We start from the raw sequence: 51,436 nt of genomic DNA, 5'->3' as shown, positions 1-51,436 counted from the left end.
CTCCTTGGAAGTAGAGGCATCTGACAGGCGCTATGAAAATGGAACTCCGTTGAAAAGAAAGGGCGTTGCACATCTTTTGTCGCAAATGTCGTAATTTCTGCACCTTCCAGAATTTTTGCAAAAACAGGTTTCATGCGTTTGGTTATTTTAATTAAGAGTAAGCAATATAGCTTATTTTGACCTAAAAATCAAAGAATACACGCAAAGCTGTTAATATAGTGGGAGAAATGGGCAATCTAGCAGTAGTCATAAAGCTGTTCTGAGCGTAATTTAGCATAACTAAATAAGAACGCTTAGAACTTATGTCTCCTAAATTATATCCCTATATCTTCACGATTGTTTTCGTCGTAATGTGTGCGACAGCCTTTCGATCGGTAGAAAAAAATCCGCGGGTAACTCGCTATGCATCTATAACAGGATTAAAAGCTGAGAAAGTAGCTTATTATAAAAATCTTCATGCAGAAGCTTGGCCTGCGGTACTTCGCAAAATTAAAGCATGCCATATTCGCAATTATTCAATTTTTTTGAAAGAGGTAGACGGTAAATTTTTTCTTTTCAGCTATTTCGAATATGTAGGTCGGGATTTTAAACTTGATATGCAAAAGATGGCCGATGATCCGGAAACACAGCGCTGGTGGAAAGAGACCGATCCTTGTCAGCTGCCCCTGCCAGACGCTCAGGAAAAAGGAGAGATATGGTCGGCTATGGACGAGGTATTTCATGTGGACTAGTGTAAGCGAATGAATTCTGTCATTAACAAAACAATATAACCATGAATAAAAAACTATTGTTCAGTTTGGTGCTTGCTGCATGGGGAACAACACTCCGTGCCCAGATAAAGACTATTGTGCCGGTTCCATCCAAGGAACCTAATGCCTATCAGCGGAAACAAATCAACCGAAAATATGGTATGTTCGTTCATTTTGGCATGAATACATTTCATGATCAGGAGTGGACTGATGGGTCTAAACCCGCTAGCTCATACGCACCATCTTCCATTGATGTTAAACAATGGGTATCGACGGCAAAGGCTGCGGGGATGAAGTATATGATCTTGGTAACGAAACATCATGAAGGTTTTTGTTTATGGGATAGTAAGTATACTAATTACGATGTGGCAAGTTCGTCAAACACGACAAATGTCGTGCAAGAGCTGGCTAAAGAATGTGCCAAACAGGGGATTCGTCTTGGTTTGTATTATTCCTTATGGGACCGAAAGCAGAACCCCAAGGTAAAAGACAAGTCTGAAGATGCAGCATATAATCAATATATGTTGAACCAACTCAATGAGCTGGTGGATATCACCAAGAAGTATACAGACATCGTCGAACTTTGGCTGGATGGCGGCTGGGAAAAAGAAAATTACAGATGGCCGGTGCAGGAGATCTACAGTTTAATCAAGAAAAAGGTTCCTGGATGTCAAGTGGGTATAAACTGGAGTATTGGAGCTCCTGAGAATACAGACAAACATATTGTCCTGCCAAAGGACCAGCAAAACTATTTTCCAATACGCTATTTTCCGAGCGATTTTAGGCTGGGCGATCCTTATCTTCCGGCAGATCCCGACCCTAAACTTTTCATGGCGCAAGGAAATAGCTATTACATGCCTTTTGAGACAACGGTAGTGCTCGGAGAGCGCTGGTTTTATAATACCACGGATAAGAAATATAAAACGCTGGAAGAACTGGAGGCGATCTATCAAACCGCAACAGCACAGGACAATATTCTGATCTTAAACGTCGGTCCCAATCGGATGGGACGCATAAAAGATTCGGATGTTGACATGTTGCTCAAATTAAAGGAAAAATTAAAGTTATAGTTCAAAATAAAGTAACCTAAACATTAAAAATAAGTACGTTAAGATTTATGATAAAGACGTTTGATATTCAGGATCGGAGATTTCCTTTGGCTAAAGGTGCGGGCAGCGATGCAATACACAAGGACCCGGTCTATTCTTATGCTGTAACACGATTGGTAGATGATAAGGGGCGCGTAGGCACAGGTCTGGCTTTTACGCTGGGTGCAGGAAATGAATTGGTCTGTCGCGCCGCAGCTTTTTATGCCGAGCGGTTGAAAGGTATTCCAATTGAGGATCTGATGGCAGATTTTGGTAATTTGTTTAATAAGTTGAGTAACGAACAGCAATTTCGTTGGCTGGGTCCCCACAAAGGAATTGTTCATTTGGCCTTAGCTTCGGTAACAAATGCGTGTTTTGATCTTTGGGCTAAAACGAGAGGGGTTCCGCTGTGGAAGCTGTTGACAGATCTCAGCGCCGAAGAGATTGTCAATACGCTGGATCTTTCCTATTTGGAAGATGAGTTTACAAAGGCAGAGGCCATCAGCTTGCTGGAGTCAAATATCTCAACGTCTTCTGAAAGAATTGGGGTTATTGAAAGGGGATATGCTGGCTACGATACGTCGGTAGGCTGGTTTAACTATTCAGATGAAAAAGTGCGGGACAATTGTAGGCGTGCTATCGACAATGGTTTTTCCGCAATGAAACTCAAAGTGGGTAGCGAAGATCCATTGCGCGATATCCGTCGCGCACATATCGTACGGGAGGTTGCCGGCGATGAAGCTAAAGTGATGCTGGATGCAAATCAACAATGGACCCTTCCGCAGGCGCTTTCCATCTGTCAAGAGCTGAAAGAGATGAACCCTTTTTGGGTAGAGGAGCCGACACATCCAGACGACATTGTTGGCCATAAGATATTGGCCGAGCGCATTGCGCCGATTAAAGTGGCTATGGGGGAGCATGTACCGAACCGCATACTGTTTAAAAATTATCTTCAAATGGATGCCACAGGATTTGTACAGGTGGATGCCGTTCGAGTCGGTGGCGTGAGCGAGTTTATTTCAGTGAGTTTACTTGCTCGAAAATATCATATTCCCGTTGTACCCCATGTCGGTGACATGGGACAGCTGCATCAGCATCTTGTTTTGTTTAACCACATCAGCCTTGGGCATGAGGCCTTGTTTTTAGAGCATATTCCGCATTTAAAGTCTCATTTTGTACATCCCGTATCAATAGCGAATGGAGTTTACCGTACCCCCATGGATGTGGGAAGCAGTTGTGATTTGTTATAAGTTGACGTTATGTTAGGAAATTTAGATTTAGGTATCGCCATTTTTTATATACTGTTGATTTTGGTTGTCGGCGTATTGGCTGGATCGGGACGATTTAAGAAAGTGAAGGAAAAAAGCGCTGAAGGGTATTTTTTGGCCGGAAAGACACTCCGGTGGCCGGCCATTGGGCTGGCGCTGTTTGCGACCAATATCTCAACGGTGCATCTAGTCAGTCTTGCGCAAAGCGGTTTTGATACAGGTCTGCTTAATGGCAACTTTGAATGGATGGCTGCCTTTACCCTGGTTTTACTGGCCTTGTTTTTTGTTCCGTTTTATCTTAAATCGGGTGTTGCCACCTTGCCCGACTTTCTGGAACGACGCTATGACCGCGCCAGCCGGGATTGGCTCACGTTTATCTCCATTCTATCGGCAATTGTTATTCATATTGCTTTTTCGATGTTGGCCGGCGGAATTGTACTGCGTACGCTTTTTGGATTCAATATGTATCTGAGTATTACAGTGATCTGTATGATTACCGGAATATATACAATATTGGGCGGATTGCGTGCCGTTGTTGTGACGGAATCTATTCAGACGATTGTATTGCTGGCAGGGGCTTTTATTATCAGTTTTGCTGCTTTTGACAAGATGGGCGGATGGCTGCCAATGAAAGCTGAACTGTCAAAGGGGAATGCTTTGGATCGTCTATCGATGCTCCGCAGCGGCAGCGATGGAAGCGGAATGCCTTGGTATGCGGTATTATTTGGCTATCCGATTCTGGGCATTTGGTACTGGTGTGCCGATCAGACGATCGTGCAGCGTGTTTTGGGGGCGAAAGATGAAAATCACGGGCGTGTGGGGGCTCTTTTTTGTGGCTTCCTGAAAATTTTGCCTGTTTTTATATTTGTGCTTCCCGGTCTATTTGCGTATACCTTGTTTAAAACAGGGCAGTTGGATTTAAGCAGTCTGGGGGTGGATAGTCAGGGACATGTCAATTCAAAGGGTATCTATACCTTAATGATTACACAGCTGCTGCCTTCGGGATTGATCGGTGTATTGGTTGCAGCGCTTTTATCGGGTTTAATGAGTCAGATATCGGGTGCCTTAAACTCCATCTCGACCATGGTAAGCTACGATATTTTCAAACAGCGGCGGCCTGCCGCTTCCGATAAGCAATTGATCCGCATCGGGAAAATTGCCGCAGTCATTGCGATGGGCTTTTCCTTAGCACTTTTGCCGTTGTTGGATCGCTATGAGAGCATTTTTAATGGCATAAATGATGTAATTGCACATATTGCTCCACCCATAACCTGTGTATTTCTTTTAGGTGTCTTTTGGAAAGGAGCTTCAGCAATATCCGCGAAACTGACCTTATGGATCGGATCTGTTCTGGGGATTGCTGTATTTGTACTGAATAAACTAATGCCGGATTCCTGGATAGGCCAGACTCCTTTCATGATGATGGCTTTTTATTTGTTTTTGGTCTGTATGATACTTCAGGTATTGTTCTCGTATGTGTATCCCGTGCAGCATACCGTGCAAAGTCGGGATTTGTACTGGAAGAACCCCATGGATCCGCTTCGGGGTAAAGCTTGGCCTGGTATGGGAAATTACCGTATTTTGTCGGCATTGCTGCTCGCTATTGTCGTGATTTTATATGTAATTTTCAACTGATTTTTTAAATGTTCCGATTCTTTGGAACTTGATGCTAAAGACAAGAATAATAGAACGTGAAAACCTTAGAAGATAAAATTATATTGATCACCGGCGGAAGTGCCGGAATCGGTTTAGAATGTGTAAAAGCCTATGTTAAGGCAGGGGCGAAGGTGGCCTTTATTGGCATCGATCAAGTGTCGGTTGGTGAAGTGAGCGAATTGATCGGTAGGCCGCATATCGGAATCTGTGCGGATGTGACGCAGGCTCGAGAGGTTGATCTGGCGATTCAGCAGACTGTTGCTATCTTCGGCCGGATAGATGCAATCCATAATAATGCTGGTCTGGCGAGTCCATCAAAGCCTTTGCATGAAACAACAGACGATGAATGGCACAGGTTGCTGGACACCAACATGAAGAGTATCCTATTGACCACGAGATATGGCTATCCCTATTTAAAAGAGTCGGGCGGCTGCATTCTAAACACCAGCAGTTTAGTAGGGGATATTGGTCAGGAAAATCACGCAGCCTATGCAGCTACGAAGGGTGCTGTCAACGCACTCACAAAATCAATGGCGATAGACTATGCTGCTGTCGGTATTCGTGTTAATTCGGTTATGCCAGCTGCTGTTATGACACCTATGCTCAACAAATGGACACTGGAGCAGCCTCGGCCGGCGCAGGTTTTTGATTTTTTGAAAGATATTCATTTACTGGGTTATTGTCCCGAAGGCGACGTGATCGCTGATGCCTGTGTGTTTTTACTGTCTAGCCAAGCACGTTTTATCACCGGTGTAAATTTACCCGTAAGTGGTGGTGCAGAATTGGGGTACCGCAGAAATATCTAGTAGATTTTTTATATTCGTTATAATTATCTTGCATTTAAAAAGCAATTTTTCTAAGTTTGGCGCGCAGTTAATAACTGTTTATAAATAATACATCAATCATGAGCCAGAAATTTATATACAATACAGGTTATCCTTCTGTTGAAGATCTAAAGATTAAAGCGAAGAAAAGGATTCCACGATTTGCATTTGATTATTTGACCGGAGGGGCAAATGAAGAACTGAATCTCGCCAGAAACGAGAACGATTTTGATAACATTCTGTTGAAGCCCCAATATTTGCTTGCCAGTGAAGAAATAGACCTTTCTGTTGAATTATTCGGCCGTCGTTATAGCGCACCTTTTGGTGTTTCACCTATTGGACTTCAGGGATTGATGTGGCCGAATGCACCGGAGATTCTAGCCAAAGCGGCAGCAAAGAATGATATTCCCTATATTTTGAGCACCGTTTCAACGAGCAGTATCGAACGTATCGCCGAAGTATCCGATGGCAAGGCATGGTTTCAGCTGTATCATCCGACGGAAAATAGACTGCGCGATGATATTATAAAACGTTTGCAGACTGTTGAATGTCCTGTATTGGTCGTATTGGTTGATGTTCCTGCTTTTGGACTTCGCTATCGTGAAATAAAAAGTGGATTGTCCATGCCGCCCAAGATGAGTATAGCCAATATCTTGCAAACCTTTGTCTGCCCGACTTGGGGAATCGAAACATTAAGACATGGAATTCCTTCTTTTGCGACATTGAAGCCCTATATGGAAAAAGGACTTGATTTGGCGCAGCTGGGACAGTTTATGAACAGAACATTTACTGGTAAAGTGGATGTTGAAAAAATTAAAGCTATTCGGGATCTGTGGAAAGGTCCTTTGGTGCTTAAGGGGATTGCTACCGATGAAGATATGCAGGCTTCCATCGCTTTAGGCGTTGATGGAGTAATTGTATCAAATCATGGCGGAAGACAGCTCGACGCAAGTGAATCTTCGATCAATTCATTGATCCGTTTAGCGAGCAACCCAGCCTATAAAAGTAAGATAAAAATCATGTTAGACGGTGGTATCCGTTCGGGGGTTGATTTGGCGCGCGCCCATGCTGTTGGATCAGATTTTAATTTTATGGGAAGACCATTTATGTATGGTGTGGGAGCTTTAGGAAATGAAGGCGGGGAGCATACCATCAATATGTTCAAGACGCATTTGTATCAAGTTATGAAACAATTAAGCCTTTCAAAGATCGAGGACTTTCCCGAACGTCTACAGGCTATTCTGTAACAGCTATTGCGGGTTCAATTTTTGATCCGCTGTTGTCGGTGGGAAATGAGCCTATGATAAAAAAAAGAAAGCCACCTTTGATATCAAAGGTGGCTTTCTTTTTTGTCCACTATTGGAAATGGTCTACCAGTCGATGTTTCTGTTGTCTGTGGAACCTGTTTCCCATTGTTCGCTGACCTTGCCGCTGTTGGCATCTTCGGGTCTTGCGCATGCGGAACCCGCAGCAATACCTTGCTCAAGTTCGATCATAGTCGTGTTGACTTTTGGGGCGATGTATGCTAATTTCTTTTCCATAATATTTTTTTATGCTTGCTGATTTACGCTTACTGAATTTTGTGTCGTTATTCTCGGCAAATTTTAGTTTTTCTGATTATTGATCTATTTATTATTTACAAGGGATTTTCTTCTTTCCTGCCCCTACGCCTTTAATAATTGTACGTCCATCAACGAGCTGGGTTACTTTTACGACGTTACTTTGTGTTGCACTCCAAGGGAAGGTGTTGAAGCTGTTTCCATTAAATAGTTTAAGTTCATATAAAGGGCCGCCAGATGTTTTGCTACCAAACAAAGTGACTTGTCCAGTTCGGCTGATCACCACCTTAACTAATGGGGCGCTGCTTGTACCTTTCATGTTGTAAACCTCATCGATTTTTTTGCCGGTTTCGATATTGTTACCAGCATATTTGCTGCCGTCTGAAAACTGAACATTCTGTGTAGAAGCAACTGCATTGGATTGAAATTGAAGCTCCTGTTTAGCTAGTTTCACACCATTAACTTCCATATTGAACGCATTGTCCAGTTCGGTAATGTCGAAGACAAAACCATAGTCTGCTGCTGGAGCAGTGAAGCTTCTGTCGATAGCAGTTCCATTTGGATAGAATTTACCATCTTTCATGATGCCTATTTTGCCATTTGACGTTGTTGCTGGGTAGCTCCAGTTTAAGCCATCACTGGTTACATCTTGTGTACAGGTTCTGAAGTTAAGTTTCAGGTCATATTTTTGTCCAGGATTGATCTTTACATTTGGAATGGTGATGTTCGTTTTGGTTTCATCATCAATGGTGAGACTGCTAAGCATCAATGTTCCGTTGCTGGTTGTCGGGTGGATCAATAAGGACGGATTGCTGATCAAGGTACGTAGACCATTGCCTAAAGCCGGAAATTGCGTAGTGACCCCAGCATTGTTCAAACCGTTGTATGTTAGCGTTTCATCCGAGAATTTTAAATTTGCGCTACTGTGACTAGGTTTAAGTACGGCAGTTCCGATTTGAGTGATCGCTCCGGTCATACTTGGGTCCATTGTCAATGTCGTTGTGATCTGGCTAAATCTGTGCTTTAATACAACATTCAAGTTGTTCACACCATTTTTTAGGGTCAAAGTACCAGTGTAATACATTAAGTCGCCGCTTATATTATTTAAGCTTGCTGTGGATAAAGTATTTTGATTGTTAATGCTCGGTAAAGCTGTTGTGCTATTGATAGAATAAGCAATAAAGGTGTAGGACTTTCCAGCATCAAGAACAATACCTGCAGCAGTAGCTTCCTCGCCATAGTTATACGTCTTTTCTGTTACGTAGGCTCCTTGGCTGTCATAAACAACAACTTTATACTTGACGTTTTTGTCCAATGGCTTCTCTACGGTTTGAGCAGTTGCTAGTTTGGGATTGGATGAGGCAACCAGGCTTTTTGTGACAGCTGAACTGTTTGTTAGAACAACGTCAATGGAGCCTCCGTTTTCCATTGGTATGGTCATTTCCTGTACATCTGGTGCACTGCTTGATGCATGTGAGGTGCCAGCAGAGGCTTGCTTTTGAACCGCAGCATTGTCGGATTCATTGTAGGCTTCTACGCCTGATAGATTGATTTTAACGACAGTTTCTCCTGTTAATGGGGTGCTCTCTCCGCTTTTGTTACATGAGTAGAGACTAAGTGCGAAGGCACTACAGCCTAGCATGAACAGGTTTGTCAGTCGGCGATGGGGAATTAGATTCATGTTAATTGACATTTTGTTTTGTTATTGATTTTGTTGTTGATTCTTGTTCTAAACTATACTTGCAGTAGTATGCCGATTTGTATTTGAAAAATGGTATACCATTGCTTTTTTATTGCTGTGGTTTTTTATCGATGCAATTATATAAATAGCATATCACTTAACATTGTGTGTTTATGTTATCTTATTTTTCTTGTAGAGAAATATCTACAATGTTGCCATTTCTCATTTTAATGTTGTTTAAACACGTTTTAGCCGGTTTTTCTGTTAATTACAATTCGTTTTATTTGAACAATAATGTATTAATAGTTAATTGATGTGTTGACAGATTGCTTGTGTAGGATTGTGCGTTTTTATGTGGTTTAGGGATTGAAAAAGGTAGTCGGTTGAACGCAGCTGTTCGATTATTTTTAGGAAGAACAGGAGATGATGTTAAGCAATAGATTTCTGAGACTAAGCGGAGATTTTAATTTATTTTTTTTAGATTTGTGTATTCATGAGATTAATTGTTTTCATATTGATAGCATATATTATGGGACTTTCTTTTGTTCCCTGCAGCGATTCTTCCAATCGCTGTGACGAGACTGCTATGGAAACACAATTAAACCAAGCGCATAACCATAGTGATGATGCATCAGATGCCTGTTCTATTTTCTGCTATTGCAATTGTTGTAGTGGAAATATAACCGTTTATGCGTATCAAATTCCGCAAATAGATGGCGTCCCGGTATCAATTTATTTTGACAATCGTAAACCTGTCCTTAACACAGCGATTGTTTCCAGTTATTTTGGAAGCATCTGGCAGCCGCCAAAAGTGAATGCTTAATTTTTCGTAAAAATTCTAGAAACAAATCTGAAGAGCATGCTATGCTGTCTTTATTCAGCTTTGTGCTCGGAATATGCTTGTTGTATTGTATTACGACAAGAGATGAGCTATTCTAACGAGCTATTAATTAAGCATTAATCACGTATAATTGTGTTAGATCATATTATAAAATTTAGCATTAAGAACAAGATCGTTATCGGTTTAATGACCTTGTTGCTTATCATTTGGGGGGCATGGAGTGCGACGAAACTGCCAATAGATGCCGTACCCGATATTACCAATAATCAAGTCCAGATCTTTACCTCCTGCCCAACGCTAGCCGGACAGGAAGTCGAACAATTGGTTACATTTCCAATTGAACAAAGCATTGCCACTGTACCCAAAATTGAGGAGATCAGGAGTATTTCACGCTTTGGACTTTCCGTTATTACCGTTGTTTTTGAGGACGATGTGGATATTTACTTTGCCCGTCAGCTGATCGGCGAACGCTTAAAAGAAGCAGTGGATCAAATTCCATCAGGTATTGGGAAGCCTGAACTGGCGCCGGTAAGTACCGGACTGGGAGAAGTGTATCAATATATTATCCATCCCAAAAAGGGAAGCGAAAAGAAATACAATGCAAAGGATCTGCGGACCATGCAAGACTGGATTGTGGCCCGTCAGCTTTATGGAACACCCGGGATTGCAGAGGTCAATAGTTTCGGTGGTGAGCTGAAACAATATGAAGTAGCAGTTGATCCCAATAGGCTTAAAGCAATGAATATCACAATTCCAGAGCTATTTACAGCTTTGGAGAAAAATAATCAGAATACAGGTGGTGCCTATATCGATAAAAAACCGAATGCATATTTTATCCGGGGAATTGGGCTGGCGACCTCATTGGAAGATGTCAGAAATATTGCTATTCGAAAATCAGGATCTATACCGATTTATGTAAAAGACGTTGCGGATGTGCGTTTTGGTCATGCTGTGCGCTATGGAGCCTTGACCTACAATGGCGAGGTCGATGCAGTAGGGGGTGTCGTTATGATGCTAAAGGGGGAAAATAGTAATGAGGTGGTCAATCGCGTGAAAGAAAAACTACCCACCATTCAAAAGTCTTTACCAGATGATGTTGTCATAGAGCCCTATTTGGATCGGACGGATCTGGTTGGGCGTGCGATCAGTACTGTTGAAAAAAACCTGATTGAAGGCGCACTTATCGTGATATTCGTGCTGGTGTTATTTCTTGGAAACTTACGGGCAGGTCTTATCGTTGCTTCGGCGATTCCACTGGCGCTACTGTTTGCACTTGGGCTGATGAACGTCTTCGGCGTAAGTGCCAATTTAATGAGTTTGGGAGCGATAGACTTCGGTTTGATTGTCGACGGAGCCGTTATTGTGGTGGAAGCCACATTGCACCATTTAGGCTTACGAAAGTCAACCGAAAAATTGACTCAGGCTGAAATGGATCAGGAGGTATTCGAGTCTGCTTCAAAGATTCGTACCAGTGCAGCTTTTGGGGAGATTATTATTCTTATTGTCTATATTCCAATTTTAACATTGGTGGGTGTTGAAGGGAAAATGTTTCGTCCAATGGCACAAACAGTTGGATTTGCCATTTTCGGCGCATTGATTCTCTCGTTAACCTATATTCCTATGATGTGCGCTTTGTTCCTGCCGAAAAAACAAAGCGAGAAGAAAACCTTAAGTGACCGGATGATTGCGGGGCTGCAGCGTATTTATGAGCCTTTATTACAAAAAGCCATTCGGTTTAAATACCTAATCGTGAGTTTAACTGTTGCCATTTTTGCATTGTCGGCTTTCTTTTTTAAGCATATGGGTGGCGAGTTTATTCCACAATTGCAGGAAGGTGATTATGCGTTCCATTGTATACTTCCGCAGGGAAGCTCGCTTTCGCAAAGTATTGAAACCTCTATGCAGGCTTCCCGGATTATCAAAGAGTTTGATGAAGTGAAGATGGTTGTCGGTAAAACAGGCGCAGCTGAGGTGCCGACAGATCCTATGCCACCGGAAGCGACAGATATTATGGTTGTACTGAAGCCTCAAAAAGAATGGAAGTCGGGGCGTTCTTATGAAGAACTGGGTAGCGCTATTCTTGAAAAATTAGAGGTAATTCCTGGTGTCTTTTTCGAAAAGAATCAACCTATTCAGATGCGTTTCAATGAGTTGATGACGGGTATCCGCCAGGATGTGGCTGTAAAGATCTTTGGCGAAAATATAGATTCATTAGCTGCGTATGCCAATGTGGTGGCGGCTCAGATTCAATCCGTTCAAGGAGCAACATCGCCCCAGGTTGAACGTGTATCCGGTCTTCCTCAAATCAATATCGTTTATGACCGTACACGGATTGCGAATTATGGATTGACTATTCAGGACGTTAATGATGTGGTGAGTACCGCCTTTGCCGGTCGAAGTACGGGACAGATCTATGAAAATGAACGTCGCTTTGATCTGGTCGTCAGGTTAGATACAACCCACCGAAACAGTATTGATGATGTACGTAATCTGATGATTCCTACAGATACAGGTACGCAGATTCCTCTTTCTCAGGTTGCTGCCATTGATTATAAATTGGGACCGGCCCAAATCAGCCGTGAAGCTGGTAAACGAAGAATTGTGATTGGATTTAATGTGGCAGGGCGTGATGTTCAAACCGTCGTAAAAGATATCCAACAACAATTGGCGGCAAATGTAAAACTTCCTGCGGGTTATTATTTCACTTATGGGGGGCAGTTTGAGAATTTGCAAAAAGCGAGTTCACGCCTGTTGATTGCTGTGCCAGTTTCCTTATTGCTTATTTTTATGTTGTTGTATTTCACGTTCCATTCCTTTAAGCAGGCGACGCTAATTTTTACCGCAATTCCAATGAGTGCTATCGGGGGAGTATTTGCATTGATGTTGCGGGGCATGCCTTTCAGTATTAGTGCCGGTATCGGCTTTATTGCCTTATTTGGCGTGGCGGTACTTAATGGTATTGTTCTGATCGGTACTTTCAATCAGTTGAAAAAAGAGGGGGTCGATGATATTTTTCAACGCGTTAAAGAGGGTACTTTGACTCGTTTACGTCCTGTATTAATGACAGCGACCGTGGCCTCACTGGGCTTTTTACCGATGGCAATAAGTACAAGTGCCGGCGCTGAAGTTCAGAAACCTTTGGCAACAGTAGTTATTGGCGGATTGATAACGGCAACTTTCCTGACCTTGTTTGTGCTGCCGTTATTGTATATAATTTTTAATTCTAAATGGAATATGAAACGAAGTAGCGGTGCTAAGACCTTTGTTACAGTGCTTGTTTTCCTATTTATGACCTTGGGATCTCAGGTGTTTGGCCAAGAGCGCATTTCTGTTACAGAAGCTGTGGAAACTGCGTTAAAGAGTAATCGGCAGTTTCAGATCAATCAGGCGGAGATCGCGGGTGCCGGTTTTAATGTTAAAACGGCGACCGAAATCCCCAAGACCGGGATCTTTGCAGAAAATGAAGACTATCGTCCATCGGATAAGGCCGGCTTATTGAAAATTGGTATAACGCAAAGTATTGCCTGGCCCGGGCTCTACGCAGCGCGTAAGGAGTATTTTAAACAGCAACTAAAATATGCGAATCTAAATACGGATGTATTGAAAACTGCGATTACGAAAGATGTAAGGACGGCCTATTTTCAGCTTTGGTATCTTCAGGATCGCCAAAAACTATATATGGAGCTAGATAGTATCTATACGGCCATGTTTAAGGCAACAGAATTACGTTTTAGAACTGGTGATGTGGCTGCGCTGGATAAGATCGCCGCAGAAGCAAAATTAAAAGAGCTTCAGGCTCAATTGGTTCAAAACAAGAAGGATATCGTTATTCAGCAGCAACAATTGATGATGTTGTTGGATCGTAATGAGTGGATGCTTCCATTGGATCAGTCCTTGGAGAAGATTGTCGTGAACGCCAGCCCATCTGAAGAACTAACGCATCCTTTACTTGTTTTACAGCAGCAAAATGTAAATATCGCTTCGTCGAATATCAACGTTCAGAAAAATACTAATAAGCCGGAGTTCTCGGGTCGATTTTTCTCTCAACGTGTTTGGGGAGCCAAAGATCCGTTATCGGGATTTTCTGTCTCCGCATCTTTCCCCGTCTTTAGCCTGGGCGCGTATAAAAGTAAAGTGAAGGCTGCCAATGCTGAAATGGAAGTTCAACAGCGAAAGTTGGAATATGATACGCAGGTATTCCAGACAAATAAAGGGAACGCACTTGCAGAGATTGACAAGAATAGTGCATTACTGCAATTTTACGAGTCTTCGGGTTTAAAACAAGCGGATGCGATCATTAAAGCAGCTAGTTTGGGTTATCGAACGGGGGAGATCAATTTTGCTGAATTAAGTCAATTTTTAAGTCAGGCCATTGGGATTCGCCAGAATTATCTGGAAGTACTCAATCAGTATAATCAGTCTGCAATTCAATATAATTACTTCAATAACAAATAAGTCAACAATGAAAGTTTTCATAAAGATATTTATCGTATGTATCGCCGTTACTGTTTTTTACGGTTGCGGTTCTAATGAGTCGGAGCGTAAAGGTCAACCAGCGGGAAAGGAAGAGCCTAAAGCCGAAGAGGGGCATGAGGAAGGGCCGGTTACCGTAGCCGCCCTGAGTGCTGCACAAATAAAAGCTGTGGGCATTGTTTTTGGAGGTATTGAAGAGAAGGAACTCACTGCTACAATTAAGGCCAATGGACTTTTGAGTGTACCCAATAACAATAAAGCGAATGCAACGGCGCTTTATGGTGGTGTTGTAAAGACCTTGAATGTACAGTTGGGAGACAATGTGCGTAAGGGGCAGGTGATCGCTACGATTATCAACCCCCAGTTTGTACAGTTGCAGGAGGAATACGTTTCCCTCGCAAGCAAAATTACTCTGGCTGAACAAGAAATGGCAAGGCAACAGGAATTGAATGAGGGCAATGCCGGCGCACGGAAAAATCTGCAGGCCGCAACAGCAGACTTCAACAGTTTACGGGCTCGAAAGGCTTCCTTGCAGCAACAGATCCAATTGATGGGCATTAATCCCAATAGTGTGAATCTTTCCAATATGCGCACTTCATTGACCGTGACAAGCCCTATCAATGGAACCGTGAGTAGTGTTTTTGCGAAAATAGGGAGTTATGTGGATGTCTCTTCGCCGGTGATCGAGATTGTTGACAATAGCCTCCTGCACTTAGATCTGCAGGTGTTTGAAAAGGATCTACCCTTGGTTAAAGTGGGGCAACTCATCAACTTCCAATTGACAAACAACCCAGACAAAACTTATACTGCTAAAGTTTTTACGATTGGATCTTCCTTTGAAAATGACAGCAAGACCATCGCTGTACACAGTACGGTGGTAGGCAGCAAAGTGGGCTTGATTGATGGAATGAACATTACGGGGATGATCGGTATCAATAATGTGCGGACTCCAGCTGTTCCGAATGACGCCATTGTGGAGGCCGACGGCAAGTATTATATTTTTGTGGAGACAGACAAGAAACCTGAGGAGCATGAAGAAGGGCACGACGATCACGGGCATGCGCACGACGAAGGTGAAGCAAAACATGCACACAGCAATGAGAAGGAAGCCGGTAAGCATGTAGAAGAACAGGCCAAGAACATCAATTTTGAAAAAATTGAGATTCAAAAAGGCGTGTCTGCCTTGGGGTTTACGGCGATTATCCCGGTTACAGAGGTGCCGGCCGGGACAAAAATTGTTGTGAAGGGTGCTTTTTTTATCAATGCCAAAATGAGCAATACAGGTGGACACGAACATTAATTGACAGCATTTGTTAACATAATCAAAGCAAGTTATGGAACATAAACATCGTTATGATGCACAAGGCAGACAGCTTTGTTGTACACAGACAGAAAAAATATATAACCAGGCCGGAGCTGAGGACCTTATTGGGGAAGCTCCGGCTTCCAGTCCCGGTCATGATCATAGTGCTGATGAGGACGGTCACGATCACTCGACAGCGGGGGCTAATCAGGGGCAGCTGTTTCTACCTGCGCTTATTTCTTTTGTCTTGCTCATTGCTGCAATAGCCATGGATAATTGGATTGCGCAATCGTGGTTTAAGGATTGGGTTCGTACAAGCTGGTACATATTATCCTATCTGCCAGTAGGGCTTCCTGTCATCAGAGACGCATTAAAGAGTATAGCCAAAGGGGAAATCTTTTCGGAGTTTTTGCTAATGAGTATTGCTACCCTAGGAGCTTTTGGAATCAAAGAGTACCCAGAGGCTGTAGCGGTGATGTTATTTTACGCCGTAGGAGAGGTTTTTCAGACCTTGGCGGTGAGTCGGGCAAAAAGTAATATTAAGGCATTGCTGGATCAGCGTCCGGATGAAGTGACCATTTTGGAGAATGGAAAGAGCAAAGTGATCAAAGCTGCCGATGCAGGTATAGGAGCAATAATTCAGCTGAAACCTGGAGAAAAGCTTGGGCTGGATGGTGAATTGCTGTCTGAACAAGGTGCATTTAATACAGCCGCGCTGACTGGCGAGAGCAAGCCAGATACAAAGATGAAGGGTGATGTTGTACTGGCCGGAATGATCAATATGAATACCGTGAGTCTAATTCGGGTGACAACCGCTTATCAAGATAGCAAGCTGAGTAAGATCCTTGAACTTGTACAGAACGCGACAGCTCAAAAAGCACCGACAGAATTGTTTATTCGGAAGTTTGCGAAGATATACACGCCAATTGTGGTCTTTTTAGCCATTGGAATCTGTCTCCTGCCTTACTTGTTTGTCGCTCAATATGTCTTTAGCGACTGGTTGTACAGAGCTCTTGTGTTTTTAGTGATTTCTTGTCCCTGTGCACTGGTCATTTCAATTCCTTTGGGATATTTTGGTGGAATAGGTGCCGCGAGCAGAAATGGTATTCTATTTAAGGGTAGTAATTTTTTGGATGCGATGGCCGACATCCGACATGTCGTGATGGATAAAACCGGGACAATGACCGCGGGCGTTTTCAAGGTGCAGGAAATTAAACTACAGGCCGGTTATGATGAGGACAGGATTTTGAAGCTCGTCAATAAAATAGAGAGCCACAGTAGTCATCCGGTTGCAACGGCGATCAGAGAATATGCTGGCGAGGTCGATGAAGCGGTCAGTCTTGATGATGTGGAAGAAATAGCTGGGCATGGGCTAAAAGCTATTACTGACGGTAAAGTACTGTTGGTAGGAAATTTTAAATTGCTAGACAAGTTTAATGTAGCCTATGATATCAATCCGAATAGTATCGTATATACCACTATTGCAATCGCTTTGGACGGTAAATTTGTTGGGTTTATGACCATCGCGGATCGCATTAAAGCGGATGCTGCGCTTACGATCCAGCTTTTGCATAAGCTCGGTGTAAAAGCGACGATGCTGAGTGGGGACAAGACGACGGTAGTCGCGTATGTTGCCAAGGAGCTCGGCATAGATCAGGCCTACGGAGATTTACTTCCGGAGGATAAAGTAAACAAGGTGAAGGAGATAAAGGCGTTAAATGAATCTGTTGCTTTTGTTGGTGATGGTGTCAACGATGCTCCTGTTGTCGCACTAAGTGATGTCGGAATAGCGATGGGCGGACTGGGCAGTGATGCGACAATCGAAACGGCCGATGTTGTCATACAGGACGACAAACCTTCCAAAATTCCGATGGCAATTCGCATAGGAAAAGAAACGAAAAAAGTTGTTTATCAGAATATAGGCCTTGCTTTTATAGTCAAAGGGATCGTGTTGATTCTTGGAGCTGGAGGTTTGGCAACAATGTGGGAGGCTGTATTTGCCGATGTTGGTGTATCCTTAATTGCCATATTGAATGCGATAAGAATTCAGAAAATGAAGTTTTAGCGATAAATTCTGTTTTACACTCGTCCTTCTAATTTGATGAGATGGAGGACGGGTGTATATATAACGTTATTTGCTGACCATTTTTTCATAAAGAGGCCATAGAAAAGCCAAGTCATCATCTGCTTGCGCTTCTGGGTAATGTTCGTCATGGAGGTTGCGGATTTCAACTCCTTGTCCTTGATCATTAATCACAACCGCTGCACGAAGTTCATCCGATCCGTCATAATAAATACCGACGCCGACCAGTTCTCCATCGCGCTTAATCTCGCTGACAATGTATTTTTTTTCCTTTTTACCCTTTGCAGTATATGCTCCGCTACTAATCGTGTTTCCCTTTGTATAATTTTTTCCCATATCATCTGAACAGATAATGGCTGCATTTTGTTGTTGATTTGCAATTTATCTTTTTGCCACATGTCTTCAAAGCGTGTCAATCGCATTTGTTTTTCATTCAATTGTTATGCATTACCTTAGCTTTTGTTGTACGATTGAAGATGCCGTTGTATTCTTTCTACCAGATACGTTTGCTATTTTTTTCGCTATCATTTTATTTTTAACGCTAAATATATTAGTATATTTGAGCGTGGCTATTATTGCTGATAAGCAAATGTATTACATGGAGTACAAGTGATGACGAAAGAGCAAATTGCGAGATTGCTTGAAGGCGTGCCTTCTGCAATCGGCGTATATTATATTTACGATAAGAATGATGTGTTAATTTATGTCGGTAAGAGTATCGATATCAGAAATAGGTTATTGCAACATTTTAGAAGTACAGATTTTAAGGAACGTAAAATCCAGGGAGCGGCTTATCGCGTGAGGTTTGAATTGACAGGTCACGAATTATTAGCCCTTTTATATGAATCTGACCTGATCAAAAAACATCAGCCGTTTTACAACCGTGCACAGCGTCGAACCTACTATGGATTTGGCCTTTATTTAGAGACAAATCCATCGGGCTATCAAGTCCTTCAAGTGGAAGCGCTGGATTCCGAACGTGAGGAGTTAATGACCTTCTCGAGTCATCAGGAAGGGAAAGAGCAGTTATTCAAGATTGTGGAAACTTACCAGCTCTGCCAAAAGATAAACAGGCTGCAGACTTATACGCGGCATTGTTTTCAGTACATGTTGAAAACCTGTAAGGGGGCTTGTATTGCGCAGGAGCTACCGGAAGATTATAATAGAAGGGTTCAGGAGTTTGTGGCCTCTTCTGAACTCCCGCTAGGCGAAATATTTTTGGAATTTCTAGGCCGTACACCCGAAGAAAAGGGACTAGTTTACCTCTTGGATGGTCAGTATAAGGGATTTGGTTATTGCCATAAACGTGTTCGTAGTGAAAAGAAAAAACGAGAAGCTATCCTCCTTAAAGCTGACAACAGAGATGTCAGACGTATTTTGAGACGTTATTTTAAGTGCAATCCTTTTTAGATCGCTAACGCATATAATTTACTGGAGCATTGCTCCAGTAAATCAAGGTTTTATTTTTGGTAAAAACTTCTTGTCATTTTCATCTGAATCTTTATAGTAAGCCCGGGCTTCGCGCAATTTATCATGCATTTGTTCACGCACTTTATGATAAGCTTGCATGTTGTATACATTCTGCATTTCCTGCGGATCTTTTTCAAGGTCATATAATTCCCACTCATCCTTGTCGTAGTAGAAATGGATCAGTTTATATCTTTCTGTCCGAATTCCGTAGTGGCGTTTTACCATATGAATGGAGGGGTATTCATAATAGGTGTAATAGACGGCATCACGCCATGTATGTTCTTTCCCGTTGAGTAAGCCACGGAATGATTTTCCCTGCATATCTTTTGGTGCCGCAAGCCCTGCATAATCTAGGATTGTAGGTGCAAAATCAAGATTTTGGACAAGTGCTTTTGAAGATTGGCCAGCTTTTATTTCTGCTGGGTAGCGGATTAATAAGGGTGTACGAAGGGATTCTTCATACATAAAACGCTTATCAAACCAGCCATGTTCTCCAAGGTAAAAGCCCTGGTCCGAGGTGTAAATGACAATTGTATTTTCATCAAGACCATTTTCTTTCAGAAAATCCAATAGACGTCCAACGCCTTCATCTACAGCAGCAACTGTGCCTAAGTAGTCTTGCATATAACGCTGATATCGCCAGCGCATAAGGTCTTCTTTGGACATGTTGTGGTATTTCATTTGAAAATCTGCCATAATTGGGCTGTAGATCGAATCCCATGTTGCACGCTGTGTTGCGGTCATCCTTCCCAAATTTCCATTAAAAGCGGCTTTATCCCAGGTTAGGTATTCTTTTATACCCAATTCATCCATTAGTGCAGGTGGTATCTTGTTGTCTCCGGCCCAGTTCATATGTTTGAGGATATTCATTTCTGCGGTTTTTGCTGCCGTTCCTCTTCCTTCGTAGGTATCGAATAGGTTACTAGGTTCTTTATAGTTTTTTGATGTATACTGTTGAAGATGCCGTAAGGCGGGTAACCACTCCCGGTGAGGTGCTTTTTGGTGATAGAGCACACAGAATGGCCTGCTTGTATCTCGTTGAGCGATCCAATCCAATGTCATGTCGGTGGTTAGGTCGGAAACGTAACCTTGGATTTGCTGTTTAACACCATCGATAATAAAGTTTGGATTATAGTATTCCCCCTGATCAATGAGAACAGCTGAGTGGTCAAAACCCTGAGGCAGACCGTCCATGTGGATTTTACCTATCAATGCGGTTTGGTAGCCGTTTTTTTGGAGGATTTTCGCGAAGTTATTCTGATTCCAATCGAATTTTGCCTCGTTATCAATTTTTCCATTGATATAACTGTGTTTCCCTGTTAACAGTACAGCCCTGCTAGGGGCGCATAGCGAATTTGTCACCGTGGCACGGGTGAAGATCGCGCCTTCCTTTGCCAATCGATCAATGTGAGGAGTTTCGTTCAACCCATAACCATAGGCGCTAATAGCCTGATAGCCGTGATCATCACTCATGATATAAACAATATTTGGGTGCTTTTTTATTTTGCCTGTTTGCGCCATCATCATACAGGGTACAAGTATGCTCAAGGTGAGGATGAGGAAATAATATAGTTTCATGGTTAAGATTGAGTTGTTGAGTGCAGATTTATTTTATTTTTTTAAATATAAAGGTTTTCGGTGAAATAGAGTAGACCTATCAGATTAATGATAGATTATGCTATTTAAATAATTTGTTTCTTTAATTATTCTGATAGAAATTTGTGCTATTAATAATTTTGATTATATATGAAGAAGAGTTTATTGGCACTTGCGCTTGGTGGATTGGGCATAGGAATTACCGAATTTAGTATGATGGGAATGTTGCCAGATGTTGCGCAGAGCCTACGCGTTTCAATTCCAGAAGCTGGTTATCTAATTACCGCATACGCCTTGGGTGTTGTGATTGGCGCGCCACTACTGGTAGTTGTTATGAATCGATTCTCTCCACTGAAAACCTTGATTATCCTAATGGGTTTATTTACCCTGTTTAACGGTTTATCTTTGATTGCGCCGGATTATGGTCTTTTGTTGGTGTCACGTTTTATTTCGGGATTGCCGCACGGTGCTTTTTTTGGTGTAGGATCTGTTATTGCGAGCAGGCTAGCTGATAAAGGAAAAGAAGCGCAGGCCGTAGCAACAATGTTCTCGGGATTAACCGTTGCCAATTTATTGGGCGTACCATTGGGTACTTATATTGGACATCAATTTTCATGGCGTTATACTTTTTTATTGATTGTTGCTGTCGGTATTTTGACCATGCTAGCATTAAAGTTATGGATGCCTAATATGAAAGCAGCACCTAAAAACAATCCTTGGAAGGACTTCGGTATTTTTCTTAATGTTAATGTCTGGTATATGGTTTTGCTCTTTTCAGTAGCGCCAGGAGCCCTGTTTGCCTGGATAAGCTATATTGCTCCGCTGATGACCGAAGTGTCTGGTATTGCTAATAAATACTTGCCCTATATTATGGTTTTAGCGGGGCTAGGGATGTTTGTAGGAAATTTGATCGGAGGAAAGCTGACTGATGCTTTTTCGCCAGCTAAGGTGGTCATAGGAGTACTGGTGGTTCAAATTTTATGTATGCTGCTTATTTATACCTTGTCCGATAACGTTTGGATATCCTTGGTGATGACTTTTTTAACCGGAGTTACTACATTTGCACTGGTACCTTCTTTAACCTTGTTATTGCTTAATTCGGTAAAGAGTGATGCTGAAATGCTCGTTGCCTCTTTAGGACCTGCTTGTTTTAATATTGCAAATGCACTAGGCGCTTTTTGGGGTGGTGTTCCAATTGATCGAGGTTATGGTTATACTTCACCGGCTCTGGTTGGTTCCATAATGGCTGCTTTGGGAATAATCATTTCTTTATGCTACATCCGACGAAGCAAAAAGGCAGCGGTTGTTATTAAAGAACAAGCGTTGACGGATGTGTTGTCTTAACCGATATTTCCACCGATTCTATTAAATATATATCGAAATTGGACATCGATATGATCACCAAGATACATGCGTTTCGCTTCGCGTTTTACCGTATATCCTTGACTCGTTAAAAATGAAATTGCAAGCCTGTTCTCTTTGGGTAGTACAACTTTTGAATTTTGTTTTAAATGTAATTTAAGTAAGGCGATTCCAGCGGTTGGTTCATTTGACGCAATAAATCCCTCTCCCAATGTTGGAAGATAGTAAGCGCTCATCGCGTTATTATCCACGTATACATAGGCAGATTGTAGGTGTGACTCTATCTCACATTCTCTATGTTCAGCAGTAATTGCATGATCGAGCGTTAGAAGCGCCGATTTAAAGTTGGATTGATAAGGAAGTATATTGTTGTCTGATTCTTCGGGATGAGTCAGTGCTATGCCTTCAAAGAAAAGATAAGAGGAGCTTTCTTGAAATCCGATTTTTGCGTAAACGGGTGCTCCCATATCTGTCGCTATAAGTTGAATACTTGTACAGTTGCTGAGTTGAGCGATACGAATGAGCTCGTTGGTCATTATTTTTCCATATCCTTTTCCCCGTTCAACTGGATCTACAATGATATGCCCTAGCCACGCAACATGATCATGCACAATAGTAGCCCCTATAGATGTAATCTTGCGGTTGATCACGAGCTTTATTGGAAAACAAAATGGACTGTCAATATAATGTCTCACCTTTACCGTAATATCACCCCAGCCTTCTGGAGATAGTTTTGCTATTTGGGGTAAGTCGGAAATCTGAATAGGTTCAAAAGTCATTAAAAAATTGTCAAAAAGTTTATACCTGTTGTTTTATGCTATAATTTCAAACACTTTGCAGCGATGAAAGTGGTAAAATATTTATTAACTTGGTTTACATATACAGATAAATATAAGGACTTTTGAATAACAATTCTATTCTTGAACAGTGTTTCTCTTAGTGTATTTGCTTTTGTGCACTAGCGGAGTGAGTTCAATCTAATAAATGATATTGTTAACGGGGCATTTACATTTTACTGAGCAAATTGCGCTATTGTAGTAACTCATGTACGGCGCTTAGATAATCCTTGTTTTTAGAAAAATCATTATGCCCTTCACGTCTCAAAGTACTGTTCTTGATTTTCTTAACCTAGATTAAGTTTATACCTTAATCCAGGTTGTTGGTGACAGGTGCCTTCTTGTCGTAACTTTGAGGTAGAAACATAAATAGATAGCATCAATCTATGTTTCGATTAGAATTAGTAAACAACGATAAATAGGAGATAATAACATGAAAAGATCAATCGAACGGATTTTCCAACGTCCGGCCCAACCTGGAATGGTGGGAGATGGTTTTCGCGTATTTAATATGATTCCAGGCAAAGGAATTTCCCAGAAAAGGATGAGTCCCTTTCTTCTATTGGACTTCAATGCAGCATTTGACTTTGGACCTTCTGACCATATAAGGGGAGTGGATGTCCACCCGCACAAAGGCTTTGAAACTGTGACCATCGCTTACAAAGGCAGTGTGGCACACCATGATAGTTCGGGCAATAGGGGTATAATCCGTCCTGGTGATGTACAATGGATGACTGCTGGAGCAGGGATATTGCATAAAGAGTATCATGAAGAGGAATTTTCGAAAAAAGGAGGACTGTTTGAAATGGTTCAACTCTGGGTCAATTTACCCGCCAAGGACAAATCAACGCCGGCACACTATCAGGGGATTACTGCCGACCAAATGGGTAAAGTTGTGTTGCCAGATGCGGGCGGTGTAGTCAATGTGATCGCTGGAAAGTTTCAGGATACGACTGGACCAGCCAGTACGTATACACCCATCAACCTTTTTGATATTCAATTGGAAGAGCAACATGAAACGAGCTTTATGGTACCACAAAATCATAACACTGGGATATTGGTGGTGAATGGCGAGGTTGTGGTAAATGGTGAAGTCGCTGGAGAGCATAGCTTTGTGTTATTTGATCATGATGGTGAAGAGATTTCGATAAAGGCCAATAAAAAGGCGGTATTACTTACGTTAAGCGGCGAACCTATTGACGAACCTATAGCGAGTTACGGGCCATTTGTGATGAACACACAGGCAGAGATATATCAAGCTTTTGAAGATTTTCAGGCGGGTAAGTTTGGCGTGCTTTCATAAATTAAGACAACGGAATCGGCAACTGTTTGTTGGTTTACAGGCAACGATTTATGGCCGTTTTTCAACACCCCGTAAACACCACAGCATTTCACTGAAAGTATTTCCAAGCGAGAGGAATCTAAATAACTGCTCAAGGATCCACCTGTAAAGTGACTAAACAAACTCGCTTTACTGATTTATTTGTTGATTCCGCTTTTTCTGAAAAGCACTGTATACAATGATTACACTAATGGTCATCAGAACAAATGCCAAGAAAAACGGTGCACCCGAAAATTTAAAGGGTGCTTTGTCATGGGTGAAATAGTAAAATAGATTTGTCATCATCGGTGGACCAATAATCGATGTTGCACTCATCAAGCTTGTTAATGCACCTTGAAGTTCACCCTGTTCGTTTGAAGGAACATTTTTGGTAATAACGGATTGCAGGGCAGGGCCACAAATACCACCTAGGCAATAGGGAATAAGGAATACAAACATCATCCATCCTTCGCTTGCAAATGAGAATAACAACAAGCCAATGGCATAAAGGGTCAACCCATAAAAAATGCTTTTCTGTTCACCAAGTTTGGGTGTTGTCCATCGAATCAAAACACCCTGAACCAATCCAATCAACAGACCAATAACACCAAGTGAAATCCCGACCATTCTTTCGGTCCAATTGAATTTATACATGGTGAAAAAGTTCCAATTGCTCTGCACTGCATGGCCTGCAATATATATTAAAATTAAGGCAACGATTAATCCAGATATTTCCGGATGTTTTCCGAGGAACTTAAAAGATCCAACCGGATTGGCACGTTTCCAGTTAAAGGCCCTTCGTTTTTCTTTGTCCAAGCTCTCCGGTAAGATAAAATAGCCATACAGAAAGTTTAACATGCACAGTCCTGCAGCTGCGTAAAAGGGAACCCTGGCGCCATAGTGACCAAGGAGACCTCCGATAACGGGGCCGATGATGAAGCCTAAACCAAATGCAGCACCTATTAAACCGAAGTTCTTCGCCCGATCTTCGTCCGTTGATATATCCGCAATATAGGCACTTGCCGTTGTAAAACTGGCGCCGGTCAATCCGGCAATGACCCGTCCCAAGAAAAGCCAGCCTATGCTTGGTGCGAGGGCCAGAAAGATATAATCCACCGCGAATCCGAAAAGGGAGATCAATATAATGGGTCTTCTCCCGTATTTATCACTGAGATTGCCGACGACCGGAGAGAATATGAACTGTGTAAAAGCGTAAGCAAAGCCAAGCCAACCGCCGTATTTCGCAGCTTCGCTGATGTCACTATGAATCAATTCCTCGATAAGTTTGGGAACAACGGGAATGATGATTCCCCAGCCCGTAATGTCGATGAGTAATGTGATAAATATGAATCCGATTGCTGCTTTTTTCTTGGAATTTTCCATCATGAACCAAAAGTAATGAAATCCTTAAAAACTTGTCTGTTATTTAATGACTAATTTGTGGTTCCTGGGATATTCTTGGTAATGCTAACAAAGCGATAATAAGAGGCTTTTTTCTTTTGATTAAGCGCCTATTTTGATTAGATCGCTTGACATCTGGGATGGTGCTGCACAGTGAAATTACATGAATTGGCAATAAAACATAGTTTATTTGCTTGAGCATGTAAGGCTAAGGCAAGTTCTATTTGAGACTCATCTGTAATGAGAATCTCGGGGTATAGAGTGACTTCTGTAAACCGACCACTGCCATCAATTTCCGTTGTTAAGGTGGCGACGGCATTGTCAATATACGATAGAACCTGAATGCCGTTTTGTGAACAGACATATAAGTAGGACATCATATGGCAAGAAATCAGGCTGCTGAGCAGCAGATCTTCGGGATTGTACAATGCGGGGTCACCCTTGAATGCTTTTGCCGCTGAAATATGGAGATCTGCTTTTCCTTCAATCTTAATGTGATGGCTTTTATTATAAATTTTTGAACCCACAGCACTAGTCTGTTCAGGATGGTTCCAAGTTAAGGACGCTTTAAAGAGATGTTTGTAACTCATTTTTGTTTCAAATTTAGTGTATTATCCGGTTTCAGCTCCTTTTTTTATTGATTTTAATCACAGATGTCTGTACTTGGATGATGCTTCTCCACAGCTAAACGCATATTTTTATTTGGGGCAAGTCGGTATTACAATAAAATTACTCCATTTGTAGTCAGGCTGCAACGCGGTCTGATTACAGTACTGTTATGTGCGAACAAAAGTGATATAATCTGTGTTGATAGGCTCAATGCCATTTTTCCGCATTTCGCTTGCTATTTGCGCCCTGTGGTAGGTACCATGATTAAAGACGTGTAACAGAATGTCGTTGGCCTTATTATGAAAAGCCTGATGCTGTGTGTTTGTATAATTAATAATTTCATCCTCCATATCATTTCTGCGCTGAATCTGCTGCCCAAATCCTTCTGAAGCTAAATTGTGATACCTTTGGCAATCGATGATACTGTGCTCATCCCAAACACCAACAGGTGGTTTTTCACCAGTTAATCGACTTAACCAAATAATCTGAGCATTGACAATATGGCTAAAGAGCCGTATGCAAGAATGAGGTACTTTTTCGCCTTCACTTTTCAGTTTATCCAGTAGTGCTGTATTGGCCCAGTTATTATATAACCAAAGCTGCATAAAAGTAGTTGACATCTAACTGTTGTTTACGTGGGTTCAGTAAAATTAAATATACGTAAGATAGAAATAATCCTACCACAAACTAAAGGATATTTTTATATTAGACTGATATTATTGACAGGTATGCTATCTATGAACAGTTTTTTCCAAAATTACAATACGGGGAAACGTATTATTCTTCATTTGTGTTTTTGGTTTTTGGTTTTGGGAATGCAATTTATTTCCTATCAGCGGATAGATATTGATAATTCCTGGATTTTGTTTGTAAAGGACGTTTTTTCTTTGTTGACAATATTTTATGTGACAGCATATATCATCATTCCGCGGTGGTTTATTCCAGGGAAGTTTGTTTTATGTATATTATGGTTGTTGTTTATTTACGCCTGGTGGTCATTTCTAAGTTACTTTGCTGCCCTATTAACGTTGAAACATCTAACACCAGATGTTCGCCTTTCAAGCTATCTTGAAATAATACTAAATCAAGGAATCTTTGGTGCTTTTCGCCTTTCTTCCATTAGCGATTATTTGTTGGATTTTATTTTTTTGGTGGCGCTACCATTGACTGTAAAAATTGTACAGGCATTTATGTCTGTCAGAAATTCAAAAATGAAACTCGAATTGAAAAATTCAGCACTGGAATTGAACAATGTCCAATTGGAACTTGCCTTTCTAAAATACCAGATTAACCCACATTTTTTACTTAATACACTTTATAGCATCTATGTGCTGGTATCGGATCATGATGAAAGAGGCGGCGAAAGTATGATGCGTTTAAGTAGTATTATGGTGTATTTACTGCATGAAAGTAATCAACCCAGGATCGAAATTAGTCGCGAATTTCAATTGCTAAAGGATTATGTTGAATTGGAAAAGTTACGCTATAGCGAGACCGTGCAGATCAATCTAAATTTGGTGGCCGAGCACGAAAACAGCATGATTGTTCCTTTGATCTTTTTTCCATTTGTGGAAAATGCATTCAAACACGGACCTCGGTTAAGTTCTTCGGCAGGATGGATATCCGTAGACATTAAGGTTGCGGATGACAAGGTGTATATGCACGTGGCTAATGCGTATAGAGAACTTTCAAAACCAGAAAATTATATCGGCGGATTAGGGATAGAAAATGTAAAAAAACGACTGGAACTTCATTATCCTCATCATCACAATTTGGAAATAAAGTCGCAAGAGGGTGTATTTAGTGTTAATCTTGTTGTAACTTTACATTCGGAAACAGAGCCGTAGCACCAAAGCAACGGGTTGCGAAGTACTTATGAATAGAATTAAAACTATCATTATTGAAGATGAGCCTATTGCGAGAGGTCGCCTGGAGAAATTAGTTTCCAAATTAGGCCTGATCGAAATATTGGGTGTATTCGAGAGCCCATTGCAAGCAATTGACGTTTTAAGGCAGCACGAGGTAGATCTCATTTTGTCGGATATAGATATGCCTGAAATGGACGGAATTACCTTTCTCAAAGGACTTGCTCATCCACCATTTGTTGTTTTTATAACTGGGCATTATGAATATGCGGTCGATGGATTTGAGCTGGATGTGATCGATTATATCTTAAAGCCACTCCTGACGGAAGAGCGCTTGATCAAGGCAATTGAAAAAGTCCAAAAGGCAATTTTATTTTCTAGAAGGGGCCCACAAGGTGAAAGAAAGGCGATTAAGATCAAGGATCGGAACAAAACTATTTTTATAGATCCGGCGGATATTTTCTATCTTAAAGCCTGGGGGGATTACATTCAAATTTATACGTTAGAAGGTATGCAAACGTTGCTGTCTACCATGAAAGATATGGAAGCAGAACTGCCTTGGGATATGTTTTCTCGTATGCACCGGTCCTATATTGTCAATATCAAACAGATCAAGGGAGTTGAGGCAAGTAAAGTTATTCTGAAAAATGGGACAGAACTCGGTATAGGTTTACAATATCGTAATCAACTTTTCGCGAAGATGGGACTCATATAATTTATGGGATTCATACGTTCTTTCTGTTTCCCAATTTGCATTTTATAATAGCCAACCATAAAGTGGTAAACAGCAAGTTCATGTAAGCGTTGATCGGACATGAACAATCGATTAATAAACATATGAATGTAGCTCGATAGTAACGATGTCCGAGCCGACTTGAACTCAACTTGGTCGGTATGGCTCCGTAAGGTGTTAAATATGCTGTATTGAAGTGCATTTAGTTTTTTTTTCGATTCTTCTGGGTTGTCTAAAGGTTTGTCGAACCAGTCTTTTTTCTCTTTAAACTTATTGTTGAGATGAACCCAAAGGTTTTTATTATTATCAAATTCTTGCTGATAAAGGGTATTCATCTGTAGACAGAAATCTCTTTTCTCGATCAGTGTAAATTTTGCAGCTTCTAATAGCGACTCAATATTTTCGAAAGCCAGGCGCCATCGATCATTGATTGAAGTGCTTTGTTGAATGACCTTCAGTACCGTTTCGCTTTGTTGATAGAATAGCTCCTCACTAAGTTCCATACAAAATGGGGTATATCGTTCAATCTCCCGTATATAAGTGTCAAAGGATAGCTTTGATATCTGTCCATCTTTAATAAACTGTTCCAATAGGGTATTAAGCGTGGATATAACGGAATAATACTGGCTTGGATCTGAAAGCTCAACTCTAAACCTAATGTGGGGCGATGGATCGTTGTAACGTATAAAAAACCATTTTTTTAGGACATTTTGTTGACTAATTGTCGCTACGATTATGGGGAAAACTTCCTTTAGCAAGGTGTCTGCAAAATGTAAACCACAATAGATCTTGACGTAAAGCCATTCACTGCCCAAAGGGAAGCATCTTTTTAGGTTATTGTCTTGCGGAGCTGATTCATTTGTGAAAGTCTCCTGCTGTGATTCTATTGGAATAATGATTTCGTTGGCAAAAATATGTCCATCTTTATCTCTGGCTACTGATGAATAGTCACTCAGGATATATTCGGTTAATATGGTCTCTCTTTTGCACATATGATCCAATACGATTTCTATGCAAAAAGGATTGTCTAAATTTATCAACAGTTCATTATCGCCGCTGCTGATAATGACCATTGCAGGGATTGCTAACTCCGCTTGTATATTTTTTATGAAAGCCTGAGGGTTACTGGGGTATTTCGCTATTTTTTGAATTCGCCACTGGGCTCTAGACAAGATAATATTTTTATAGCTTATTCTTGGGAGCCTCGGTTGCTCTTTCATAATCCCCCAATTCCAGGAAAGATCCAACCTATTATTTTGGAACTGAAAATCTGCGAGAAACTTGTAAATATTCATACCCTGTTCAAAATTGTGGGCTGTCGTCAAACGGGGGATAACTATTTTATTGAATTTCTTGGACCACAAGATTAGACGCTGTTCTTTAAGGAACAGGTATAAGTCATTAACATCAATTTGCTCTTGTTCTTCGTCGATTGTTGGGCTTAGACAAATTGATGCCTTTCGCAGCGCAGGTCTATAAATTATATTACCAGCATTATTGTCTGGGTAATGACAAATCTCGGCAAGTATTGCATTGGGAAACTGCTGTTGCTCTCTGTTGGTCGATTCTTTTAATTTGTTATACAATTCATCATCCAAATGTGCAAATCTGGAAATTAAGTTTCCTGATGACGAACCGCCAATAGTACCCAAATTGAAGCATAAATTTTCCTGACATGAACTGCTAAGAAGATTGCCGATGGCATAGAATGAAGAAGGGATAGTATTGACTGTTTGTTTACGCTGTTTAGCGATATGATCTAGATCTTTGCCGGTCAGCCGAATTTCGGTGAATTGATTTGTTACACTTTCTACAAATTTTTCAATGACCAGATCTTGATAATGGTGGTCGCCATATTTTTTTTCGCCCGTCGGAGTGATGTTTTTAACATCCCCGAGTATTTCATCCGTTATATTGTAAACACCTTCTTGACGTCCGTAACCAATCCCAATATCGGGGTCTAGAGCTGTCGTTAGCGGGACCATTCTATCTTCATATTTAACAGAGAACGCAGCTCTAAACCGATCAAAATCTGTTAACTTAGTCTGGCTGCAAAGTGGTAGTAAATCCTGAAATTGATCTCTTATGTGATTTAATGCGGTATCTGATAAATTGTTTTCGTCCATCCCTATGAGAAGGTCCCCCTGTAACGAATTGGTCATATCGAGGTCTGGAGCCAAAGGCTGCAATAATTTAAGGATGGCGGTTCGGATCTCAATGACAGATTGAGAACTATGAAGCCATTTTCTTATCGTTAATAAAGGATTTAAATAATTTTCCTCCTTATCCACTCTTTCAAGCGTCGTTATCAGGCTGTCCAAATAACCTCGGCCAATTACATTGGGCTGTAATTCAGAAGATATGATTCCAAGGCTGATGAGGTTATTGACGAATAGGGGCGCATGCGTTGTTGATGCTCCAAGACCTTGCAGCAGATCGATTAATGATTGATAGTGGCTGGTTCTCTTATTGCCTTCAAATTCTTGGATGACTCGATCCAAAACTGGGGTAAGCCTTATGCGTTTCAGGATATGCTGTCCTTTCTTTCCATTTGCCACTTTTTGATAATATTTGTAATATTTACCATCTAAGTATAAGGTCGGATTGATACGATAATTGAGTTGACTGTAAATTCTTTTGTCTTTTGATATCTGTTCAATAATTCCTGTCAAAATGGTGGCATCCAGTTTTAATACAGTTTTATTCGCATTAGTCCTAATTAACGATACCTTTTTTTCGGAGACGGCAATGTTCCCAAAAGATACCCCTGCGAATAAACCGAAAGGCGTACTTCTGGTACTCATCCTAATCGCATATTTGAGTAGTGAAGCGATCATTTTTGAGCTGCTCTCTTTCTTGTATTCAAGCCATTTTTGAACTTCTACTGAGAAGGCAGGGCTTGCGAGAAATAGGGCTTCTTTTAATTGCTCATTTTGAAACAAGTGACGAAGTTTCTCTTCTATTTCATGTCTCTCTTTTATCGTTAAAAGATCAACGGCAAATGCAGCTGGAAGCAGCGGCGTGCGCAGAAGAAAATAATCGGATAAGTGGAATAATGACATGAATTAGTAGGACTAGTATTGCATGACTTGTTTTATACAGGACTGAAACATTTCGGGCGAAATTGGTTTTTGTAGTGCAAAATGCTTTCTGTTTTTGATAAATTCCGGATATTGCCAGCGTGACACAGCGGACGTAATGATCAGGATAGGAATATCGGCGATCAATTCGGCAAGTGTATTAATATTACCGCCGCTAACAATGAGATCGAGGAATAGGATGTCTGCGGATTTTAGATCATGACTAAATAATGCTGGATTTTCAATGTCTTCAACCATCTTTATCAATTGAAGATCTGGAAACATGTGAATGTATTCAACTATTTTTTTTGTCGCCAGGGGTTCATCCTCAATGAGAATACATTTAAGCTTGGGTGAAGTCATATATTCGGTTCTTTTTTTATTTAGTAGACAATAAAGACGATTGCTGCAAAGGCGCCTACCAGAACGCCTTCACAGCATTATCCTCTTTTATATTACTTTTGAAGATGTAACTGTCTTAATAGTTACCAGTTCCATATCATCAAAATCAAAAAATGAGATCGGTTCGACCACGCAGACAGTTTGTACATCCAATACAAAATCCTCCGCTAAAAAATTTTCAATGTTTTCCATAGTTATACGTTTAAATTGTAAACAAATGTGCTTTCTATGGAAAAGAACAGCGAAAAATATCGACAGAATTGAAAATGAATCGGACGAACTAAAGAATTTATTCGACGAAAAAATAGAGCGTGTTCCTATTTCTGTTCGCGGTGTATTAGATGCTGTTCGAATAGTCTGCCAGATTATAATCAGCATTGAAAGAAGGTCCATCGTATGCTGTTGGAAAATTCGACGAAATAGCATTTGAGTACGATGAAATAGCGACGGCTTCATTGTAGGATTCTATTTGGTTCATTATTTTAGAACTATCTATTTTAGCAGCGAAAAACCATTTCTTTAGCCATTAAAGCCATGTAGCTTAAATAGATAAACTAATAAGAAGGCTTGAGGTAAGTCCTTGACCAGAAAAGCATCTGCCAAATAAATAGGTGAGTAGTGTGAGCGCGTAAAACAAATGAGAATATGAATTTATCAAATGAAATGCACATTTTTTTGAAAAGAGAAGGTTTACGGTTATTTAGAAAAAAAGTAAGCTGGCAGACCTCTGCGAAATATCAGATCTATGCAGATGGGAAAACAAAGATTGGTGTCGCATTTGACAGAATTCAAAATTTTATCGATGAAGATACCAATGCATCCGGCTGGAGTGGAATGGAAACGATTAAACTCGAAGAACGCGGTGATTATATTATCTATGGTTTTGTTGAGGAAGTGGAAAGCTAAAGAAGAATTGAGTTTAACCTGTCGTATCGTATTATCGAATAAATATTACAAATCAATTCCCTAATTGTGTAATGATTTCGATGTTATTTGTGGCCAAATTTGTTGTGTAAAATAAAACAATCAGTTATGGCGACAGATATTTATAAAGACACGGTTTATCTACCTTTAGAAGATGTTGAAAGTGAACATTGTGCTTCAATTGTCGAAAAAGGACTAGCTCAGGTCAAAGGCTTGGCGAGCTATCGGGTGGAATTGAATAATCATAGAGCTGCTATCGTACCTAAAGATAGTGAAGCGGTCGTTAGCAGTGTAAAGACGATCAAAGATCTTGGTTATGGTGTTTCTACATTGACCAAAACATTTCCAGTTCTTGGGATGACTTGCGCTTCATGTGCCAGTAGTGCCGAAAGTATGGCAAAATATGAACAAGGGGTTGTCAATGCGTCTGTAAATTTTGCAACTGGAAATCTTACAGTTGAATATTTGCCTAATATTACGGATCATTTAAAAATTCAGAAAGCAGTCCAGGCTGGTGGCTATGATTTATTAATCGAAGATGAATCTACACAACAGGAAACCTTGGAGGCTATTCACGCAGCTAAATTTCACAAGCTTAAAATCAAAACACGATGGGCAGTATTGCTATCGCTGCCCGTAGTTGTAATCGGTATGTTCTTTATGGATATGCCGTACGCAAATCCTATTATGTGGCTGTTTTCTACACCCGTAGTTCTTTGGCTAGGCAAGGACTTTTTTGTCAATGCGTTGAAACAAGCGAAACACCGTTCGGCCAATATGGATACACTTGTTGCGTTGAGCACGGGGATAGCCTACATCTTTAGCGTATTTAATATGCTCTTTGCTGAATTTTGGCATCAACGTGGCTTGCATGCACATGTATATTTTGAGGCAGCCTCAGTTGTCATTGCTTTTATTTTATTGGGTAAATTGCTGGAGGAAAAGGCCAAAGGCAACACCTCATCTGCTATTAAAAAGCTAATGGGGTTGCAGCCGAAGACGGTTATGGTCATTCAATCGGATGGGGTAGAGCGTCAGGTCCCTATAGAAGCCGTTCATGCCGGTGATATCGTTCTGGTAAAACCAGGTGAGAAGATCGCTGTCGATGGTATTGTTATCAGTGGGAATTCCTATGTCGATGAAAGTATGTTAAGCGGAGAGCCGGTCCCGGTTTTAAAAATTGAAAATGAGCAGGTTTTTGCTGGGACGATCAATCAGAAAGGCAGCTTTCGGTTCAGAGCGACAAAAGTTGGCAAGGAAACCATGCTGGCAGATATTATTAAAATGGTGCAGGATGCACAGGGAAGTAAGGCTCCTGTGCAAAAACTGGTCGATCGAATTGCTGCTGTATTTGTTCCTGTTGTCATTGGGATTGCTATTTTAACCTTTCTGCTGTGGTTTACTTTAGGCGGAGAAAACCATCTGGTACAAGGATTATTGGCGGCAGTAACGGTTTTGGTTATTGCTTGTCCTTGCGCACTAGGTTTAGCTACTCCTACAGCGATCATGGTTGGAGTGGGTAAAGGAGCTGAGCAGGGCATTTTAATTAAGGATGCGGAAAGCCTGGAGCTGGCCAAAAAGGTAACTGCAGTTGTTTTGGATAAAACTGGAACCATTACGGAAGGAAAACCTGTTGTAACTGATGTGTATTGGAATAATGATGAGGATAGTTTAAAAGGTATCTTGTTAAGCCTGGAAAAACAGTCTGAACATCCATTGGCAGAAGCTGTTGTAGGGTATTTTAATGATGTGAAAGTTACTCCAATATCCTTTATCGAAAGTATTACAGGGAAAGGTGTCAAGGGCAGTGAAGGAATCGAAACGTACTATGTAGGGAACCGGAGGTTGTTGGCTGAAAATAGGATTACAATTTCGACGGAATTGATGGCACACGCCACTCAATGGGAAAATCAATCCAAAACAGTGATCTGGTTTGCCAATAGTCAAACCGCATTAGCTGTTATTGCCATAGCAGACCGGATTAAGGAAACTTCTGTACGTGCCATCAAGGAGATGCAAGCTATGGGAATTGAACTATATATGCTGACTGGTGACAACGAGGCTACTGCCAAGGCCATCGCTGCGGAAACAGGTCTTCAGCATTACAAAGCTGAGGTATTACCTGAACATAAAGCTGATTTTGTTAAAGAATTGCAACAAAAGGGGCAGGTGGTCGCCATGGTTGGGGACGGTATTAATGACAGCACAGCCTTAGCAACAGCAGATGTCAGTATTGCCATGGGAAAAGGAAGCGATATTGCAATGGATGTAGCGAAAATGACAATTATTTCTTCTGATTTGACGAAGATACCCCAGGCAATTCGACTTTCGAAACAAACGGTCGCAACGATTAAGCAAAACTTGTTTTGGGCGTTTATTTACAATTTAATTGGGATTCCCCTCGCTGCAGGTATTCTGTATCCATTCAATGGTTTCCTCTTAAACCCGATGATAGCTGGAGCTGCAATGGCATTGAGCAGTGTAAGTGTCGTCAGTAACAGCTTGCGCCTTCGCTGGAAAAAATAACTAACTATGATTGAGCCGTGGACCTCGTTTTATACGGTAAATATTGTAAAACAAAATAGAAAAACTGTAAGTACAACCAAATGTATTATAGGCATATTTGGATAAGTAATTAAATAGATTGATAACATTAAAATTAAATAACATGGAAAGCAAAGAACTTCAATTTAAAACAAACCTTAATTGTGGGGGCTGTGTGTCCAAAGTAAGTGCTGATCTGGACGGTAAGGACGGCATCTGTGAATGGAATGTTGACACCAGCAATGCAGACAAAATTCTAACTGTAAAATCTGAAGGTGTTTCGGAGGAAGAAATCATTGAAATTATTAAAAAGAAGGGCTTTAATGCGACGGCCTACTCCGCATAATTGTTTAATAAATCTCTAGAAGCACTATTATTAGACAGCACCCTAAAAGTTGGACAAAACTTTTAGGGTGCTTTTATGAAGTATAATTATGAGAAGAAACTGCGCTCAGTTTTATTAGTTTGGCAGGTGGTATTCTACCGGCAAGGTTGCCAGGATGATCTGCAGCGAACAAAAGCCATATAGGGACGTTTGGTTACGCATAAGGAAGCTCATGGAAAAGAAGGATTTCTATTAGTCAAAATGGATAAACATATCTTTAAAATTAAGGGTCATTTTAGAAAATTGCCGAATAACATCCTGACCTATATTTCCATATACAGTTTCATTTTTGATCTTCGATTTTAATAGACTTATATTTTTGATATCGATCGGTTTGTCACCGATATGGAATGTATGCTGTATGACAAAACCGTCATATTCAACTTTTCCACCAGCGCCTCCCATGGCGATTTTGGTCGGTATTTCATGTTTTTCGATACGCTGTTTGTAGGTTTCATAAAAAGGTGCATATAGGATCGTTTTTTCAGCTCCTGTATCAAAAGTATAATGTTTTCCATCAATCGCGATAAGTGGTGTTAAACCGTCTATTGCAAGATTTGAAGGTCTTTTTGGAACTGTAGGTGTTTTCGGGACAATAAAAAAATCATCTTGTGTAAGCTGTACTTCTTGTAAGGCTTCTATGACCGGAAAGCCTAATATGCCATTGATTTGATAGTTAATTTGCGGGATATAAAGTGCGCTATCTGGAAAAACCAAGAATATAACGTCGGATATGTTGATGTGACCAAGTTTTAATTGTTTACAAACGGCTAAATCGGCTTTGATCGAAATACCTGTAATTGCGTCTACATCAATAGCTGCACGGATAATCTCCATATGAAGTCGTTTGGCCACGGACTCCGAGACTGTCGATAGGTTTGCTCCGGTGTCAAATATAAACCTTGCTGTATCACCGTTAATGGTTAGTTTTAGATTCTTCAACCCGGCTCTATCTTTTGTCATTTTTAGACGAATATCGCCATTGATTTCTATACGCTGTGGCCCTATATGTTCGAGAGCTGACCAGATTTTTAGATTGTTTCGGAGATCATCTTTTACTTCAGTTGAAAGCAGGGGATCGAATTCGTGGAGAATTTTTTGCGTCGTTCGCTTTGCGCCAGCATAATCTTTCAATTTGACAAAATTATCTTCCTGAATGCGTTGTATTTTTAGTCGTAGTGTGTCAGGCAATACTTCAGATGATTTGTTCAGTAATGCTATTTTTTTGTTTGAAGCAATGGGTTTGTTAAATGCATTATCGAGTATTGCCAAAATAAAAACTTGTTCGTTAGCGCTAAAGTCAGTTTTATTGCTCATAAACAGCTCACGGGCGTTGAAGAAATCTTTGGACTCTATAAGCTGACAGAATTTGTTGAATCTAGTAGAGGTCACCTGAGCAAAATTAAGCTGAATGGAGATGAATAAAAGGAAATAGGTCGATAGGTATTTTTTGAAATAATTTGCTGTAGAATTCATGAGGTATTCAATAAATTATCTTTTAATCAGTGATTTATTTATTCTTTTAAATGTCGGAAAAGTTCTTGTTAATTTTTAAATTTTATTTTTATTATCGCTTATTCTCCTTACAGTCAGTGGCTTAGGTTAAGGAGGGATATGTGATGCTTGCGGCCCCGAATAATTAAGGTTAAATTAGCTAATGCTTTGAGAAATTTCTCCTGGAACGATGAGATGGGGAAGATCAGCGAAGGGTGATTTATTTGTAAATAGAATAATTTTAATGAAACAAAAGACAATGAGTATTAGGTTTAGTAGCAGATCTATTTTTTTGGGCCTTGCGGCGTTATCGACCAGTTTATTTTTTAGCTGTGGAAATGCAGGAACCAAAAATGAGGTCAAGGCCGAAAAGGTGGAGGAACCTGCTGAAGCTACTGCAGACACTGCAACCACAACGCAGGAGTTATCTTTTAAGGATAAAGAAGGGAAGGTTCTTCAATTAAGTGCTTTAAAAGGTAAGGTCGTGTTTATCAATTTCTGGGCGACCTGGTGCCCTCCATGTATTCATGAACTACCTTCTATTGACCAGCTTAGGCAATCGCTTAAAGATAATAAGGATATCGTTTTTCTCATGGTAGATGTTGATGGCGACATGGAGAAGTCTTCGGCTTTCATGGCAGAAAATAAGTATGATCTGCCTCTTTATATAGCAGAGGGCGATATTCCTGCAGAATTCTTAGGACAGTCCATACCGACAACAGTCATCTTGGATAAAGCTGGAAAGATCGTAGAGCGTTTGGAAGGAAGCCGTGACTATGGGGCTCCTGAGATGAAAAAAGCATTGCAGGATATCGCGAGCGGCAGCTAAAGATCGATCGTTGTAATCGCTATTTTCTATAGATGGAGAATAGAATTTGAAAATTAAAACAGTATTTTCGCTGTGTCAAGTTAATTTATAGCTATGTCCGAACTTCAAGAGCAGACTGCAGTCAGAACGACTTATTTTAGTATTGCGGGTAATGCATTACTGGCCTTGTTAAAATGGCTAGCTGGTTTCTTCGGAAACTCCTATGCGCTGATCGCGGATGCAATTGAGTCAACAGCCGACATTTTCTCTTCATTTCTAGTACTTTTAGGTTTAAAATATGCGCAACGACCTGCCGACGAGAATCACCCTTATGGTCATGGTCGGGTAGAACCCCTTATTACATTTATTGTCGTTGGTTTTCTCATTGTTTCTGCAACCATAATTGCTTATGAAAGTATTGAGAATATAGGAACGCCACATGATCTACCCAAGCCCTGGACGCTATTTGTGCTGGGCGGGATCATTGTCTGGAAAGAGATTTCTTATAGGATCGTTATGAAGAAAAGTAAAGAAACGAATAGTTCTTCACTTCGTGCAGACGCTTGGCACCATCGAAGCGATGCGATCACATCAGTTGCTGCTTTCATTGGGATATCTATTGCATTGTTGCTCGGAAAAGGATACGAAAATGCGGATGACTATGCGGCATTATTTGCTGCTGGTTTTATATTTTATAACTGTTATCATATTTTCAGACCGGCGCTTGGCGAGATCATGGATGAAAATGTCTACGATGAAGTCATTGATAACATCCGGGAAGAGGCATTAAAAGTCGAGGGGATAAAAGCGACAGAAAAATGTTTTGTGCGTAAATCGGGGGCTAAATATCATGTCGATCTGCATGCCATTGTTGATAGTGAAATTACGGTAAGGGCAGGGCATGAGCTGGCGCATAAACTTAAGGACCATTTGATAGCACATATTCCTGACCTTGGTCATGTGATGATCCATATTGAACCGAACGAATGTCTTTGGAAAGCAAATTGAAATGGCAGCACATGTTAGTTTTCTTGAACCGTGCCGCCATTTGATTGTTTAGAAGCTTAGGTGTTTTCAGCTTCAAGCAATTCGATCTGCCATTTGATCTGATCCGCTTGAATAGGGTAATCGACATTATTTCTTAAGCTTTCATAAATGGCTTCAAACAGCTGATTGTAATCTCCCTTATGTGGGGTTACGAAAGACTCATGTTTTTGATTTGATGCGTCTATGGTCACAAGTTTTCCTTCGAATCCTGCTGGCTCAATGCCATAAGATGGATCGTCGGGTAGCATACCATCGATCAATTGCTGTTCTTGTACATCCGTCATATTCTTGATAAAACTCCCTTTAGTACCATGGATGACAAAGGCTGGTTGCGGAGAAGCGACGAGCAGACTGCCCGTTAAGTAGACGTTCAGTCCAGCTGGATAGTAGAGATGATAGTGAAAGTAGTCTGCAACTTTTGAATCAGGTCTGTTAATAGACGTCGTTTTACTGAATTTAATCGGCTTTCCAAAAAGGGAGATTGCCTGATCAAGAAGGTGAGGACCGAGGTCATAGGTAATACCATTGGAAATATACTGCGTATCTTCCTTGAAGTATTTTTGTCCCAATTCCATTTTATAGCGATCAAATCTGAAATGCACTTCAATTAGTTTTCCTAATTCTCCACTTTCGATTACTTTCTTTATGTCTAAAAAATGACTGTCGTAGCGTCTGTTTTGATAGAAAAATAATTGTCTTCCTTGTTTTTTGCCAATGGCAAGTAGCGCATCAAATTGTGCTGAGTCATCAACGGCGGGTTTTTCTATCAAGACATGTTTTCCTGCTTCCAGGGCTTCTTTGGCATATTGGAAATGTGTATAATTTGGTGTGTTTACAATGACCAGTTCGATGCTGTTATCAGCGAGTAATTCTGCGATGTTATCGTAGCTTTTTATTGCCGGATAGAATTCATGTGCTGCTTTTTTCGACCGTTCTACAACAGCGCTAAGATTGAAATGTGGATTGGTATATATAAATGGTGCGTGAAAAACACGCCCTGACATGCCAAAACTGAGTATTCCTGTATTAATTTGAGTATGTTTCATGTTGATTTAAAATATGTTAGATCTGTCTTGTTAATTGTTGTATTTAATGACAACTTTAGTTCTATTTGGTTTTGCCCTTATCTGTCTTTTACTTCTCTGCTCGGTTTGCAGTTAGATGTGTTATGCCATCTTTTGTTGCCAATAGGCATACCGAACAGAGCTGATAAAAAAGTGAATGTTCTACAACTCCTGTTATGAGTTTGATTTGTTTATTTAACTCAAGAATATCTGGCAGTTTAGAAAAATAAATATCTGCCAGGAAATTACCTCGCTCAGACAGGAGAGGACCCGATTTTTGTTCGGATTTTCTTAATACTACCTCGGCTATTGCTGTAGAATAGTTTGATTTTAGTTCTTTAAGTACCGATAACCAGGCTTCGGGTATAATTTCAACACATAGTGGATGCTTTGTGGTCAAGTTCTCGACCATCTTTGAGCCATCCACCAAGAGAATAAACTGTTGTGCCATATTCGCCATAATCTTCTCACCTGTGTGCACGCCGCCGCCACTTTTGAATGCATTTAAATGCATGTCCACCTGATCGCAGCTGTCAAAATAATAGTCCAATGTTGCTAGGGTACTGCCATCAATGCAAACAAGACCGTACTCCTTGAGCCGCATTTTTGTTTCGAAAGAAGGGGATATAAATTTTAAGCTGGATTTAAAGGAGATACTGCTTGCGATCAATTCGATGAAATAAGCTATTGTTGATCCCACTCCCATTCCAATGAGCTGATCGGGTTTTAATAGCTGAAGAGCAGCTTTGGCGGCGTCCTGTTTGAGATTAGTCATAAATGGTAAATTTATAAAATTGCAATACCTTGTGCGGCATAAGGTTGTAAAATACGATCCGAAGGATCCTTTTCTGTAATTAAATAACTGATATCAGACGCGGGGCATGTTAAGAAAGATGTGATGGTATCGAGCTTATTGCTTGTTGTGGCAGCAACAATGTTCATTGAATTTTTACAGAGTACTCTTTTGATAGCTGTTTCTTCGAGAGTTCTTGCCGTCAGTCCGCGGTAGAGATCTAGGCTGCATACGCCTAGGAAGCTAATATCGGCGTATATTTCTCCATAGGTGGAAATAGTTTGCTGCCCCTGCATCGTAAGAGATGATTTGCAAAAAGTGCCGCCCGCAAAAATCAAGCTGATGTTTGGGAGGCTTGCAAGTATATTGGCTATCGGGAGACTATGTGTGACAACAGTAAGAGATAGGCTTTCGGGAATATTTCCGGCAATTGCCTGTGTTGTGGTGCCACCATCGAAAAAGACGACCTGATGATCTTTTAATAGCGTGATTGATTTTTCAGCTATGGATTGTTTCTCCATAACATCAAGGTTATTTCGGTCGTATATATCGAATGGAATGTTTGACCGTAGCGTGGCACCGCCCCGAATAGCCCGAAGTAAGCCGGCGTCAGATAACTCTTTAAGATCACGTCGTACGGTATGTTCGGAAACACCAAGCTCGGTGGCCAAGTCCATCAGCGCTAATTTTCTTTCTTTTTGGATCTTAATTAATATAAAATCGTGACGTTCTTCTTTTGAGATCATGCTATAAATATATGCTTTTATGCTACATGTTGCAATAATAAGCTTACTATTTGTCTAAAAGTTGCAATATGTTGCAGTTTAGCCTGCTGTTTACTGTGAAATTAACTTACTTGGTTCTGGAGGATCGTACTCAATCCCATTTTTGATGAACTTGTTTTTGCCGTACTTATTGTTTTTATTAGCATTATATTTGTGAATGATCGGTAATTGTTTCGTTCGTTCTTCAGTTGTAACCAATTTATAATTTTCGCTTTTACAGGCTGTTGTTTAATTCTATAGGTAAAGGATCAGAAATCAATTAAAATATGAATACTATCGTAAAAATTGCAGGTTTTATTCTGTTCGTCTTTTTTAGTGGCTGTAAGGTTCAGCATGGCGCGCAGCTTATGAAAGGACAATGGGTATTGGGTGGCTTTGAGCGACCCAAAGGAGTCAATCCAATTATTGAGCCTGATACAAGTTCCGTATTTTATGATCCAATGCTAAAGAAGGAAATCCGATGGGAGAACAACGACACCTTTAATCCTGCGGCAGTGGTGAAGGGAGATAGTGTCTTTGTCCTATATCGTGCAGAAGACCGGACGGGGAAGGCTATTGGTCACCGGACCTCTCGCCTGGGGTTAGCGGCTAGTGTGGATGGTATTCATTTTGAACGGCTCAAAACACCGATATTCTATCCGGGCCCCGATGAGCAGCAGGATAACGAGTGGCCAGGCGGGACGGAAGATCCCCGGATAGCACAAACTGAGGATGGGCGCTTTGTGATGTTTTATACCCAATGGAACCGAAAGGTTCCGCGGCTAGGTGCAGCAATATCCACTGATCTGAGACACTGGGTTAAGTATGGTCCCATTTTTAAAAAATCGAAAAATAAGCCCGCTCTTGTCAATGAACCGCATAAATCGGCGTCTATTGTAACCGTATTGAAAGGCAATAAACAGGTGATTGCTAAAATCAATGGGAAATATTGGTTGTACTGGGGGGAACATGGTGTCTATGGCGCCACATCCGATAATTTGATTGACTGGGAACCTGTAACAGATAGTAGAGGTGCTCTGAAAGCTTTTATTTCGCCAAGAGATGGTTATTTTGATAGCGGATTGACGGAGTGTGGTCCTCCAGCAGTTTTGACTGATAAGGGAATTCTATTGTTGTACAATGGTAAGAATCATGCGGAGAAAGGGGATATGCGTTTTAATAAAAATACCTATTCCGCTGGGCAGGTTTTATTTGATCAACGAGATCCGACAAGCGTATTGGCTCGAATGGATGTTCCGTTTTTGCGGCCCATGGAATCATTCGAAAAAAGCGGACAATATATAGATGGAACGGTTTTTATCGAAGGATTGGTCTTTTTTAAGCAAAAATGGTTTTTATATTATGGTTGTGCCGACTCTAAAGTTGCTGTAGCTATTTATGATCCGCGCCATCCAGGGCCAATGGATCCTGTACCTGGATTGTAAGAGGGAAGAAGTTGTCTTTGAAGCTTGTTTGGATGATGGGTAGTTGGTGTAGGAGAATTTACTTAGTTGGCTGGGAACTTATCAAATTAAAAAAGGCAGATCATTTGATCTGCCTTTTTGGGTAAGTAATCGGGCTCGAACCGACGACCCCTAGAACCACAATCTAGTGCTCTAACCAACTGAGCTATACCTACCGTGATTTTGATGATACAAAAGTACGATTAAACCCTATTCCCTCCAAATATTTGTTGGAAAAAAAACAGCGTTTAAAGCCAACTAGGTGAAGATTAGTTTATTAAATTTTAATAAAAAAACATTGAAACGCATCCATATTGGTGCGGATATGTATTTCGCGAATCCCAAAGTTACCATTTGCTTCCAATTTCTAATAAAAAAGGCGGTTCTTATCAAAGAAACCGCCTTTTTTATTGGAAGAAATGTTTTTAGATCATCTCTACACTTCTCTTCACAAAAGATGTTAGATCAGCTCCAGACAATAAACCTCTGGATAAGAGTGCTAAATCAAAAGCCTGTTTTGCTAGTTTAGAGCCTTCTTCGTCCGATGCAGATAAAATTCTTTTGATCAGCGGATGGTTACCGTTGACAGTTACCTTATAATTGTCGGGCAATGAACCATAGAAATTCATACCACCTCCTGTCTTGGCCATATCTTTCATTCGGCGCATAAATTCATCAATTGTTACCGATACAGGCAGATCACCTTCATTTAAGGCGTCAACTTCAACTTTCATATCTTGGCGTGAAATTGCTTTTTCGAAAACCTCAAGCGCTTTTTTGGATTCTTCTTCAGAAAGGGCAAGCTCGACTTTTTCGTCTTTTTGGATCAATTTATCGATAACGTCAGCATCCACACGTTTCAGCTGTACCTTTTCACCGCCCTTTTGCTCCAAATAAGCAGCAAAGTGCGTATCCAGTGGCCCATCAAGCATCAAAACATCATAACCTTTGTTTAATGCAGTTTGGATAAAGCCATCTTGTTGAGCGGCATCATGCGTATATAAGTAGACAATGTTACCATCTTTATCTACCTGGATATCTTTAACCTTTTCGTAATATTCTTTGATGGTGAAACTTTGGCTGTTCGTGTTTTTTACTAAACAGAAGTCATTTGCTTTTTCTGCAAATTTCTCATCGCTTAGCATACCATATTTGATAAATAAACCGATATCTGTCCATTTTTCTTCAAAGCCCTTGCGGTCAGTCTTAAATATCTCGTTCAATTTGTCAGCCACCTTTTTGGTGATATAACTATTGATTTTCTTAACGTTGCTGTCTGCTTGTAAAAATGAACGGGATACGTTCAATGGAATATCTGGTGAATCGATTACCCCGTGAAGTAACATTAAGAATTCAGGAACAATATCTTTCACTTCGTCTGTGATAAACACTTGTCTGGAATACAGCTTAATTTTATTGCGCTGGATCTCCAGTTCATTTTTAACTTTAGGGAAGTAGAGAATACCAGTCAGGTTGAATGGGTAATCGACGTTGAGGTGAATCCAAAACAATGGTTCATCCATTGAATAAGGATAGAGCTCGCGGTAGAAGGCCAGATAATCTTCGTCTTTTAGTTCGGATGGAGATTTTGTCCAGGCTGGATTGGTGTTATTGATGATATTGTCTACCTCTACAGATTTGTATTTTGGTTTTCCTTCTTCGTCTTCACCATCCGGTTCAGAATTTGTTTTGGTGCCAAAACGGATTGAGACAGGAAGAAATTTCGCATACTTATCTAAAATGTCCTGTAAGCGTGCCTGGCTTAAAAATTCAGTTGATTCTTCGTTAATATGTAAAATGACATCAGTACCGCGTGTGGTTCTTGTACCTGTAGAAATTTCGTAAGATGTACTACCATCGCAAGTCCAATGAGCAGGTTCTGCTCCATCCTGATAGGATAAAGATTGGATTTCCACCGTATCGGCCACCATAAATGCGGAATAGAAGCCTAAACCAAAACGGCCAATGATTTCATTTGCATCATTTGCCTCTTTGAATTTTTCCATGAACTCTGTTGCACCTGAGAAAGCGATCTGGTTGATGTATTTTTTTATTTCATCTGCTGTCATACCAATACCATTGTCGGAAATAGTGATGGTTTTGGCAGCTTCATCAAATTTTACGTCTACAATCAATTCACCCGTTTCACCTTGGTACTGACCCAAAGAAGCTAGGCGTTTGATTTTTTGAGAAGCATCAACTGCATTAGATACCAGTTCACGCAAGAAAATTTCATTATCAGAATATAAGAATTTTTTGATTACGGGAAATATGTTCTCCGTGTGAATTGAAATACTACCTTTTTCTGGATTCATAATTTGTATGTCGCTATTTTTAATTTTATGATTTGTTTAAAACATACAATCAGTGTTCCAAATCGTCTCTATAGGACATGATGGCAGGAAACAGTCTATTTTGTCATAGGCTCATTCGTTGAATTTACGGGCTCTTTAAGTAAACTGTCAGCGAGCGAAACTGCCTTCGGCTAATTTAGGCCTGGGCTCTGTGGAAAGTTGGCGACATGTGCATATTTGGGGCCGAGTCCAATAATGGCATCCTTCCACAATAATTCGCCGTTACCTTCAAAAATAAGCTGATGATGGTATTTGTTCTGTACAGCCCAGCTATTTTCTTTGATTTCGCCGTCCAGTTGACCAGCAGACCATCCGGAATACCCGATAAAGAATTTTAGTTCGTCAGCTTTTATGCTATCCGTTTGGATGGCTTCAATAAGTCTATCTTCATCGCCTCCAAAATAGATTCCTGGGGCCACTTCTTCGCCGCTTAACAGTAAATCAAAACGGCTATGTACAAAAAAAAGGCTTTCCTGAGCTACAGGACCACCGACGTAGATGGGGAAATTGCAATCCGGTATAGATTCCAATAATTGGCCAATGCGAACATTAGTTTGATTATTTAGAACAAATCCGAGGGAGCCTTCTGTATTGTATTCACATAACAATATTACGGATCTGAGGAATCTGGGGTCTAGCATAAACGGCTCGGAAATCAATAGGCTTCCTTTTTGTGGGTCTAGTTCGGTAAACATATAGCGCGAATTTTAATTATTTATTGAATTTAATCTTTTTTATTTAATCTATGCGAGATTTGTGCCAAAATTAGGATTTTGTCAATTTCTACTAACTTTATAGAGAAAAAGCAATGATTTTAGTAAGTTTGTAGGATATAAAAACAGGTTTCTATGTCCATTCAACATAAAGATATTGCAGCAATCAGACAGGATTACGTATTAGGTAGCCTATCTGAATCGGATGTGGATCGTGATCCAGTCCACCAGTTTAAAAAATGGTTTGATGCGGCTATTCATAGCGAGGTGATCGAACCTAATGCCATGGTGCTTTCAACCGTATCTTCCCATCATTTGCCATCCTCAAGAGTTGTTTTATTGAAGGATATTGTATCAGAAGGTTTAGTCTTTTTTACAAATTATGAGAGCCGTAAGGGGGAAGACATGAAAGCTAATCCGCATGCTGCACTGTTATTTTTCTGGCCTGAATTGCAGCGGCAGGTCCGGATTGAAGGAGTTATTGAATTTGTGAGCGGAGCTGATTCGGATGAATATTTTCAATCGCGACCTAAAGCGAGCCGTATCGGTGCACTGGCCTCCCCGCAGAGCCACGAAATTCCAAACCGTAGTTTTTTAGAAAACAGGGTGGAAGAACTCGAAAACCAATATAATGGAAGCGACGCTGTACCTAGACCCTCACATTGGGGCGGCTATTTACTGAAACCGATTTATTTCGAGTTCTGGCAGGGACGTGCGAGTCGGCTGCATGATCGTATCGTTTATAAAAAAGTGTCTGATTCCTGGAAGATTACGCGCATAGCTCCATAAATATGACATTTGACGAAATTAAATCGACGCTTGTTTCCAGATTTGGAACTCAAATTATTCTTAAAGAAGATCACAATGGGCTGCAGCCTGCATTATTTATTGATAAGGGCGATATTATAGCCGTATGTTTATTCCTGAGGGATACAGAGGGTTTGTACTTTGATTTTTTAAGCAACCTTACTGCTGTGGATTATCACACGCATTTTACTGTAGTCTACCATCTCAATTCCTTGCCTTATCAACACGGTTTGGTCTTAAAAGTGGAGTTGTCTGGTAATCGTTCGCTCGACGAACTCCCTGAGATTCCTTCGCTTACTTCGGTATGGCGCACGGCAGACTGGCATGAGCGCGAAGCATTTGACCTGATGGGGATTTATTTTGAGGGACATCCGGATCTTAGAAGGATTTTGCTACCTGACGATTGGGAAGGATATCCTTTACGGAAGGATTATGAAGAGGCAGAAAAATATCATGGCATCCATATTAATTGATAGAAATGGCGAATCCAAAATATAAAGAGGCATTAATACGCTATGAAAAACACCTTACGGAGATATCCAGTCAGGAAATGGTGTTGAATATGGGGCCTCAGCATCCTTCGACGCATGGCGTGCTCCGACTGCAGCTGATTACAGATGGAGAGATCGTGAAAGAGGTTGTTCCACATCTGGGTTATCTGCACCGTTGTTTTGACAAACATGCCGAATCGTTAAATTACGCAAAGACAATTCCTTTTACTGATCGTCTGGATTATCTAGCCTCAATGAACAATAGTCATGCTTTCGTGATGGGGGTTGAACGCATGCTTGGTCTCGATAGTAAAATACCGAAAAGAATAGAGTACATCCGGGTGCTGGTCTGTGAACTCAACCGAATTGCATCCCACCTGATTGCTATTGGGACATATGGGATTGATATCGGTGCAACAACACCGTTTCTCTGGTGTTTCCGCGACCGCGAGCATATTATGAATATGTTGGAATGGGCATCTGGCTCCAGGATGCTGTACAATTATATCTGGGTAGGAGGTTTATTTTATGATTTGCCTGTAGGCTTTGAAGAGCGCTGTGCTGAATTTATAGCGTATTTCAAGCCTAAATTGGTCGAACTGGATGAGATATTGACACAGAACCAAATATTTATTTCCCGTACAGCTAAAATAGGGGTACTTCCTGCTGATGTCGCCATAAATTATGGTGTATCGGGGCCCATGCTTCGCGCTTCGGGGATAAAATGGGATTTGAGACGAATAGATGGCTATTCTGTTTATCCAGAAATTGATTTTGAGATACCTGTGGGAAAAGGTGAGATGGGAACAATCGGCGATTGCTGGGATCGTTATAAAGTTAGGGTAGATGAGGTCAAGGAATCTGTTCGCATTGTCGAGCAATGTCTTGAGCGATTACAGAAAGACTTTAAACGTACAGCTGAATTTGATCCGAGGGCTCTGGTACCGAAGAAAGTGAACTTGAAAGCTCAAGATTATTATGTCCGTGCTGAAAATCCGAAAGGAGAATTAGGGTTTTACTTTGTCACAAAAGATAAATCAGATATTCCATTGCGTGTAAAGTCAAGGGGGCCAAGTTTTAATAACCTTTCGGTGATTTCGGAACTCGGAAAAGGCGTATTAATTGCTGATTTAATTGCGATTCTTGGATCTATTGATATCGTTTTGGGGGAGGTGGACCGCTAAATTGCGGTAGTGTGCATGTTTTCTAAACGATTTAGCAAAATAAAATAGGGACTGTATTGAAAATGTTGCAGAAAAACGCAAATAAATTTGTAAATGAAAGCAATTTTCACCATATTTGCAGTCTCATAATTTAAGTTTATAATTGGTTAATGAAAGCTCGTTACTCCCAAAGTAACGGGCTTCTCTTTTTTATGGCCTGCAATCTATTGATGCTGTTTATTTAGCATGCCGGTGTGTTGGTTTGAGCTTGAAGGGTTTACTGCTTTTTCATCGGAGCAATGTTGATTATCCTGTATATTTCATCGAATTCCTGCATTAGAATTTAACGTAAATGATTACCTTTACTGGTCTTAAATATAAAAAAGTGACGGATAGTTTAGTTATCATTCCAACATATAATGAAAAGGAAAATATTGAAAAAATCATTCGCAAAGTTTTTTCCTTATCACATGCATTTGATATTTTAATTGTAGACGATGGTTCTCCCGATGGGACGGCTACCATCATCAAGAATTTGCAGCTTAATGAATTTACTGGCCGTCTGTTTATCGAAGAACGGACCGGGAAACTGGGCTTAGGGACAGCTTATATCCATGGATTTAAATGGGCGCTATCGCACGAGCACTACCAATATATTTTTGAAATGGATGCAGATTTCAGTCACAATCCGGAGGATCTGCTTCGCTTACGGCAGGCTTGTGCGGATGGTGCTGATATGAGCATAGGTTCGCGTTATATCAAGGGCGTGAACGTGGTCAATTGGCCGATGAGCCGGGTACTGATGTCCTATTTTGCTTCGGTATATGTTCGTTTTATAACCGGAATAGATATCCAGGATGCTACCGCGGGATTTGTTTGTTTTACCAGAGAAGTCCTCAGGACAATCCCACTTGAAAAGATTAAGTTCGTAGGTTATGCTTTTCAGATTGAAATGAAATTTACAGCCATAAAATATGGCTTTAAGGTGGTGGAAGTCCCCATTATATTCACAGATCGGACTGAAGGTACATCAAAGATGAGTACAAGTATCTTTAAGGAGGCATTTTTTGGTGTTATCCAATTGAAACTGGGAAGCATAGGTAAGCGCTATAAGAGAAATTAAAATATTGCCACAATGAACGAGAATTTAGATCCAAATCCTGAACGTCTGAGCAATACAGATCGTGATATTGAACGAGCATTGCGGCCTCAGGCTTTCGAAGACTTTACAGGACAGGCTAAAATATTAGAAAACCTCAATATTTTTGTGAAAGCGGCTAGGCTGAGAGGCGAGGCGCTGGATCATGTTTTGCTACATGGCCCCCCAGGCTTAGGAAAAACGACTTTATCCCATATCATTGCTAATGAGATGGGGGTTGGTATCAAAATTACTTCGGGACCTGTATTGGATAAACCGGGCGATTTAGCAGGTTTATTGACAAATCTGGAGGAAGGTGATGTTTTGTTTATAGATGAGATCCATCGTTTAAGTCCTTTGGTGGAGGAATATCTCTATTCGGCAATGGAAGATTTCAAAATTGACATCATGCTGGAGACAGGCCCAAATGCACGGTCTGTGCAGATTTCTCTGAATCCGTTTACCTTGATTGGTGCCACAACGCGCTCAGGTCTTTTAACAGCCCCCTTGCGCGCACGCTTTGGAATTAATTCACGCTTGCAATATTATGATGCAAAATTGCTGACAACTATCGTGCTGCGCTCGGCTCATATCTTAAACACACCGATTTCTGATGAAGGTGCCTATGAGATTGCGCGAAGGAGCAGGGGGACACCACGGATAGCCAATGCTTTACTGCGCCGTACACGAGATTTTGCGCAGATAAAGGGCAACGGGAGTATCGATAAAGAAATAGCAAAATATGCTTTACATGCGCTTAATGTGGATGAAAATGGTTTAGACGAGATGGACAATAAAATCTTAACGACGATTATCGACAAGTTCAAAGGTGGTCCTGTAGGACTAAAAACTGTAGCGACGGCTGTTGGTGAGGATGAAGGTACGATTGAGGAAGTCTACGAACCCTTTCTGATTCAAGAAGGATACATTATGCGGACGTCAAGAGGACGCGAGTGTACCGAAGCGGCCTATAAGCACTTGGGGCGTGTCAACCATTCGAAAGGAAACACACTGTTTTAAGCGCGAATGAAAAGTATATTTTAACTTTTCTGCTGAATAATTTTATTAGTCCGGCTCATTAAAGCTGGGCTAGGTTTTGTCCGTTGAAAATAGCTTATTTGAGCCTGTAGCTCCTCATATATCCAAGGGTGCTTCTTTCGTAGGTTATTTAAGATGTCCAGGCAGTTGACTAATACAGCGACAGGACATGAAGGTTCGATCATCCATTGAAAGGAGTACTCGATAATTTCTTCTTCTATCTCATTTTGGAGCGTATATTCTTTA

General features: G+C 40.8%; 44 protein-coding genes, 1 tRNA gene and 1 pseudogene. 26 read left to right on the top strand and 20 right to left on the bottom strand.

The window, feature by feature from the left end:
- Positions 1-302 precede the first annotated feature (302 nt).
- The 6 genes from B3C94_RS05370 to B3C94_RS05345 all read left to right on the top strand — a co-directional run bounded on the left by B3C94_RS05370 (position 303) and on the right by B3C94_RS05345 (position 6,832).
- Positions 303-731, top strand: a complete 429-nt coding sequence (locus B3C94_RS05370) for an L-rhamnose mutarotase (RefSeq protein WP_293900160.1) — start codon at positions 303-305, stop codon at positions 729-731.
- A 41-nt stretch (positions 732-772) separates the two neighbouring features.
- On the top strand, positions 773-1,819 hold the full coding sequence (locus B3C94_RS05365; RefSeq protein ID WP_293900157.1) for an alpha-L-fucosidase: 1,047 nt from the start codon (positions 773-775) through the stop codon (positions 1,817-1,819).
- A 47-nt stretch (positions 1,820-1,866) separates the two neighbouring features.
- Positions 1,867-3,087 carry an enolase C-terminal domain-like protein gene (locus tag B3C94_RS05360; protein ID WP_293900154.1) on the top strand — a complete coding sequence of 407 codons (1,221 nt, stop codon included), beginning with the start codon at positions 1,867-1,869 and terminating at the stop codon, positions 3,085-3,087.
- A 9-nt stretch (positions 3,088-3,096) separates the two neighbouring features.
- Positions 3,097-4,740, top strand: a complete 1,644-nt coding sequence (locus B3C94_RS05355) for a sodium:solute symporter (protein WP_293900151.1) — start codon at positions 3,097-3,099, stop codon at positions 4,738-4,740.
- 56 nt (positions 4,741-4,796) lie between these two features.
- Positions 4,797-5,567, top strand: a complete 771-nt coding sequence (locus B3C94_RS05350) for an SDR family NAD(P)-dependent oxidoreductase (RefSeq protein WP_293900148.1) — start codon at positions 4,797-4,799, stop codon at positions 5,565-5,567.
- Positions 5,568-5,665: 98 nt separating this feature from the next.
- Positions 5,666-6,832, top strand: coding sequence for an alpha-hydroxy acid oxidase (locus B3C94_RS05345; protein WP_293900145.1), 1,167 nt, complete (start codon positions 5,666-5,668; stop codon positions 6,830-6,832).
- A 123-nt stretch (positions 6,833-6,955) separates the two neighbouring features.
- On the opposite strand, the gene B3C94_RS05340 is transcribed toward B3C94_RS05345, so the two are convergent.
- Both B3C94_RS05340 and B3C94_RS05335 read right to left on the bottom strand, forming a co-directional pair.
- On the bottom strand, positions 6,956-7,126 hold the full coding sequence (locus B3C94_RS05340; RefSeq protein ID WP_293900142.1) for a hypothetical protein: 171 nt from the start codon (positions 7,124-7,126) through the stop codon (positions 6,956-6,958).
- Positions 7,127-7,217: 91 nt separating this feature from the next.
- Positions 7,218-8,825, bottom strand: coding sequence for a hypothetical protein (locus B3C94_RS05335; RefSeq protein ID WP_293900139.1), 1,608 nt, complete (start codon positions 8,823-8,825; stop codon positions 7,218-7,220).
- 493 nt (positions 8,826-9,318) lie between these two features.
- On the opposite strand from B3C94_RS05335, the gene B3C94_RS05330 reads away from it, so the two are divergent.
- From B3C94_RS05330 to B3C94_RS05315, 4 genes are all read left to right on the top strand, one after another.
- On the top strand, positions 9,319-9,648 hold the full coding sequence (locus tag B3C94_RS05330; RefSeq protein WP_293900136.1) for a DUF6660 family protein: 330 nt from the start codon (positions 9,319-9,321) through the stop codon (positions 9,646-9,648).
- Between the two features lie 150 nt (positions 9,649-9,798).
- A complete protein-coding gene (locus tag B3C94_RS05325) occupies positions 9,799-14,121 on the top strand; it encodes a CusA/CzcA family heavy metal efflux RND transporter (RefSeq protein ID WP_293900133.1) in 4,323 nt (1,440 codons plus the stop codon).
- A 7-nt stretch (positions 14,122-14,128) separates the two neighbouring features.
- Positions 14,129-15,439: an efflux RND transporter periplasmic adaptor subunit gene (locus B3C94_RS05320; protein ID WP_293900130.1), complete on the top strand. Its 1,311-nt coding sequence runs from the start codon at positions 14,129-14,131 to the stop codon at positions 15,437-15,439.
- A 34-nt stretch (positions 15,440-15,473) separates the two neighbouring features.
- On the top strand, positions 15,474-17,507 hold the full coding sequence (locus tag B3C94_RS05315) for a heavy metal translocating P-type ATPase (protein ID WP_293900127.1): 2,034 nt from the start codon (positions 15,474-15,476) through the stop codon (positions 17,505-17,507).
- 66 nt (positions 17,508-17,573) lie between these two features.
- On the opposite strand, the gene B3C94_RS05310 is transcribed toward B3C94_RS05315, so the two are convergent.
- The gene (locus tag B3C94_RS05310) at positions 17,574-17,861 is read right to left on the bottom strand and encodes a hypothetical protein (RefSeq protein ID WP_293900124.1); all 288 of its coding nucleotides are present in this window, start codon (positions 17,859-17,861) and stop codon (positions 17,574-17,576) included.
- A 276-nt stretch (positions 17,862-18,137) separates the two neighbouring features.
- Between B3C94_RS05310 and B3C94_RS05305 the strand changes: the two genes are divergently transcribed.
- A complete protein-coding gene (locus tag B3C94_RS05305; RefSeq protein ID WP_293900121.1) occupies positions 18,138-18,935 on the top strand; it encodes a GIY-YIG nuclease family protein in 798 nt (265 codons plus the stop codon).
- Positions 18,936-18,977: 42 nt separating this feature from the next.
- Here the strand turns inward: B3C94_RS05305 and B3C94_RS05300 are convergent, their stop codons facing one another.
- A complete protein-coding gene (locus B3C94_RS05300) occupies positions 18,978-20,573 on the bottom strand; it encodes a sulfatase family protein (protein ID WP_293900118.1) in 1,596 nt (531 codons plus the stop codon).
- 168 nt (positions 20,574-20,741) lie between these two features.
- Between B3C94_RS05300 and B3C94_RS05295 the strand changes: the two genes are divergently transcribed.
- Positions 20,742-21,935, top strand: coding sequence for an MFS transporter (locus B3C94_RS05295; protein ID WP_293900115.1), 1,194 nt, complete (start codon positions 20,742-20,744; stop codon positions 21,933-21,935).
- On the opposite strand, the gene B3C94_RS05290 is transcribed toward B3C94_RS05295, so the two are convergent.
- Positions 21,932-22,732, bottom strand: a complete 801-nt coding sequence (locus tag B3C94_RS05290) for a GNAT family N-acetyltransferase (protein ID WP_293900112.1) — start codon at positions 22,730-22,732, stop codon at positions 21,932-21,934. The genes B3C94_RS05295 and B3C94_RS05290 overlap by 4 nt on opposite strands.
- A 490-nt stretch (positions 22,733-23,222) precedes the next feature.
- Here B3C94_RS05290 and B3C94_RS05285 point away from each other — a divergent pair, with 490 nt between their 5' ends.
- Positions 23,223-24,092, top strand: coding sequence for a pirin family protein (locus tag B3C94_RS05285; protein WP_293900109.1), 870 nt, complete (start codon positions 23,223-23,225; stop codon positions 24,090-24,092).
- A gap of 168 nt (positions 24,093-24,260) precedes the next feature.
- Here the strand turns inward: B3C94_RS05285 and B3C94_RS05280 are convergent, their stop codons facing one another.
- From B3C94_RS05280 to B3C94_RS05270, 3 genes are all read right to left on the bottom strand, one after another.
- Positions 24,261-25,496: a TCR/Tet family MFS transporter gene (locus tag B3C94_RS05280; protein ID WP_343557731.1), complete on the bottom strand. Its 1,236-nt coding sequence runs from the start codon at positions 25,494-25,496 to the stop codon at positions 24,261-24,263.
- A gap of 134 nt (positions 25,497-25,630) precedes the next feature.
- A complete protein-coding gene (locus B3C94_RS05275; protein WP_293900106.1) occupies positions 25,631-26,101 on the bottom strand; it encodes an OsmC family protein in 471 nt (156 codons plus the stop codon).
- Positions 26,102-26,287: 186 nt separating this feature from the next.
- Positions 26,288-26,740, bottom strand: coding sequence for a DinB family protein (locus B3C94_RS05270; protein ID WP_293900103.1), 453 nt, complete (start codon positions 26,738-26,740; stop codon positions 26,288-26,290).
- 117 nt (positions 26,741-26,857) lie between these two features.
- Here B3C94_RS05270 and B3C94_RS05265 point away from each other — a divergent pair, with 117 nt between their 5' ends.
- Complete coding sequence (locus tag B3C94_RS05265; RefSeq protein ID WP_293900100.1) at positions 26,858-27,967, top strand: sensor histidine kinase; 1,110 nt, start codon at positions 26,858-26,860, stop codon at positions 27,965-27,967.
- Between the two features lie 28 nt (positions 27,968-27,995).
- Entirely contained in the window at positions 27,996-28,700 is a 705-nt protein-coding gene (locus B3C94_RS05260; RefSeq protein ID WP_293900097.1) for a LytR/AlgR family response regulator transcription factor, read from the top strand.
- On the opposite strand, the gene B3C94_RS05255 is transcribed toward B3C94_RS05260, so the two are convergent.
- The 4 genes from B3C94_RS05255 to B3C94_RS05240 form a co-directional block, all read right to left on the bottom strand.
- Complete coding sequence (locus B3C94_RS05255; protein WP_293900094.1) at positions 28,670-31,780, bottom strand: lantibiotic dehydratase; 3,111 nt, start codon at positions 31,778-31,780, stop codon at positions 28,670-28,672. The two genes, B3C94_RS05260 and B3C94_RS05255, sit on opposite strands and share 31 nt — an antisense overlap.
- Positions 31,781-31,792: 12 nt before the next feature.
- Positions 31,793-32,161: a hypothetical protein gene (locus B3C94_RS05250; protein ID WP_293900091.1), complete on the bottom strand. Its 369-nt coding sequence runs from the start codon at positions 32,159-32,161 to the stop codon at positions 31,793-31,795.
- An 87-nt stretch (positions 32,162-32,248) separates the two neighbouring features.
- The gene (locus B3C94_RS05245; protein WP_153848663.1) at positions 32,249-32,392 is read right to left on the bottom strand and encodes a hypothetical protein; all 144 of its coding nucleotides are present in this window, start codon (positions 32,390-32,392) and stop codon (positions 32,249-32,251) included.
- Between the two features lie 145 nt (positions 32,393-32,537).
- The gene (locus tag B3C94_RS05240) at positions 32,538-32,678 is read right to left on the bottom strand and encodes a hypothetical protein (RefSeq protein ID WP_293900079.1); all 141 of its coding nucleotides are present in this window, start codon (positions 32,676-32,678) and stop codon (positions 32,538-32,540) included.
- A gap of 167 nt (positions 32,679-32,845) precedes the next feature.
- Between B3C94_RS05240 and B3C94_RS05235 the strand changes: the two genes are divergently transcribed.
- The 3 genes from B3C94_RS05235 to B3C94_RS05225 all read left to right on the top strand — a co-directional run bounded on the left by B3C94_RS05235 (position 32,846) and on the right by B3C94_RS05225 (position 36,014).
- On the top strand, positions 32,846-33,106 hold the full coding sequence (locus B3C94_RS05235; RefSeq protein ID WP_293900076.1) for a hypothetical protein: 261 nt from the start codon (positions 32,846-32,848) through the stop codon (positions 33,104-33,106).
- A 126-nt stretch (positions 33,107-33,232) separates the two neighbouring features.
- Positions 33,233-35,650 carry a heavy metal translocating P-type ATPase gene (locus B3C94_RS05230; protein ID WP_293900073.1) on the top strand — a complete coding sequence of 806 codons (2,418 nt, stop codon included), beginning with the start codon at positions 33,233-33,235 and terminating at the stop codon, positions 35,648-35,650.
- A gap of 142 nt (positions 35,651-35,792) precedes the next feature.
- Entirely contained in the window at positions 35,793-36,014 is a 222-nt protein-coding gene (locus B3C94_RS05225) for a cation transporter (protein ID WP_293900070.1), read from the top strand.
- Between the two features lie 231 nt (positions 36,015-36,245).
- Here B3C94_RS05225 and B3C94_RS05220 read toward each other — a convergent pair whose 3' ends face one another.
- The gene (locus B3C94_RS05220) at positions 36,246-37,529 is read right to left on the bottom strand and encodes a retropepsin-like aspartic protease (protein WP_293900067.1); all 1,284 of its coding nucleotides are present in this window, start codon (positions 37,527-37,529) and stop codon (positions 36,246-36,248) included.
- A 277-nt stretch (positions 37,530-37,806) separates the two neighbouring features.
- Here B3C94_RS05220 and B3C94_RS05215 point away from each other — a divergent pair, with 277 nt between their 5' ends.
- Both B3C94_RS05215 and B3C94_RS05210 read left to right on the top strand, forming a co-directional pair.
- Positions 37,807-38,376: a TlpA family protein disulfide reductase gene (locus B3C94_RS05215; protein WP_293900064.1), complete on the top strand. Its 570-nt coding sequence runs from the start codon at positions 37,807-37,809 to the stop codon at positions 38,374-38,376.
- A gap of 93 nt (positions 38,377-38,469) precedes the next feature.
- Positions 38,470-39,363 (top strand): cation diffusion facilitator family transporter, encoded by an 894-nt coding sequence (locus tag B3C94_RS05210; RefSeq protein WP_293900061.1) that lies wholly within the window; start codon positions 38,470-38,472, stop codon positions 39,361-39,363.
- Positions 39,364-39,419: 56 nt separating this feature from the next.
- Here B3C94_RS05210 and B3C94_RS05205 read toward each other — a convergent pair whose 3' ends face one another.
- From B3C94_RS05205 to B3C94_RS05195, 3 genes are all read right to left on the bottom strand, one after another.
- On the bottom strand, positions 39,420-40,448 hold the full coding sequence (locus tag B3C94_RS05205; RefSeq protein WP_293900058.1) for a Gfo/Idh/MocA family protein: 1,029 nt from the start codon (positions 40,446-40,448) through the stop codon (positions 39,420-39,422).
- An 88-nt stretch (positions 40,449-40,536) separates the two neighbouring features.
- Positions 40,537-41,241 carry a ribose 5-phosphate isomerase A gene (gene rpiA, locus B3C94_RS05200; RefSeq protein ID WP_293900055.1) on the bottom strand — a complete coding sequence of 235 codons (705 nt, stop codon included), beginning with the start codon at positions 41,239-41,241 and terminating at the stop codon, positions 40,537-40,539.
- A gap of 11 nt (positions 41,242-41,252) precedes the next feature.
- Positions 41,253-42,005, bottom strand: coding sequence for a DeoR/GlpR family DNA-binding transcription regulator (locus B3C94_RS05195; RefSeq protein ID WP_293900052.1), 753 nt, complete (start codon positions 42,003-42,005; stop codon positions 41,253-41,255).
- A gap of 305 nt (positions 42,006-42,310) precedes the next feature.
- Between B3C94_RS05195 and B3C94_RS05190 the strand changes: the two genes are divergently transcribed.
- A complete protein-coding gene (locus B3C94_RS05190; protein WP_293900049.1) occupies positions 42,311-43,468 on the top strand; it encodes a glycoside hydrolase family 130 protein in 1,158 nt (385 codons plus the stop codon).
- Between the two features lie 120 nt (positions 43,469-43,588).
- On the opposite strand, the gene B3C94_RS05185 is transcribed toward B3C94_RS05190, so the two are convergent.
- The 3 genes from B3C94_RS05185 to B3C94_RS05175 all read right to left on the bottom strand — a co-directional run bounded on the left by B3C94_RS05185 (position 43,589) and on the right by B3C94_RS05175 (position 46,535).
- Positions 43,589-43,662: transfer RNA gene (locus tag B3C94_RS05185), tRNA-His, on the bottom strand.
- A gap of 249 nt (positions 43,663-43,911) precedes the next feature.
- On the bottom strand, positions 43,912-45,801 hold the full coding sequence (gene htpG / locus B3C94_RS05180) for a molecular chaperone HtpG (protein WP_293900046.1): 1,890 nt from the start codon (positions 45,799-45,801) through the stop codon (positions 43,912-43,914).
- A 170-nt stretch (positions 45,802-45,971) separates the two neighbouring features.
- The gene (locus tag B3C94_RS05175; protein ID WP_293900043.1) at positions 45,972-46,535 is read right to left on the bottom strand and encodes a YqgE/AlgH family protein; all 564 of its coding nucleotides are present in this window, start codon (positions 46,533-46,535) and stop codon (positions 45,972-45,974) included.
- 153 nt (positions 46,536-46,688) lie between these two features.
- Here B3C94_RS05175 and pdxH point away from each other — a divergent pair, with 153 nt between their 5' ends.
- The 5 genes from pdxH (at position 46,689) to ruvB (ending at position 51,172) form a co-directional block, all read left to right on the top strand.
- Complete coding sequence (gene pdxH, locus B3C94_RS05170; RefSeq protein WP_293900040.1) at positions 46,689-47,342, top strand: pyridoxamine 5'-phosphate oxidase; 654 nt, start codon at positions 46,689-46,691, stop codon at positions 47,340-47,342.
- 2 nt (positions 47,343-47,344) lie between these two features.
- Positions 47,345-47,833 (top strand): NADH-quinone oxidoreductase subunit C, encoded by a 489-nt coding sequence (locus B3C94_RS05165; RefSeq protein WP_293900037.1) that lies wholly within the window; start codon positions 47,345-47,347, stop codon positions 47,831-47,833.
- 5 nt (positions 47,834-47,838) lie between these two features.
- A complete protein-coding gene (locus B3C94_RS05160) occupies positions 47,839-49,035 on the top strand; it encodes an NADH-quinone oxidoreductase subunit D (RefSeq protein ID WP_414712635.1) in 1,197 nt (398 codons plus the stop codon).
- A 364-nt stretch (positions 49,036-49,399) separates the two neighbouring features.
- Positions 49,400-50,137, top strand: a complete 738-nt coding sequence (locus B3C94_RS05155) for a polyprenol monophosphomannose synthase (protein WP_293900249.1) — start codon at positions 49,400-49,402, stop codon at positions 50,135-50,137.
- Between the two features lie 12 nt (positions 50,138-50,149).
- A complete protein-coding gene (gene ruvB, locus B3C94_RS05150) occupies positions 50,150-51,172 on the top strand; it encodes a Holliday junction branch migration DNA helicase RuvB (protein WP_046673408.1) in 1,023 nt (340 codons plus the stop codon).
- Between the two features lie 20 nt (positions 51,173-51,192).
- Here ruvB and B3C94_RS05145 read toward each other — a convergent pair.
- Positions 51,193-51,436, bottom strand: a pseudogene (locus tag B3C94_RS05145) (hypothetical protein); the annotation flags it as partial.

Origin of the sequence: Sphingobacterium sp. UBA5670 (assembly GCF_002420705.1) — a bacterium.
In the GTDB taxonomy this organism is placed as follows: Bacteria; Bacteroidota; Bacteroidia; order Sphingobacteriales; family Sphingobacteriaceae; genus Sphingobacterium.
Note: the sequence above shows the minus strand (reverse complement) of the source record. Positions and strands in the feature narration are given on the sequence as shown.

Bases quoted from the DNA above. Each gene is read 5' to 3' on its own strand.
- B3C94_RS05310 (WP_293900124.1), bottom strand. From the start codon at position 17,861: ATGGGAAAAAATTATACAAAGGGAAACACGATTAGTAGCGGAGCATAT.
- B3C94_RS05215 (WP_293900064.1), top strand. From the start codon at position 37,807: ATGAGTATTAGGTTTAGTAGCAGATCTATTTTTTTGGGCCTTGCGGCG.
- B3C94_RS05290 (WP_293900112.1), bottom strand. From the start codon at position 22,732: ATGACTTTTGAACCTATTCAGATTTCCGACTTACCCCAAATAGCAAAA.
- B3C94_RS05265 (WP_293900100.1), top strand. From the start codon at position 26,858: ATGAACAGTTTTTTCCAAAATTACAATACGGGGAAACGTATTATTCTT.
- B3C94_RS05255 (WP_293900094.1), bottom strand. From the start codon at position 31,780: ATGTCATTATTCCACTTATCCGATTATTTTCTTCTGCGCACGCCGCTG.
- B3C94_RS05360 (WP_293900154.1), top strand. From the start codon at position 1,867: ATGATAAAGACGTTTGATATTCAGGATCGGAGATTTCCTTTGGCTAAA.
- pdxH (WP_293900040.1), top strand. From the start codon at position 46,689: ATGTCCATTCAACATAAAGATATTGCAGCAATCAGACAGGATTACGTA.
- B3C94_RS05305 (WP_293900121.1), top strand. From the start codon at position 18,138: ATGACGAAAGAGCAAATTGCGAGATTGCTTGAAGGCGTGCCTTCTGCA.
- B3C94_RS05280 (WP_343557731.1), bottom strand. From the start codon at position 25,496: ATGATGGAAAATTCCAAGAAAAAAGCAGCAATCGGATTCATATTTATC.
- B3C94_RS05230 (WP_293900073.1), top strand. From the start codon at position 33,233: ATGGCGACAGATATTTATAAAGACACGGTTTATCTACCTTTAGAAGAT.
- B3C94_RS05220 (WP_293900067.1), bottom strand. From the start codon at position 37,529: ATGAATTCTACAGCAAATTATTTCAAAAAATACCTATCGACCTATTTC.
- B3C94_RS05160 (WP_414712635.1), top strand. From the start codon at position 47,839: ATGGCGAATCCAAAATATAAAGAGGCATTAATACGCTATGAAAAACAC.
- B3C94_RS05250 (WP_293900091.1), bottom strand. From the start codon at position 32,161: ATGACTTCACCCAAGCTTAAATGTATTCTCATTGAGGATGAACCCCTG.
- B3C94_RS05315 (WP_293900127.1), top strand. From the start codon at position 15,474: ATGGAACATAAACATCGTTATGATGCACAAGGCAGACAGCTTTGTTGT.
- B3C94_RS05285 (WP_293900109.1), top strand. From the start codon at position 23,223: ATGAAAAGATCAATCGAACGGATTTTCCAACGTCCGGCCCAACCTGGA.
- B3C94_RS05260 (WP_293900097.1), top strand. From the start codon at position 27,996: ATGAATAGAATTAAAACTATCATTATTGAAGATGAGCCTATTGCGAGA.
- rpiA (WP_293900055.1), bottom strand. From the start codon at position 41,241: ATGACTAATCTCAAACAGGACGCCGCCAAAGCTGCTCTTCAGCTATTA.
- B3C94_RS05340 (WP_293900142.1), bottom strand. From the start codon at position 7,126: ATGGAAAAGAAATTAGCATACATCGCCCCAAAAGTCAACACGACTATG.
- B3C94_RS05175 (WP_293900043.1), bottom strand. From the start codon at position 46,535: ATGTTTACCGAACTAGACCCACAAAAAGGAAGCCTATTGATTTCCGAG.
- B3C94_RS05210 (WP_293900061.1), top strand. From the start codon at position 38,470: ATGTCCGAACTTCAAGAGCAGACTGCAGTCAGAACGACTTATTTTAGT.
- B3C94_RS05190 (WP_293900049.1), top strand. From the start codon at position 42,311: ATGAATACTATCGTAAAAATTGCAGGTTTTATTCTGTTCGTCTTTTTT.
- B3C94_RS05335 (WP_293900139.1), bottom strand. From the start codon at position 8,825: ATGAATCTAATTCCCCATCGCCGACTGACAAACCTGTTCATGCTAGGC.
- ruvB (WP_046673408.1), top strand. From the start codon at position 50,150: ATGAACGAGAATTTAGATCCAAATCCTGAACGTCTGAGCAATACAGAT.
- B3C94_RS05300 (WP_293900118.1), bottom strand. From the start codon at position 20,573: ATGAAACTATATTATTTCCTCATCCTCACCTTGAGCATACTTGTACCC.
- B3C94_RS05275 (WP_293900106.1), bottom strand. From the start codon at position 26,101: ATGAGTTACAAACATCTCTTTAAAGCGTCCTTAACTTGGAACCATCCT.
- B3C94_RS05245 (WP_153848663.1), bottom strand. From the start codon at position 32,392: ATGGAAAACATTGAAAATTTTTTAGCGGAGGATTTTGTATTGGATGTA.
- B3C94_RS05370 (WP_293900160.1), top strand. From the start codon at position 303: ATGTCTCCTAAATTATATCCCTATATCTTCACGATTGTTTTCGTCGTA.
- B3C94_RS05345 (WP_293900145.1), top strand. From the start codon at position 5,666: ATGAGCCAGAAATTTATATACAATACAGGTTATCCTTCTGTTGAAGAT.
- B3C94_RS05205 (WP_293900058.1), bottom strand. From the start codon at position 40,448: ATGAAACATACTCAAATTAATACAGGAATACTCAGTTTTGGCATGTCA.
- B3C94_RS05165 (WP_293900037.1), top strand. From the start codon at position 47,345: ATGACATTTGACGAAATTAAATCGACGCTTGTTTCCAGATTTGGAACT.
- B3C94_RS05330 (WP_293900136.1), top strand. From the start codon at position 9,319: ATGAGATTAATTGTTTTCATATTGATAGCATATATTATGGGACTTTCT.
- B3C94_RS05295 (WP_293900115.1), top strand. From the start codon at position 20,742: ATGAAGAAGAGTTTATTGGCACTTGCGCTTGGTGGATTGGGCATAGGA.
- B3C94_RS05270 (WP_293900103.1), bottom strand. From the start codon at position 26,740: ATGTCAACTACTTTTATGCAGCTTTGGTTATATAATAACTGGGCCAAT.
- B3C94_RS05365 (WP_293900157.1), top strand. From the start codon at position 773: ATGAATAAAAAACTATTGTTCAGTTTGGTGCTTGCTGCATGGGGAACA.
- htpG (WP_293900046.1), bottom strand. From the start codon at position 45,801: ATGAATCCAGAAAAAGGTAGTATTTCAATTCACACGGAGAACATATTT.
- B3C94_RS05320 (WP_293900130.1), top strand. From the start codon at position 14,129: ATGAAAGTTTTCATAAAGATATTTATCGTATGTATCGCCGTTACTGTT.
- B3C94_RS05355 (WP_293900151.1), top strand. From the start codon at position 3,097: ATGTTAGGAAATTTAGATTTAGGTATCGCCATTTTTTATATACTGTTG.
- B3C94_RS05195 (WP_293900052.1), bottom strand. From the start codon at position 42,005: ATGATCTCAAAAGAAGAACGTCACGATTTTATATTAATTAAGATCCAA.
- B3C94_RS05225 (WP_293900070.1), top strand. From the start codon at position 35,793: ATGGAAAGCAAAGAACTTCAATTTAAAACAAACCTTAATTGTGGGGGC.
- B3C94_RS05235 (WP_293900076.1), top strand. From the start codon at position 32,846: ATGAATTTATCAAATGAAATGCACATTTTTTTGAAAAGAGAAGGTTTA.
- B3C94_RS05240 (WP_293900079.1), bottom strand. From the start codon at position 32,678: ATGAACCAAATAGAATCCTACAATGAAGCCGTCGCTATTTCATCGTAC.